The sequence below is a fragment of the Allobosea sp. P4_C6 genome, from assembly GCF_056402015.1.
The window spans coordinates 1-55,551 of sequence record NZ_JBFUIF010000002.1 but is presented as its reverse complement, the minus strand read 5'-3'; the positions used below and the strand labels follow the sequence as shown (position 1 = coordinate 55,551).

The window sequence follows — 55,551 nt, the reverse complement described above, 5'->3', positions numbered from 1 at the left end:
CGCCTGTCCGGCTGGTGCCATCGTATCCGCGACCATGGCGGCGTGCTCTTCATCGATCTGCGCGACCATTACGGCATGACGCAGGTCGTGATCGATCCGGATTCTCCGGCCTTCGCCGATGCCGAGACACTGCGCTCGGAATGGGTCGTGCGCATTGACGGCAAGGTCAAGGCCCGTCTCGCCGGTACCGAGAACGCCAATCTGCCGACCGGTGCGGTCGAGGTCTTCGCGACAGGGATCGAGGTGCTCGGTCCTTCGGCCGAACTGCCGCTGCCGGTCTTCGGCGATCTCGAATATCCCGAGGATACCCGCCTCAAATACCGCTTCCTCGACCTGCGTCGTGAGAAGCTGCACAACAACATCATGCTGCGCACCAAGGTCATCGACTCCATGCGCCGCCGCATGAAGGATTCGGGCTTCTCCGAATTCCAGACCCCGATCCTGACCGCGTCCTCGCCGGAAGGCGCGCGCGACTTCCTCGTGCCGAGCCGCCTGCATCCCGGCAAGTTCTACGCGCTGCCGCAGGCGCCGCAGCAGTACAAGCAGCTCCTGATGATGGCGGGCTTCGACCGCTACTTCCAGATCGCGCCCTGCTTTCGCGACGAGGATCCGCGCGCCGACCGCCTGCCCGGCGAGTTCTACCAGCTCGACGTCGAGATGAGCTTCGTCGAGCAGGAGGACGTTTTCGCGACGATGGAGCCAGTCATCACCGGGGTGTTCGAGGAGTTCGCGGAGGGCAAATCCGTCACCCGCAACTGGCCGCGCATCCCCTATGCCGAGGCGATCGCCAAATACGGCTCCGACAAGCCGGACCTGCGCAACCCGCTCATCATGCAGGACGTTTCCGAGCATTTCCGCGGTTCGGGCTTCAAGGTTTTCGCGCGCATCCTCGAAGGCGAGAAGAACCGCGTCTGGGCTATCCCGGCGCCGGGCGGCGGCAGCAGAGCCTTCTGCGACCGGATGAACTCCTGGGCGCAGGGTGAGGGGCAGCCGGGTCTTGGCTACCTGATGATCAAGGAAGACGGCGAGGGCCAGGGGCCGATCGCCAACAACATCGGGCCGGAGCGGGTCGCTGCCATCGTCGCGCAGATGGGGCTGAAGGGCGGCGACGCCTGCTTCTTCGTCGCGGGCGATCCGGAGAAGTTCTACAAGTTTGGCGGCAACGCCCGCAACAAGGTCGGTTCCGAGCTTGGGCTGATCGACGAGAACGCCTACGCCTTCGCCTGGATCGTCGACTTCCCGATGTTCGAGTACAACGAAGACGAGAAGAAGGTCGATTTCTCGCACAACCCCTTCTCGATGCCGCAGGGCGGCTTGAAGGCGCTGACCGAGGAAGACCCGCTCTCGCTCAAGGCCTTCCAGTACGACATTGCCTGCAACGGCTACGAGCTGGCGTCCGGCGGCATCCGCAACCACCGCCCCGAGGCGATGGTGAAGGCCTTCGAGATCGCAGGCTATGGCGAGGAGACGGTGGTCGAGCGCTTCGGCGGCATGTATCGCGCGTTCCAGTACGGCGCCCCGCCGCATGGCGGCATGGCGGCCGGCATCGACCGCATCATCATGCTGCTGGCCGGCGCGACGAACCTGCGCGAGGTCGCACTCTTCCCGATGAACCAGCAGGCGGTCGACCTGCTGATGGGGGCACCGGCCGAGGCGTCGCCCAAGCAGCTTCGCGAGGCGCATCTGCGGATCAACGCTCCCGAGAAGAACGGCTGACATCGATGGCCTCTCTGCCTACCGGGCGGGCGCTTCCGCTCGCCTGCCTCCTTGCGCTGTCGCTCGGCGCCTGCGTCGCCGGCCATGCCGACACCAGCGCCGGACGCGCCTCGGCGCTGGCGACGACGGTGTCGCGGGCGAGCGCCTGCCGGGCCGGAACACCGCAGCGTGCGACGCTCGATCGCTTCCTCTCGGCCGAGAAGGCGCGCGGGGCGAGCGACGAGCAGCTGGCCGCGGCGCGCTCGGCCTATATCAGCGTCTCCGAAGCCGAGACGATCAATCAGGGCATCCGTCCAGAGCCCTGCACGGCTGAGGAACGGGCCGAGCTGAAGGAGCGGATGGGCCGCATCCGCGCCGGAAATTTCGACGCCTCCTGAGCTGCTGCCACGCCCAATGACGACCATCAAGCCATTCGCCACCGGGCTTCTGCTTATAGGCCTTGCCGGTTGCACGACCGTGGCGGGGTCGCTGCCTGGCACGGTCGAATATGCCGCCGCGACGGTTTCGCGCGCCTATGATTGCGGCCTGCGTGTCGACCGCAGCCGGATCATCGCCCGGCTCGACCGGCAGGATCGACAGCGCTTCGTCGAGGCCAATGCCGGCTATGCTGTGAAATCCTACAAGGCGCCGCATCGCTGCGACGCGAGCGAGCGCGAGCGCGTGCAGGGCGAGATCGGCACGCTCGCCCGCCGCTAGAGCCTGCTGGTTACGGACGGACCCACGCCGGAATGACGGCGCGTTGCCTTGGAAACGTGGCGTGCTCTGAAATTCGCTTGCGTCCGGCGACATGACGAGGCCACAAGGCCGCGATGCCCGCCGCCGCCATCACCGCCATCGTCGTCAGCTATGACAGCGCCGAGGTCCTTCCGGCCTGCCTCGATGCGCTGGCGGGGGAGGGCGTGCCGGCGATCGTCGTCGACAATGCAAGCGGCGACGAGAGCCGGAACATCGCTGCAAAGAAGGGCGCAAGCGTCATCGCCAATGCCCGCAACGAGGGTTATGGGCGCGGCAACAACATCGGTATCGCGGCAGCCGAAACTCCATTTGTGCTGATCGTCAATCCGGATCTGGAGCTGGGCGCCGGGGCTGCTGCGGCGCTGCTTGCTGCAGCCGAGCGGTATCCCGATGCCGGCATGCTGGCGCCGCGCATCGTCGAGCCGTCGGGGCGGATCTTCCTGCAGCCGCGCTCGCTGCTCTCGCCTGATCATCTCAACCGCAGCGGGGCCATGGCCGTGCCGGAGGGCGATGCCTGCCTGCCTTTCCTTTCGGGCGCCTGCCTCTTGATCCGGCGCGAGCTGTTCATGGCGCTTGGCGGTTTCGATCCGGCGATCTTCCTGTTCTACGAGGATGACGATCTGTGCCGGCGCATGCGCGATGCCGGCCATTCGCTGATCCATGTCCACGAGGCGGAGGCGCGGCATGGTCGTGGCCGCTCAAGCACGCCGTCGCCGCAACGCCGCTTCAAGGCGCGCTGGCATCTCGCCTGGTCGGAGCGCTACATCGCCCGCAAATACGGCCTGCGGGAGCCGGGTGCAGCTCGGATGCTGGAGAACCTCGGCAAGGCGGTGGGCTACGGGCTGCTGCTCAACCGCGAGAAGCTTTACGCACATGCCGGCTCGGTTGCGGGCGCGCGGGCCTGGCGGCGCGGCGATACGGCGCTGGCGCATGAGGGGCTGGAGATGTTGCCATGATCGGGCGTGCCCCGCGCGTCGCCGAGGCGCTCGCTCATCCGCACAACAATTTCGGGCTGCTGCGGCTGGTGATGGCGGTGGCCGTGGTGATATCGCATGCCTTCAGCGTCACCGATGGACGGGTCGAGCAGGAGCCCTGGTTCCAGACCACCGGCTTCACGCTGGGCGAGCATGCGGTCAACGGCTTCTTCGCGATCTCGGGTTTTCTCGTCACGATGAGCTTCCTGCGCCGCGGCTGGCGCGACTACGTGCTGGCGCGCCTGTTGCGGATCGCGCCCGGCCTGATCGCGGCGACGCTGGTCGTGGCGCTGTTGATCGGCGGGCTGATGACGACGCTCGACACCGCCGCCTATTTCAGCGACCCGCGACTCTGGCGCTTCATCAGCGCGACCCTGACCAGCTTCAAGAGCGCCGCGGCTCTGCCCGGCGTGTTCGAAGGCAATCCGCTGCAGTTCCCGATGGGGACGGTGTGGACGCTGAAATACGAGACGCTGTGCTATCTCGGCGTTCTCGTCGCGGGCATTGCCGGGCTGCTGGCAAAGCCGCGGATCGCATTGGCGGCTCTCGTGGTGCTCTCGCTGGCGGTGGTCCTGCGCGAAGTGCTGGCACCACATGGATCGAAGGGCATGGAGACCGCGCTTCGCCTGCCGCTGATCTTCCTCGCAGGCGGCGTGATCTATCTCTATCGCGAGCGGGTGACGCTCTCGCTGCCGCTGCTGGTGCTCGCCGTGCTCGCGCTCGTGCCACTTGGCTTCACCCCGCTCTACAAGGCTGCGCTCTACCTTGTCACAGCCTGGGGCTCCCTCGTGCTCGCGCTCGCGCCGGCGCTGACGCGCCGCTCGCTCGAGCCGCCGGCGGACCTGTCCTACGGCGTCTATCTCTATGGCTGGCCGGTGCAGCAGACCCTGCACGCGCTGTTCCCGAGCCTTGGCGCTGCCGCGCTGCTCTGGCCGTCGCTCGCCGCGACCGTCGTCATCGCCGCCCTGTCGTGGTTCCTGATCGAGAAACCCGCGCTCGGCGTCAAGCGCCGGCTGCTGCGCGGCTCCTGAGCGCGGCGACAAACGCCTCGGTCCGCTCGCTCATCAGCAGCGGCAGGAGTGGAACCAATGTCTCGCGCGGCAGCGCCCACCAGCGGGTTTCGAGGAGTGCTGCGACCGTCGCCTCGTCGAAGCGCAGCCTGACGAGGCGCGCCGGGTTGCCGGCGACGATCGCGTAGGGCGGCACGTCGCGCGTCACCACCGCCCGCGCCGCGACCACAGCACCATGGCCGATGCGGACGCCGGACAGGATCATGCTCTGTGATCCCAGCCAGACGTCATGGCCGATCAGGACGTCGCCGCGCGTCGTGTCGTGGCCGGTCGTGCTCGCGGCTTCAGGCCAGAGGCCCGGCAGGGCCGGAAAGGGATAGGTCGTCGCCCAGTCGAGCCGATGGTTGCCGCCGAGCAGGATTTCGACGCCGTCCGCGATCGAGCCGTAGCGGCCGATGGCGAGCCTGGCGCCGCTTTCCGGAAAGCGCACCTTCGGCCGGCCATAGGTATAGGCGCCGGTGACGAACTGGCCCGGCCGCCGGGCGATGAGATGCGCCAGATGCAGCCGGGTCTGATTGTCGGGGTTCAGCCGCTTGCGCAGCCAGCCGCGCGGGACGGATGACAGTCCCGCCCACCAGGCTTGCAGGGCGGACGGGCGCCAGTCGCGATCTTCGGGCACGACGGCGCCGTCGTCAGTTGGTCGCATTTTCTTCACGCGAACCGGCGTCCACTTCGCTTGAAAATGCTTAGCTCACTGAGCATCGGCCTTGAGGTCGATCTTGTCGAAGATCTCGGTCGGCTCGGTCATGGTGATGACGTCGGCGAGGCCGAGGCCGGTCTGCGACTTGGCGCTCGCGGAGACATTGAGCGTGCCGGGCTTGGCGACAAAGCGCGCGACCGCGGCGGTCAACGTCTTGGCCGCGTCGGAAGGCCCGAGGATCGCGGCAAGGCCGAGGCTGGCGACCATCGTGAACTGCTGGCGGACGTCCTCGACCTTGCGCTTCGACTTGCGCGCCTCGTTCTCGATCAGCTTCTCGGCAAGGCCGAAATTCTGCAGCTTGACCTGCAGGTTGCGCGCCGTCGCGCCGAGCATGGCGACCTGGGCGAGGGCGAGATCGCTGGAGAACAGGTCCTTGGTGACGTTGCCGAGCGTGCCGGACGCATCGAGCTGGACGAGGCCGGCGCTGCCGAGCGACAGCGTGCGGATCGCGATCTCGTTCTTCGCTGCCTCCCAGGCGAGGTCGAGCTTCGCCGAAAGATCGAGCGAGCGGATGCCCATCGCAATCATGTCCTTCGCGGCGGGATTGCCGCTGGTGTCGACGATCGGGGTCACCAGCTTGTCGATGGTCAATGCGATGCTGGTCGGGATGCCGTTGAGCTGCTCGCCGGCCTTCAATTCGAAGGTGCCGAGCGACATCTTGATCGGGTCCTTGCCGGTGATGACCGGGGGAGCATCGATCGAGATGCCGGCGAGGCGGACCGTGCCGATCGTCGGGATGAAGCGGCGGAAATCGACCTCGTCGAGCGGCTTGTCGGGCTCGGTCAGCGCTGCCCGCAGCTCGCGGATGACCGGTGCGAAGGAGAAGCCGGAATAGCTGATCGAATCGACGCCGCCCTTGGCCGGGCCCGAGCTGAACTGGAAACCCTCGAGGGCGAAGCCGGATTTGGCCGGCGTGCTCTCGCCGAAGGCCATGCGGGCGATCTTCATGTCGACCGTGTCGGGTTTGGCGCCGGGCTTGGCATCGGATTTTGGCGGGGCCGAGACGGTCATGACGAAGTCGCGGGCCTCCCCGCTGCCGTATTCGAACATGTCGAACAGCGACAGCATGGACAGGCCGAGGCGCTTCTCGGCGTCGCTCTTCCCAGCCGGCTTGGCATCGCTTCCGCCAGCCTTGTCGCCATCCTTCTTCTCGAGCTCCTCGGAAGCGGCGGCAAGCTGGCTGATGACCTCGAGCAGCGGCTCCGGCCCGACCTTGGCGGCGAAGCCGCGCCCGGTGGTCCTGCCGAGCGACATCTTGCCGGCCTTGCCCATGTCGAGGCTGTAGCCGTCCTGCTCGAAATTACCGATCAGCGGCAGCATCGGCTCCTGGGTGCCCGGCGCGGCCTTCTCCGTCAGCACGCGCGCGCTCTGGCGCAGATCGAACGCGTCGAAGGCGGTGCGCTTCAGCTCGCCCTTCATCGGGCCGGTAGCGGCGCCGTCGGCGGCGATCGAGCCGCTCGCCGATTCGCCGTGGCCGATCTTGCCCTCGCGGATGTCGGTGAAGCGGATGTCGCGATAGGTCGTGGTCTGCTTCTGGTCGCCGACCGTCTGCACCAGCGTCAACTCCGGCGCGCTGATCTCGCTGGCGGTCAACCGGCCCGCACGCGTCGCCGCCGAATCGCCGGCGTTGCCGCTGAACAGCGCGAGGAAGGCGTCCTTTTCCAGCGTCGAGCCCTTGATCGCGATCTTCGGCGCATTGATCACCAGCTTGCCGAGATCGATCCGGACATTGTCGAGCTGGAAATCGGCGGCCCACACTGGCGATGCGAAGGCGATGAGGACGGCGGTCAGGGCCGTTCCAGTGAGGTGCATCGGCCGACGAAGGCGCGCAACGGTCATTCAGATCTCCTGCTTCTTTGGCCGGGCGAAACTGCCGCAAGCCGATGGCGAAAGAAAGCCGTCATGCGACGGGAAGCGGCATCCCGCATTCATATGATGACGAAAGACTTGACCGGAAGACAGACGGCGCTGCCATCTGCCGAAGATTCGCCATCGGCCGCACCTAGAGCTGACACGCGGCGATGGCCGCCATGGAGTTGGACGCGATGTATACCGTCAAGACCGCTTTCGCCGCTGTTCTTTTTGCCTTGATCGCGCTTGTGCCGGCGGCGGCGCAGAGCCAGCCCGCCGCGGCCGGCTCGGGGCTCGAATCGCTCGTCATCGTCAGCGGCGGCACGCGCCACGTTCTGCAGGTCGAGGTGATGCGCACGCCGGACCAGCGCGCGAAAGGGCTGATGTACCGCAACTACATGCCGGCGGATCGCGGCATGTTGTTCGATTTCGGCGCGAGCGAGCCGGTCGCGATGTGGATGCAGAACACCTATATCTCGCTCGACATGTTGTTCATCCGGGCCGATGGCACGATCGCGCGCATCGCCGAACGGACGGAACCGCTCTCGACCCGCACGATTCCATCCGGGGAACCGGTGCTGTCGGTGCTCGAGATCAACGGTGGCGTAAGCAAGCAGCTCGGGCTCAAGCCGGGCGACAAGGTCGAGCACGCGCTTTTCAAGCGTTGATCGATCCTCAGTCAACGGCTTTCGCTTGCGGGTCTGGCCCGTGGCATGATAGCGAACCGCAACGTTTGGAATGGTTCGTCGGGGTATAGCGCAGCCCGGTAGCGCATCTGCTTTGGGAGCAGAGGGTCCCAGGTTCGAATCCTGGTGCCCCGACCATCGTTCCAAATCTACGAAGCGGTTCGCGTCGCGAGCTGCACGAGATTTGGTGACGGCAGAGCGCTTTCATGACCGCACGCATCTATCGCCCGGCCCGCACCGCCATGCAGTCCGGCACTGCCAAGACCGAACGCTGGCTGCTCGAATACGAGCCGGAGCGGCCGCGCGAGATCGAGCCCCTGATGGGCTGGACCTCATCCTCGGACATGAAGAGCCAGCTCAAGCTCTGGTTCGACAACGAGCAGGACGCGGTCGCCTACGCCACGCGCAACGGCATCCCTTTCCGGGTCGAGAAGCCTCAGGAGGCCAAACGCCGCGCGCTCTCCTACTCCGATAATTTCAAGTATACCCGCGTCGGTCAGTGGACGCATTGAAGACGACAGGCGGGGGGCTTTCCCTTCGCCTCTCGGGCCCGTAGCTCAGATGGATAGAGCAGCAGCCTTCTAAGCTGCTGGTCGCTGGTTCGAATCCAGCCGGGCTCGCCATTGATTTCATTCCGGAGTTCTCGTTTTTCAACGAGGTATTCCGAGGAGGCGACGGCGCGTCATTCTGATTTGCGCCTCCGCTATCCGAGGCAAGAAGCATCGTCGCCTGTCAGTGGAATTCCACGTCCGCACCCATCCGGCGTGGGCGTCGCGATTACAGAAAATTCGAATGAAATCGATCCGCCAATCTTAGGGCCTGCGGGCCATGCTCCCGGCTGAACACCGAGGAGACGACATGGACATCTTTAGCATGCTGGGGCTGATCGGCTTCGCGGCGCTGGCCTACGCCTTCAAACTGGCCACAGAGAGCGTGACGTAAGTATCAGATCATCTGATCTGGCGCGGCCCATCGAGCGCGGTTAAGGAATGATTGACCTTTTACCGCTCGGGCCACGCCATGAAGATCGACATCGCCCTCAATCTCCTCGGCATCGTCGCCTTCGGCATGCTGGCTTACGCGATGCTGCTGGCCGTCAGAGGCCCGAGAGCAGAAGCCTGAACGAGGAGCCCTCCGGCTCGACCGGAACTTCGCGGCTCGCCTAGCGGCGCAACGCTTGTCCTGAGTGGGGGCGTCGCCTTCGGCTGGTCGCTGGCAGGGACGCCGCTCCGTGCCGCCGCCGCGCGCGAGCCGGGCTCGATCGCCTCTTCAGAATGAGTTGCTTTGCAGCGCGCCGATCGCTCGCCATTCGGCGCGGTGGCTCACGGTTTGGGCGGTGTCAGCCCCTGCAGCTCGATCGTGCCGAAGGACGGCATCGAATTCAGCTGTTTTTCGAGCGCTGCCGGATCGAGCGTCACCGGTTTATCCAGCCAGTAGGTGACCATCTGCGGGAAGGCGATCATCAGCGCGACCAGGATGAGCTGCAGCACGATCCAGGGAATCGAGCCCAGGTAGATGTCGCGGCTCTTCACCGTCGGCGGCGCGATGCCGCGCAGATAGAACAGCGCGAAGCCGAAAGGCGGGTGCATGAACGAGGTCTGGATGTTGGCGCAGATCAGGAGGGCGAACCAAATCAGGTTGATGTCGAGCTTCTCCGCCGCCGGCGCCAGCAGCGGGATGATGATGAAGGCGATCTCGAAGAAGTCGAGGAAGAAGGCGATGAAGAAGACGAACACCATGGTGAAGGACAGGAAGCCGACCTGACCGCCCGGCAGCCCGGTGAGCATGTGCTCGATCCACTTGCCGCCGCCCACGCCCTGGAAGACAAGGCTGAAGACACGCGCGCCGATCAGGATCATCGTGACCATGGCGGTGATGCGCATGGTCGAGGACATCGCCTGGTAGGTCAGCTTCCAGCTCAGCGTGCGATACAGCGCCGCCAGCCCCAGCGCGCCGACCGCGCCCATCGCGCCGGCTTCCGTCGGCGTCGCCAGGCCCATGAAGATGGTGCCGAGCACGAGGAAGATCAGGGCGGCGGRGGGGACGATGCCGCGGATACACTTCCAGACCAGCGCCCAGCCCCGGAGCGTGCGGGCTTCCGGCGGCAAGGCCGGGATTGCGGCCGGCTTCACGATTGAGAGGATCATCACCCAGATGCAGAACAGCGCGACCTGCACGATGCTGGGGCCGATGGCGCCGGCATACATGTCGCCGACGGACTTGCCCATCACGTCGGCCAGCACCACGAGCACCAGCGAAGGCGGGATGAGCTGGGTGATCGTGCCCGATGCGGCGATGACACCGGTGGCGTGGCGCATGTCGTAGCCGTAGCGCATCATGACCGGCAGCGAGATCACGCCCATGGCGATGACCGAGGCGGCGACCGTGCCGGTGATCGCGCCGAGGATCGCGCCGACGAAGATGACGGCATAGGACAGGCCGCCCCGGATGCTGCCGAAGAGCTGGCCGATCGAGTCGAGCAGATCCTCGGCCAGGCCGCAGCGCTCCAGCACCGCGCCCATGAAGGTGAAGAACGGGATCGAGAGCAGCAGGTCGTTCGAGATGATCGAGAACAGCTGGAAGGTCAGGTTGCCCATGTAGTTATGGGTGATGACCCCCATCTCGATGGCGATGAAGCCGAAGAACAGGCCGACGGCCGCGAGCGAGAAGGCGGCGGGATAGCCGATCAGCAGAAAGACGATCAGCCCCCCGAACATCATGGGGCCGAGATTGGCGCGGATCGTGTCGATCATTGCAGCGGCTTCTCGTAAGCGTATTCGTGCTGATGGAAGCCGCGCAGCGCTGCGGCGCGCTTGATCATCTCGGAGATGCCCTGCAGCAGGATCAGCACGAAGCCGACGGGCAGGAGCAGGATGACGGGCCAGCGGATCAGGCCGCCGGCATTGTTGGAGGCTTCGTTCAGCGTCCAGGACTGGACGAACCACGGCCAGGTGAACCAGATCATCACGATGCACATCGGCAGCAGGAAGACCGCGCCGCCGAGCAGGTCGATCCAGTGCCGCGTCCGATCGGAGACCGAGCCGTAGAACAGGTCGACGCGGACATGCTCGTTGACCCTGAGCGTATAGGCCGAGCCGAGCAGGACCATGCCGGCGAACATGTACCACTGCAGTTCGAGCCAGGCGTTCGAGCTATAGGAGAGCAGGTAGCGGATCGTGGCGTTGCCGGCGCTGACCAGGCAGGCCAGCAGCACGAGCCAGCTCGCGATGACGCCGAGCCCGCCGCCGAGGCGGTCGATCAGCCGCGCCAGCGGCATCAGCTGCCGGCAGAAATACCAGGCGATCGCCACGGCGCCGGCCATGGCGCCAATGGTCGCAATCGCAAGCCAAAGCTTGAACATGAGCCCCCACGGCGACGACGTTTCTTCCCCGAACGCCGCTGCTAGCAGTTACGGGCTTAGCCGTTCCATGACGGGTTGTTGCTCAATCCATAGCCGCCACATAGCCGGCGGCTATGAGCTGTTCCTGCGTGCGCAGGCGATAGCCGACGGCAAGCTCCGTGACGATGTAGGCTGGCCGGGCCGGATCGGGCTCGATGCGGTTACGCAGCTTTTTCATCAGGATACGCAGGTATTGGACGTCCTCGTCCGGCTCCTGTGGCCAAAGCTCCCGCATCAGCTGGCGGTGGGTCAGCACGCTGCCGTGATGGACCGCGAGGATGCGCAGCAGCGCGAACTGCTTGGGCGAAAGTATGATCGTCGTCCCATCGCGGCTGACGAGGCGGCGCGCGATGTCGATCGACAGCCCGCCCGCCTTGACGACGGGCTCCGTCGTTTCCTGGCGGACGGCGCGCCGGAGCACCACGCGGGCCCGCGCCAGCAGTTCCGCCATGCCGAACGGCTTGACGATGTAGTCATCGGCGCCGCTCTCCAGGAGCTTGACCTTCTCCGCTTCCGACTTGCGCACCGACAGGACGATGATCGGGGCTTTCGACCAGCCGCGCAGCGCATCGACCACGGTTGCGCCATCGGCGTCGGGGAGCCCGAGATCGAGGACGACGAGATCGGGCTGGCGCATCACGGCCTCTTCCTGGGCCTGCCGGGCCGTCTCGGCCTCGGCCACGCGGAAGCCGTGCATCTCCAGCCCGGTGCGCAGGAAGCGGCGGATAGGCGCCTCGTCATCGACGACGAGGACGAGCGGCCCCGTCGCGAGGTTCGTCGTGGCGGCCGTATCACTCGTCATCAAGGTCACGTTGCCCCGTTTCCGCAACCGGCAGGACCATCCGTATGGTCGTGCCCAATCCTGGCCCCTGGCTCGTGGCGGCAATGCGCCCGCCACAGGCCTCGACGAAAACGCGCGCAATCGTCAAGCCCAGACCGCTGCCGCCGGCGATGTCGGCATGGCGATCGCCCCGATGGAAGCGCTCGAAGATCATGTCGGACTCGCCCGAGGCGAGGCCCGCGCCCTCGTCCCGGATGGCGAGGATGATCGCATCGTCTTCCCTCGCCGCGGAAACCGCGACCGTCCCGCCCGCAGGCGTGTATTTGGCGGCGTTCTCCAGCACATTCACCAATGCCTGGGCGACGAGCACCGGATCGACGCTGACGAGGGGCAGTTCCATGTCAAATTCACGCCGGACGGTATGACCGTGCAGGCGGCTCGCAGCAAGATCGAGCGCATTGTTGACGATGTCCAGCGGATCGACCGTGTCGAGCCGGGGCTGAAGCGCGCCTGCGCGGATGCGCCCGAGGTCGAGAACATTCTGGATCAGCCGGTCGAGGCGGCCGGCCTCCTGCTCGATTCCGCCCGCCAAGGCCAGAAGCTCCGGCTGGTCGTCGAGCCCCGGAGCTGTCGCTAGCACGCTGGCCGACCCCATGATGCCGGCCAGCGGCGTGCGCAGCTCGTGCGAGACCGATTCGACGAGGATGTCCCGTAAGGCGTCCGTGCGTTGCCGCAGGCGCCGCTCCTCCAGGATCCGGGAGAGCCCGAGCCGTTCGAGCGAACGGTTTCCTTCGGCGAGGACAGTCTGCAGGCGCTCCGGAAGGCCTTCCAGGGTGTCGCCAGACGTGCCGACCTCGACCGCGACGACCGCGCGGGCTTCGTCCGTGCCCGCCAGCCGGCACAGCAGCCAGTGTCCGCCGTCCGGCAGCTCGACGGCCAGCGTCGACGACGGGCCGGGCGCCTTCAGGAGAAGTTCCCTGGCCCGCACGGCCAGGGCTTCGGTGTTGTCCGGAGCGAACGGCGAATGAACCGTCGCGAGGCGGCTTGGCCCGGACATGGCGAACAGCGCCGCCGGCCTGCCGAGCGCCTGCGACACCTGCTCGGCAACGATGCGATAAACCGCTTCCACATCGGCAGCGATTGCGAGCGTGCTGCTGAGTTCGTAGATGCGCCTGATCGTCTGCTCGCGTTCCGTCGCCTGCAGCATCTGCCGCCTCAGCTTGCCGGCGAGCTGCCCCACGGTGAGGGCGACGACCAGCGAAGTGGTCAGGTCGATGATCTGCGGCGGCTCGAACACCAGGACGCTGAAGAGCGGCGGATAGAAGAGCGTCGTCATCAACGCGCCGAGCAAGGCGGCCATGACTGCCGGGCCGGTGCCGTAGCGCACCGCTGCAATGAGCACAGGCAGCATGTAGATCGCCGAGACGCTGTCGAGCGGGGCGAACCAGACGGCGATGCCAGCCAGTGCCGTGGCCAGGGCGACGAGCGCGGTGGTCTTCAGATACGGCAGGAGCGAACGCGAAGCGGCCATGTTTCTCGATAGCGCTCCGCAGTGGCGCCCGCCACCGCGATCGTCGAAGGGCGACGAGGGAGGCGGGTCGGTCGAAACAGCAGCCGCAACCGCCGCCCCTGGCCTTAGATCTCGCCGTCGTGTCACGAGCGGGATGGTGCGGCATGGGTCGTTATGCTTGCCGGCTCGCGCCCCGCAGCGTAAACCGCCGCGGTTCGCCTTGATCGTGCCCGAAAGGCCCGGCATCCCCGCGGCGTTCCCGGCCATGCCGGTTTCGACATGAGCGCGGCCCGACGGCCGCGAGGATGGATGATGTTTTCGCTCACGCCAGCGATCGACCGGCTGACGACGTTCCTGACGGCCAGTCATGCGCGCGTCTGCGCGTTCCTGCTGCTGCTCTCGCTCGCCGCCTTCCTGCCGGGCTTCAGCACGTTGCAGCCGCTCGACCGCGACGAGCCGCGCTTCGCGCAGGCCAGCAAGCAGATGCTGGAGACCGGCGATTTCGTCGATATCCGCTTCCAGGACGAAGCCCGCCACAAGAAGCCGGTCGGGATCTACTGGCTGCAGAGTGCCGCGGTGAAGGCCGGCGAGGCGCTCGGCGTGCCGCAGGCGCGCACGCAGGTCTGGCTCTATCGCATCCCCTCGCTCATCGGCGCGATCGCGACGGTGCTGCTGAGCTATTGGGCGCTGCTCGCCTTCCTGGCGCGGCGCTACGCGCTGCTCGGTGCGTCATTGATGGCGGCGGCGGTGCTGCTCGGCGTCGAGGCCCGGATCGCCAAGACCGACGCCGTGCTCGCCGCCTGCGCCGTCGCCAGCATGGGCGCGCTGGCGCGGACCTGGCTCGACTGGACGCGCTCGCTCGCCTTCGTGCCGGACCGGCGCAACTGGCTGGTGTTCTGGGGCGCCACGGCGCTGGGACTTCTGATCAAGGGGCCGATCGTGCCGATGGTCTGGGGGCTCGCCATCCTCGTGCTGAGCGCAAGCCAGCGCTCCTTCCGCTGGCTGAAGCCGCTGCGCTTCGGGCCGGGGCTGCTGCTCTGCCTCGTCGTCGCGCTGCCCTGGTTCGTCGCGATCATGCTCAAGACCGGCGGCAGTTTCTTTGCCGAGAGCGTCGGGCAGGACATGCTCGGGAAGGTCTCCGAGGGGCAGGAGAAGCATTGGGGACCGCCGGGGCTCTATCTCCTCGTCTTCTTCGCGACTTATTGGCCGGCTGCGGCCTTCGCCGCGATGGCGGTGCCCTTCGCCTGGGTCAGGCGCAGGGAGCCGCAAATCCTGTTCCTGATCGCCTGGATCGTGCCGTCCTGGCTGGTGTTCGAGGCGGTGCCGACCAAGCTGCCGCATTACGTGCTGCCGCTCTATCCCGCGATCACGGCCCTGCTGCTGCTGGCGGTGATCAATGGCGGCATCGACCGCTACCGGCGCGGTGCCGTGGCGACGGCCTGCCTCGTCCTGATCGTGCCGCTGGCGCTGATGGGCGTCATTCTCTACGGCAACTGGACGCTCGACCAGACCTTGCCCTGGCTGGCGCTGCCCGGCTTCGCGCTGGTGCTGGCCGTGGCCATCGGCATCATCGCTGCGTTCGGGCGGCTCGACCTCGAGGGCGCGCTCTGGCGTTGCGTGCTGGCGAGCCTGTTGCTGACGGCTTCGGTCTATCCTTTCGCCATCGAAAGCCTGCGCTCGCTCAAGCTCTCGCCGCGGCTCGCCGAGGCGGCTCGGGCAGCCTGTCCCGATCCGGCCGTGCTGACGCTGGGCTATCGCGAGCCGAGCCTCGTCTTCCTGACCGGCACCAATCTCGCCATGGCGGCCAGCGGCGAGCAGGCCGCCGCCTTCCTGAACCAGCCCGGCTGCCGCGTCGCCTTCGTCGAGAAGCGCTACGCGGGTGAGTTCGAAGCCGCGATTGCGTCGCAGCCGGTCAAGCCGCGCCTGCTCACGACGATCCGCGGCTTCAACCTCAATGGCGGCCGCAGGCTCGATATCGCCGTCTTCGCCAGGGAGCCGGGTTGAGAAACCCTTGCCCTATCGACTGAGCTGACGCAGTTTGCGGGCCGTTTTTCCGGATGATGCCGTTTTGACCGAAACCTCTTCCCACCCGCTGCTCAGCGTCGTTGTGCCCGTACGCAACGAAGTCGGCAACATCGCGCCGCTTGTCGCCGATATCGAGAAGGCCTGCGCGGCGATCGGCCCCTTCGAAGTCGTCTACGTCAATGACGGCTCGACCGACGGCACCGCCGATGCGCTCGCGGAACTGGCGCATACGCGGCCCTGGCTGCGCGTCGTCACCCATGCCCAATCCTGCGGGCAGAGCGCGGCGGTGCGCAGTGGCGTGCGCCATGCCCGTTCCGCGATCGTGGCGACGCTCGACGGCGACGGCCAGAACGACCCTTCTTTCCTGCCGGAGATGGTGGCGACCTTGCAGAAGGGCGGGCTGCATGCCGGGCTGGTGCAGGGCCAGCGCGTCGGGCGCAAGGATACCGGCTTCAAGCGCTGGCAGTCGAAGATCGCCAATGGCGTGCGCGGACGCGTGCTCAAGGACGATACGCGCGACACCGGCTGCGGGCTGAAGTGCTTCCGGCGCGAGGCCTATCTCGCCTTGCCTTACTTCGATGCGCTGCACCGCTTCATGCCGGCGCTGATGGCGCGGGAGGGCTATCAGGTGCTGCATGCCGATGTGCGCGACCGGCCGCGGCTGACGGGCGTCTCGAATTACGGTTTCTTCGACCGGCTCTGGGTCGGCATCCTCGACCTCGCCGGCGTCTGGTGGCTGATCCGGCGGCGCAAGCGCGTGCCGCAGATCATCTCGGAGACGATGTGATGCTGATCGACCTGCAGCAGACCATCGGGAATTATTTCCACGATGTCTTCGTCAACAAAATCGACTGGTGGGTGCTGCTCGGTGTCGTCGCGCAGGGCCTCTTCACCATGCGCTTCGTCGTGCAGTGGCTGGCGAGCGAGAAGGCCGGGCGCTCGGTCGTGCCGATGACCTTCTGGTGGTTCTCGATCGGCGGCGGCGCGCTGCTGCTGATGTATGCGCTCTACCGGCGCGACCCGGTTTTCATCCTCGGGCAGGGCTTCGGCGTCTTCGTCTATATTCGCAACCTGCAATTCGTGCTGCGCGCCAGGGCGCGCGGCGAGGATACGAATTCCGGGCCGGGATAGGCAAAAGAGCGTCTTACTCGGGCTTGACCCGAGAACCCCCGGCAGGACGAAGCGCAGGAGCCTCGTTCGTCGCGAGATGCCGGGGCCAAGCCCGAGAATGACGGGAAACTCAGCTGCGTTGCGGCGTCGCCGGGTCTGCCGTCGCGCCCTGCGCAGGCGAGGGCAGGGTGTCAGGCTGCGGCGGTGGCTTGCGGATCGCGGCCGAGAGGCCGGGATAGCGCTCGCGATAGGCCTTCAGGAATTCCGAGACCGTATCGGCATTGGCGGTGGCGCGCGCCATTTCGCGGATGTCGGCGGCGCGGGAGCGATTGGCGCCGGTGACGAAGGCGAAGGTCCGGGCATCCGCGCTACGCGCCATCTTCGGCGCGAACTTGCTGCGCAGCCGATCGAGCGACAAAGCCTCGTTCGCCATCACATAGGAGACGCCGGCCCGCATCACGTCGGCGCGCTCGGGGTCGGTCAGGCCTGAGTCGCCGCGCCAGCTTTCGTCGAGAAGGCGCTCATAGGCCTCGCCGGCCTCGCGCCAGCGGCGTCCGGTCCAGTAGATATCGGCGCGCAGCCGGTCGACCTCGACGCCACGCTCGCTCTCGAGCATCTCCAGCGACTGGTCGGTGCGGGAGAGATCGGAAAGCGCCTTGGCTTCCAACAGCAGCCGGGCTCGCTTGACGTCGGCGGGCAGTTCGACGAGCCGGGTCGCATTGAGCGCACGGACGGCCTCGGCCGGCTTGCCGTTCATCAGGTCGATCATTGCGAGCCGGGCGGCGACCGTGGAGCGGGCAGCCCCGCTCAGGCGGCGATCCATCTGATAGCGCAGGATCTCTGCCGCCTGATCGAGCAGGTCGAGTTCGACAAGCCGGTCGCCGAGCAGGCGGGTGATCTCGTCGCCGCGCCGGCCGATCGGAAGGAATTCCTTGAAGTCATAGAACAGCGCCAAGGCCTCGATCCGGGGCAGGTTGCCGAGCCCGGAACCGCTGAACAGCTCGGCGAAGCGCTGCGCGGTCTCGTCATGCATGCGCCGGGTCAGCGGATCGTCGGGGAAGTTCTCGTTCGCCCGGCGCGCAACCATGAAAGCGTCGCGCCAGCGCTGCTGGTCGCCATAGAGCCGGCCGAGCTCGGCCAGCGCCTCGATCTCAAGCCGCCCGCCGCGCCAGATCACCGAGACCGTTTCCAGCCGGGCGATGGCCTCCTCGGGCTTGAGATCGGTTCGCTTCTCGGCGTCGGCCAGCCTGACAGCGCGCAATTGGGCTTCCGCCGCGACGGGCCGGCTCTTGGCCTCGAACAGTGACTTGTAGCCGTTCATCGCCGCTTCGGGCCGGCCGCTGGCGTCGTCCAGCATGGCCTGCAGCAAGGCGAGACGCTCCTGGTCGAAACTACCGCGCGGCATGTCCGCGAGCGCCTGGACCTGCCGCTCGGCGATGCCCATGTCCTGCATGGCGAGTGCGGCCCGCGCCATCGCCTCGCGGAACTCGCCCTGAAGATCGGCGGGGTAGCGGTCGAGCGTGGCCTCGGCCCTGCGGAAGCCGACCAGAGCCTGGGCGTTCCGGTTCAGGCGCTGCTCAACCAGGGCGCGCCAGAGCCCGGTCTCGATGTCGTCCTTGATCAGCTCGGCATCGAAGGCTGCGATCGCATCCTGATTGCGGTGCATCTGCGCAGCGACGACGCCCTTCAGGAAAAGCGCCTCGCGGTTGGCGCGCATGGCCGTGTCGTCGGCCAGCATCGCTCCAAGCGGACCAGCGGCTTCGGGCATCATGCCGTTGGCGGCGTAGAAGCGGGCGAGCGTCAGCCGCGCCTCCGATTTGCGGCCGCGCGAAGCGTCGGTGACGTCGAGCATCAGCGCTCGGGCTCGGTCGCGCAGATTGCCGAGGCGCAGTTTCGCCCAGGCATCGGCATCGAGCAGCGGAGGCAAATCGGATTTCTCGACTTTGGCTTCCTGCTGCCTGGCGGGCTCGGCGACGTCGAGCGAGACGCTGAGACCGCCGGTGCGGCCGATGCGGACCTGCTCCGTGCCGGCCCGGACGGCGACATCGTCCGAGCGCGGCTGGACGGCAAGGCCCTGCGCGGTCTGGAGCAGGCCGAACTCGACGAACTGATAGGGCTTCGGCGTCAGATGCACCGGGCCGATCGCGGTGGCCACGGCGACGGGCAGACCGGCGGGGCCGGATTCCAGCCAATGGATACCGGTCAGGCCGGCGAGCGGCACGGCGACGATGGTCTGGCCGCGTTCGTCCATGCTGCGCTGCGGCTCGACCGGGGCGGCGGGCTTGCCGGCATCCCCGCCGAGATCGAGCGACCAGGCGTTGCCGTCGTCGAAGAAGCGGGCGAGCGGCTGGCCGGCGAGGCGCAGGCGCACGAGCGTGATCCGGCCTTCGCGGCTCACCGAACTGTCCTCGATCAGCTTCGGCAGCAAGCCGGTGAGGCGGGCGGGATCGATGGTGTCGCGGGTATCGAAGACCAGCGTCATCAGGCCGGCGTCGAGGAACGCTGCGGCGCCGGTCTGGCGGGGAAAGCGGAAATCGAGGCGGTTATCCCCGGCCGTGATGGCGACGGGCCCCGGAGGCGGCTCTGGAGCGATCGTCGCGGCCGCCGGCTGCGGGGCGGGCATCGCCGGCTGAGCGGCGGCAGGCTTCGCGGCAGGCCCCGCGGAGGACGGGGCGGGTGTCGGCGCGGCGGGAGGCTGGGGCTTGTCGATATCCGGGAGCGACAGCGCTGCCGTCTTGGCGGGCCGCAGCAGGTCGACGACCAGCCCGGTCTCGTCGTTGAAGGTGCGGACCTGCCACTCCTTCGGGATGGAGAGGGTCAGCGTGAGCGCCTCCTTGCCGGCATCCAGCCCGGCGAGCGCGACGTCGGGCGGCAAGGCGGTGCGGATCTCGGCCGCCTCGACATTCATCGGCTTGTCGAACACGAGCTTGAGCATGCCGTCCGAAAGCTCGCTGGCGAGATTTGTCTCGGAAGGCGCCTTGAAGATCAGGCGCTCCAGCGTCGGCAGGCTGGCCGAGCGCATCGTCAGCACGGCCGGTGGCGCGGGCGGCTGGCGCGCAGCCGCCTTCGCCTTCGCCTCGGCCAGACGCAGCCGCTCGGTCAGTTCGGCGATGGCTTCCGGCGGGGGGCCGGGCATCACGCCGGCCCAGTTCTGCGGCAGCAGGTCGATGAAGGCCTTGTCGCCGGCCTCGATCAGGTTCGCCTTGTAGGGCTGGGTCAGAGCGAAGCGCATGCCGCGCCCGTCCGGATCAATACGGGCGACCGAAACATAGTTGGGCATGTCGCGGGCGATGCGCGCGACATCGACCTGCACGGGGCTGCCGAAGGCGACGATCAGCACGCCGTTTGCGACGCGGATGCGGGTCTGCGTCGGCTCCTCGAAGGCAAGGGACAGGCGGCCGAAGCCCGCCGGCATCGTCTCGCCGCGCAAGGTCGCGCCGGCGGCGAGCGCGGGCGCGTCGAGGCCGGCGGCGAGCGCGAGAGCGGCCAGCCCGATACCGAAGGCGAGGGAACGCGACAAAGGCAAACCGGAATACTCGACCCAACGCAACAGCGGGTCCGTCGCATCCGGCAGACGCAACGGCCCTCGGGCACGCTAGCGCGTCAACCATAATGCGGTCTTAACGCGGCGGGTGCCGGCGAGCCGAATTCGAGGGGTCAGCGCTGTGGGGCAGGCGCGATCGCGGGCAGTTCGTTGCCGGGCAGGGCGGCTTCGTTCGCCACGCGCTCGAAGCTCGGCATGCGGCCGCTGGTCGCCAGCGCGATGGTGAGTTTCTCGGCGCGTTCCGGAGACATCGCAGCGAGCACTTCGGACATCTTGCGCGGGTTCATCTGCTGGACGACCGGGACGAGGACTTCGAGACCCAGCCTGTCGAAGACGCGTGCGGCATCCTTCGGCTTCATCGCCTCGTACATGATGACGAGGTTCTTGATCGCCTTCGTTTCCTCGACGGCGGCCTTCGCCCCAGGGGTGACCTTTTCCTCGAGGGTCTTGAGATCGCCGACGCGGCCGTCGAGCTTCTTCTCGGCCGAATCCAGCAGGCGCTCGCGCATCTCCAGTTCGCGCATCCGGCTGTCGAGCTCCTCGCGGCGCTCGCCGAGCCGTTCGAGGATGGCCTTCTCCGACGGAGACATAGGTTTGGCCGTGCCGTTCATGATGCCGGCCTTGTTGTTGGGGTTGGCGGCGCGGGCGGCCTCGGCTTTCGCTTCGGCGTCCTTCTTCTCCTGCTCCTTCTTGGGGTCGGGAGCCGGAACGGAACCTGTGGTCTCGGGATCGAAGAAGTCCGGCGCATGGGCGCGCGCGATGATCTTCGCCAGGCCCCAGACCTCCTTCTCCGCCTTGGGCTTGCCGCCGGCGGCATTGGCGAAGACCGGTGGATCGGGCGGAATCTTGCCGGGTGCGGGCTCCGCCGTCCAGGCAAGCAGCTTCAGCGCCAGGAGTCCCATGGCGCCGAGGATCACTGCCGGCAGGAGGCGGGGTCTTTCGATCACGCAGCCTGTTCCTCGAGGCGGCGGGCGGCGCGGGCGCGGATGGCCGCGGCGGACTGGGCCGCGCTTTCAAGGCGGGAGACGGGCGCGGGCACCGGCTCGGCAGCCGGTGCGGCGTCCGGGCCGGACTTGGCGTCGACGAGGCTGGCGGCGCTGACGATCTGGCCGATGCGCTCCATCACGGCCTGACCGGCCTCGACCTGGGCGGCGAGATCGGCGGCGTAGCGCTCGGCCGTGCGCAGGCGCTCTTCCAGCGTGCGATCACAGTCGCCCAGCGTGTGCTTGAGACCGGCGATGGCGCGCTCGGCGTTGTCGGTGGCGGTGATGAGGGCACCAACCGTCTGGCGCATCCCGGCCTCGTCGGCCTTGAGGCGCTCGATACGCCTGGTCAGGATGAAGCAGGTGATGATGGTGGCGACCAGGAGGCTGGCGACAAGCACGTCGGCGATGAGATTGATCGTCATGGCATCCTTGCTCAGGTCGTGGCGCCGAGATGGCTGGCGAGGCTGTCGAAGGCGGCGAGCGTCGTCTTCGAACGCCGGAGCGGACTGGTCACCTGGACGGCGATCTTGTCGTCGACACGTCCGATCCGTCCTTCGGTGACGATGAAGTCGCCGCAGCGCAGAGAAACGGTCGAGTCCGGGCGGCTGTCGAACATCAGCGTGTCGCCGATCTCGAGCTTCATCACGCGCTTCAGCGGCATCTGCGTCTCGTGCAGCACGCAGGTGACGTCGACATCGGCCTGCCAGACTTCGGTCGCGAGATGGTTCTCCCAGATGGGGTCGCGGCCCAGCTTCTCGCCCATGAAGCTTTCGAGCAGCAATTCACGGATCGGCTCGATGGTCGCGTAGGGCAGGAGGATGTGCAGCGCGCCGCCGCGGCCCTCCATGTCGAACTTCAGCTCGACCCGGATGGCGGCGTTGGCGGGGCGGGAGATCGAGACGAAGCGCGGGTTGGATTCGACGCGGTCGACGGTGAAGCTCACGGGCGAAAGCGGCTTGAAGGCAGCTTCCGCGTCGCTCAGCACCAGCCCGATGACGCGGCGGATCAGGCGGATCTCGATCGAGGTGAACGGCCTGCCGTCGATGCGCGGCGCCGGCTGGCCGCGCTTGCCGCCGAACATTGCGTCCATAACCGAATAGGTCAGGGCCGATTCGATGGTGATCAGGCCGAAATTGTCCCACTCCTCGGCCTTGAATACCGAGAGCAGCGCCGGCTGCGAGATGGAGTTGATGTAGTCGCCGAAGCGCACCGAGCGGATGCTCTCCAGCGTGACCTCGACATTGTCCGTGAAGAAGTTGCGCAGGCTGGTCGAGAGCAGGCGCACGAGACGCTCGAAGATGATCTCGAGCATCGGCAGGCGCTCATAGGCGACCGAGCCGGAATCGACGATCGCCTGGATGCCGTTGCGGCCATCCTTGTCGTCGCCGCTGGAGAAACCGAGCATCGTGTCGATTTCTTCTTGCGACATCAGGCGGTCGGTACCGCCTTCCTGCTCGCCATCCTCCTCGACGATATCAGGCATCGTGGTCCAGCCGGCCGCCATGCCTTCCGGCGTCAGCGGCTCGTCGGCCAGTGCGGGGTTGTCGCGCTCGGTGCTCATCGTTCCGCCGTCATCTCGTTCCGGAGCTCAGGGTATCCCGGCTCACTGCACCAGCAGTTCCTTGAACAGCACGGCGTCGACCTTGGCCGGGTAGACCGTCAGGTTGACGCGGCGCAGCAGCTCCTCCTTCAACCGGTACATGCCGGCCGAGCCTTCGAGATCGGAGGGGCGCAGTTCGCGCATGAAGACCTGGAAGGCGTCCTCGACACGCGGCAGCAGCGGCTTGACCTCTTCCGAGACCTTCACATCGCCGATCTCGAGCACGACCTTGATCTTCATCACCGGCTGGCGGTCCTGCTGGCCGCCATTGGACATGCCGATCATCATGTCCTTCATCTCGAGGAAGGTGGCGGGCTTCTTCGGCTTGGCGGCTTCGGCGGCGGCAAGCTGTTCGGCAGAGGGCTTCTTCAGGAAGAACCAGCCGCCTGCGCCGGCCGCGGCCAGCAGCACGACGCCGCCGATGATGAAGAGCTTCTTCTTGCTCTTCGGCGCCGCTTCGCCTGAGGCGCCTTCTTCCGTCTTGGCTTTCTTCGCCATCTCTTCCGCATCCCGGCCGTCGGGCGGCGTTCTGCCGTCCATGGCTCACCTTCGCCAATCACGGTTAACGCGTCGTTAAGGGCGGCAGAATTTGCCGGGTCGTTCTTGCCGATTTTGCAGGTCGTGCCGGGCTTCCGAGAGCTCCTTCCAGAAGGATAATCATTTTGATTTCAATATCTTGTTGAAATTAACCATGCTGGCACGGCGATTGCGGGAAGTCTGCCGTGGCGACTGCGCTGGGGAGCGTCGAGGTTGCCGCGGGACATGATCGGGAGTTGAGCCGTGGAGAACGCGCTTCTCATCGGCCTGTCGCGCCAGGTGGCTCTGGCGCGCGAGCTGGACGTCATCGCCAACAACATGGCGAATGTCGGCACCAATGGATTCAAGGCACGCAACGCGCGCTTCAACGAATTCATCATGCCGGGCGCAAAGGCGGATGCGTTCAAGCCGACCGATCGGCCGCTATCCTATGTCATCGACAACGGCACGCCGCTCGACCTGTCGCAGGGCGCGGTCGAACTCACGGGCAACCCGCTCGACGTCGCGCTGAAGGGCGACAACTACCTCGTCGTGCAGACGCCGAACGGCGAGCGCTATACAAGGGCGGGATCGCTGAGCATCGACCGGCAAGGCCGGCTCGTCACCCAGACCGGGCTGCCGGTGATGGGCGAATCCGGCCCGATCGCCTTCGGCTCCAGCGAATTTGCGATGCGCATCGCCGCCGACGGCACGGTGAGCAGCGACCAGGGCACGCGCGGCAAGCTTCGTCAGGTCCGCTTCGCCAATCCGGCCGCGCTGGTCAGCGAGGGCACCAACCTGTTCTCCTCGACGGTCGCCGCCCAGGCCGCCGGCCCCGAGGCGAGGCTCGAGCCCGGCGCGATCGAGCGCTCGAACGTCAAGGCCGTGGTCGAGTTGACCCGCCTGATGGAGGTGCAGCGCAACTACCAGAGCGTCGCCAACATGATCAGCAAATCCGATGAGCTGCGCAGCCGGGCGATCACGCGCCTGGCGGACCAGCAGGCCTGATAGCGGAAAGGAGCCAGCACCATGCGCGCCATGCAGACAGCCGCTACCGGCATGATGGCCCAGGAGATGAACGTTCAGGTCATCTCCAACAACATCGCCAACGTCCGGACCACCGGCTACAAACGCCAGCAGGTCCATTTCCAGGATCTGCTCTACGAAAACTTCCGGCGCGCCGGCTCGGCCACTTCGGATCAGAATACCCAGGCTCCGGCCGGCACCTTCATCGGCTCCGGCGTCAAGACGGTCTCGACCGGCCGCGTGATGACGCAGGGCAATATCAGCCCGACCGAGAAGCCCTACGACCTTGCCATCCGCGGCGAGGGCTTCTTCCGCGTCCGCATGCCGGACGGCCGCACCACCTATAGCCGCGACGGCTCCTTCGACCTCGACTCACAGGGGCAGCTCGTGACCCGCGACGGCTATCAGGTCGAGCCCGGCATCACCGTGCCCAACAACGCCACCAGCGTCAGCATCAACGCGCAGGGCATCGTCGAAGCCATGATGCCGGGGCAGACTGCACCGCAGCAGCTCGGCCAGATCCAGCTCGTGCGCTTCGTCAACAAGGTCGGCCTCGAGTCGATCGGCGACAACCTCTACATCGAGACCGCAGCGTCGGGGCAGCCGATCGATGGCTTCGGCGGCGGCGAGGGCTTCGGCACGCTGCAGCAGAACTACCTCGAAGAGGGCAACGTCCAGGCCGTGACGGAGCTCTCCTCCCTCATCGCGGCGCAGCGCGCCTATGAGATGAACTCCAAAGTCATCACCGCCGCCGACCAGATGATGTCGGCGACGACTCAGATGTTCCGCGGCTGACGGAGGGCTTCGCATCATGATCCGCCTCTCCCTCGCCGCCCTGTTGCTGTCGAGCGCCGCCGCGCTGGCCGCGCCTCAGCAGAGCCAGCATCATCCGCAACCCGCGCCAGTGGCGGTCGCATCCGCTGCCGCCTCCACCCCTGTGGCTCCCGCCGCCACGCTGCCGCGCAAGCTGCAGTTGCGTCCCGAGATCAATCTGGCGCGCGACCTCGTCACCTTCGGCGATCTCATTCCGGGCCTCGCCAGCGAAGCCGCCGCGACCGCCGCCTTCCGGGCACCGGGCCTGGGCGAGACCGGCACTATCCAGGTGGCGCGCATCGTCGAGGCCGCCCGAGCCGCCGGCATCGTCCGCGAGGTCTCGGAGCTGGAGAGCCAAGGCTTCGCACAGGTCGTCGTGACCCGCACCGCGCGCCGCATCACCGCCTCGGACCTCGAGGCGGCAGTAAAGGTCGGGCTGCAGGAGCGCTTCGGCGTCGATGCCCGTGTCTTCGCATTGTCGATCGATGGCGGGGCTCCGTCCATCGCGGTCGAGCCCGAGCTCACGGGCGACGTCAGCGTCCTCGACCTCTCCTTCGATGCCCGCTCGCGCCGTCTTCAGGCCCGGCTTGCGGTGCCCGGCAGCATGGCGATGCGGCTGAAGCCGCTGCGCATCTCCGGCCAGCTCGTCGAGACCGTCGAGGTCGTCGTGCCGAAGCGGCTGATCACTCGCGGCGAGACGCTCGGCAAGGACGATGTCGTGGTCGAGCGCCGCCCGCGCGACGGGCAGGGCGGCGAGATCATCGGCGACGCCCGCGCCGCCATCGACAAGGTCGCGCGCCGGGCTCTGCTCGCCGGCGTGCCGCTGCGCAGCGGCGACGTCCAGCGCGAGGAGATCGTCACCAAGGGCGACCTCGTCACCATCGTCTACGAGGCACCGGGGCTGCTGATCACGCTCCGTGGCCGGGCCAGCGAGGCCGGCGCGATGGGCGACGTCGTCTCCGTCACCAATCCTCAATCCAAGCGCGTGCTGCAAGGCAAGGTCAGCGGCCCCGGGCGGGTTTCCGTCCAGCCCTCCGCCGCCGGCCGCATCGCAAGCGCCCAGTGACAGCCATGGAAACCGCCATGTACGCGCATCGTCTCGCCAAGCTCTCCGCATTGCTGATGCTCACCGCCTCGCTCGGCGCCTGCGGCATCGGCGACCGCCTCGCCAATGTCGGCCAGGCGCCGACGCTGTCGCCGGTCGATGATCCGACCGCCGCCAAGGGCTACAAGCCGGTGCAGATGCCGATGCCGGCGATGGAGCACGCTTCCTATGCGCCGAACTCGCTTTGGCGCACCGGATCGCGCGCCTTCTTCAAGGATCAGCGCGCCCGCAATGTCGGCGATCTCGTCACCGTCAAGGTCAAGGTGACCGACAAGGCCCAGCTCAACAACACGACGAAGCGCAGCCGCAAGAACGGCGAGGATTTCGGCGCCGACAACACCTTCGGCTTCGAGAACAAGCTCGACAAGTTCCTGCCGGACGGGGCCAAGTCGTCCTCGCTGCTGAAGCTGGATTCGGAAGGGTCGAGCGAGGGCGCCGGCTCGGTGAACCGTTCCGAGACCCTGGCGACCAATGTCGCGGCGGTCGTCACGCAGAACCTGCCCAACGGCAACCTCGTGATCGAGGGCAAGCAGGAGATCCGCGTCAACTTCGAGATCCGCGAGCTGATCGTCGCGGGCGTGATCCGGCCCGAGGACATCGAATCGGACAACACGATCGAGTCGACCAAGATCGCCCAGGCACGCATCGCATATGGCGGCCGCGGCCAGATCACCGATGTCCAGCAGCCGCGCTACGGCCAGCAGGTCATGGATATCCTGCTGCCCTTCTAACCCCTTTTCCGGAACCCGGACGGCGCGGAACGCTCCCCCTTGTCTCCGCGCCGGTTCGGCCGGCGGTCTCTCCCGAGCCGCCGACAGCCCCGGCCGCCCGCCACGCTCCCCAAGCCGACAAGCAGGCGGCCCGAAGCCCCGCGTTCTCCCGACGCGGGGCTTTTCCATCGAACGATAAAGATGCTCTCGCCGCACCGCTCCTCATTGTTGAGGGCCGGCGCCCGCATTGTCTGATCGCGCCTTGAGCGCACGCAGTTTCAGGACAAGCTCATGGGCTTCTTCGATGTCGATGTCGGCCTTCCGAGCAACATCGCGCAACTGTGTGGAAAGCGCCTGTTCGCCGAGAAGCTCCGCCAGCGCGATCCGCAGGACGACGAACCGAGCTCGCTCTCGCCAGTCCAGGCTTTCATCCGCAAGGGCCAAGCCGCGATCGACCGTGCCCGCAGCGCCGGCAAAATCTAACGCGTCCATCTGCGCGTCTGCGAGAGCCTCGATGACGCGAAGACTGTCCGGATCGATCCGACCGCCATGTTCGATGACCTTCCCCGCCCATCTCGGCTTGTTCGCCGCCCGGAGAAGCTCGGCCAAGCCTATGAGCAGATCGATATCGGTCCGGTCAGCGCGCAGGCCCTCGGCGAGAGCCCTCAGCGCTTCCCTGCGCCGGCCAAGCTGAAACAACGCCCAACCCTTGGCCGCGTAACGTGTCGATGTCGGCCCATGAGCTGCGATTGCCTCTTCCGCGTCCTCGAGTTGCCCGCGGTAGATGTCCTCGATCTCACGCGCGTCGCGGGTCGCTTTCTCGCCTGCCACGCGGTACCCGCGGTCGAGCAGCCCGTGATCGGGGTCGTCGACCGGCGGTATGTCGTTTGGAAAATGGCGACGGATCAGCATTCGAATGGCGAGGTTCCAAAGCTCGCCATAGAGGGGATCTTCCGATGGCTCGGGCCAAAGACCCCGCCGGAAAACGGGCGCAGCACGTCTCGGCCCATGCTGGAAGAAGAAGGCCTGGCAGTCTGCACGTGAACGAAGGTTTTCGACTCCTACGATGGTCTGCTTGATCGCCGAGGACGGAATAATGAGCGGCAAAGCGTTGATGGGTCCCTGCTCATCTGATCCCCCGTCAAACCGGAGAGACACGCCGCCATAGGCGCGCGCCATTTCCTGGCGTGTGTTGATGAGGCTGTAGTCCTTCGGGACCAGGGAATTCCAGAAGATCGCGGGACGTATGAATCCGCCTCGCTGGGCGGCGAAGCGGGTTCGTCCCCAATCCAGTGCGTCTATCGTGCGGGCGAGTTGGCTTGTCGCGGCTTGGCCCGGCCGTGCAAGGTCGGCCTGTCGCGCGTCGATCGCTTCTTCGAGGTCCTGCCAACTCGTCGCGAACGATATCGCGGATACGACTTTCTCCTCCCCCTCTTGGAAGCCGAACCATCGATCACGATCGAAAATGCGGTCCATTTCGGTTTTCTTGACGAAGAAGTCGAAGAAGCCTGCGTCGGACTTTCCGCGCTCGAAAAGGTCATCGAGATTCGAGAGCGTGAATGGAAACCGCAACCGCCGCCCCGCGCTGGAGTCGAAACGGTAGATCACACCGATACCATCTTCCACGTGAGTGTAGCTCGGGTACCGACGTGTCGCGAAGAAGCTCGCGATATCGATGCTTTCAGTAACGTCGAGAGACTCGGAGGTGAGGCCATATTGCTGGGCGATGATATTGCCGAGGCCAATGCCGGCTATGCCGATAACGCGATTCAGCATCTCGAGCCGGGCTGCGGCCTGTGGAGCAAAATTGCCGAGCCGGCCCGCATCGATCTTGGCGATGGGCGAAGCGTCCGAGAGATCGGCCACCAGAGGCCGAAAAATGGACGGCACCATGACGGGGTAGTCCTTCGTCTGCCCTCTATACAGATGTTCGGGCCGGTGCTGACCCGCCAGCCATTTCGTGAGGACGCCGATGTTCTCTGCCGGTGCGTCGAGGTCGAACATGCCGTTGGCCCCTGCAATCCGGCAGTCTGGACTGACTTCCGATGTGCAACCCAGAGTTTTATGGACGGGTCGTCGGTTTCTCAAGAGCGGCGGATTCGGAGCCTGGAAAGCGGAGCCGCAACTGGAGAAGAAAGCGGATTGACGCCAAGGGAGGCAAAGCCGGAAGAGGAAAATCTAGTAGGAGCCGCCGCGCTTCCCTAAGAGAATACCGCTGAAAGCAGCGCCACTGCCGCGCAAGGCGGCGCTGTCTTACGCGCCGCATCCTAGCTCGAACGAGGTCGCGCTCGCATTCGAGCATTTCATGGCATGTCTTCGTCAGGCGATGGACGCGTGGTCTGGGGATAGCCGGCCGTCGTGCCCGAACGAGAACGGCTGTTCTCGGGAAAAGACGGGGGGTGAGGCGAAGCTCATGCCTCTCCTACAAAAAACCCCACGACTTAAGGCGTGGGGCTTTCCGGATAGCGGCCGGCCGGTGCGCTTCAATCGTCGCGGAAGACGCGCTCGTTGCGCTCGTGGCGCTCCTGCGCTTCCAGCGAGAGCGTGGCGATCGGACGGGCTTCCAGGCGCTTCAGCGAGATCGGCTCGCCGGTCTCCTCGCAATAGCCGTAGGAATTGTCATCGATCCGGGCGATGGCGGATTCGATCTTGGCAATGAGCTTGCGCTGGCGGTCGCGGGCGCGCAGCTCAATGGCGCGGTCGGTCTCGGACGAAGCCCTGTCGGCGATGTCGGGGTGATTCTCACTCTCGCTCTGGAGCGTGACGAGGGTCTCCTTCGCTTCCTTCAGGATCTCATCCTTCCAGGCGAGGAGCTTGCCGCGGAAATACTCGCGTTGACGATCGTTCATGAACGGCTCGTCATCGCTCGGTTTATAATCCGCATCGAGGATGATCTGCTTCGACATGGGCGCGCTCTCTGAGTTGTCCGCTCACGCGCCCCTCGGCTTTGCCGCGGGAGGGTGAGCCGATTTCGCGTCCTTATAGCGATCCGTTTCAAGCGGAACAATCGCTTCCGACATGACTTCAACCGCTTCGTGATTTCCGCCGGCAAAAGGGCGGTTCCAGTCCGATTTCAGGCCGGATACGCCTCAATTCAGCGCCTGGATGGCGCGGGCGATTTCCGCCTCGACCAGCCGGGCGATCGGCTGGCGGTAATGCGTGTGATCGAAGAAGAGATTCGGGTCGTGCAATTCAGGCCTGTCGGCGCGCCAGTCGACGAGCGCCGTGCGCGGGCGTCGCGCCGCCAGATCGGCGAAAGCTGTGCGGCAGGCGGCATCGGCCGCTGCATCGCGCGAGCTTGGCTGAGGCAGCGCCGTGGCATAGGCGGGTGGTCGCACCAGAATCAGCGCGGTCTCGGCAGGTGCCGTGCTCATGAGCTTTTCCAGCGCGGCTGCGGCCGGAAAGGGGCCGTCGGTGTTGTTGCCGCCGGTTTCCTGGCGCTTTTCGAGCCGGACGCGAATCTCCGGGTTGGTGTCGTAGCCCAGCGCGCGGTAGTTCGCCTCGTAATCCCAGTATCCGTCGGGCGGGGCGCGTTCGGCCTTGCGCGAGGTCAGATAGGTGATCCGGCGCGAGAGCTCCTCGAGCAGATCGAAGCGCATCAAGCCGCCGAGATAGTCCGGCAGGCCGCGGCTCAGCAGCCAGAACGGGAAGGGCTTTTCATTGGGCAGGGCGGGGTTCGCGGTGCACCAGTAATTGTCGATGCCGATCACGAGCGCCTTTGCCGCGGGGGCACGATGGTGACGCAGGAACCAGTCGACCGTCGCCAGAACCTCCTTCGGCGTCGTGGCGGGCGCAATCAGCGAGACGAAGGGTATGCCGGTTCGCATACGCAACTCATCCGGCGAGACGATCTGGATGTGCGAGTTGCCGAAGATCGCGCCGGTGAATTGCGGATCGCGGCCGCGGCTGGCTAGAGCCGTGCGTGGACCTTGCGGGCGCACGCCTTCCTTCAGCTTGAGCGGCGAGCGGCCGGAATCATAGGGGTCGAGCAGGAAGGCGACTGCCAGGAACGCGACCGAAAACAGCGCTGCCGCCACGAGCAGCGTCGCAATGAAGCTCGTCCACCTCGCCGCCTGAGCGGGCGCGACGGCCGGCTCAGAACTGGAAGTAGATGAACTCATAATTGGCGTCTTCGCCGATCTTCAGCAGGATGATGACGAACAGGAGCCCCGCCAGAACGGCGAGCCAGCGCGCCGGCGGCAGCTTGTGGACGAGGTTCCAGGCGGTGGGGCCGATGATGGCGAAGGCAGCGGCCGGAATGAGGGCGCGCCATTTGAAGCCGGTCCCTGTCGGGGCGAGGCCGATCAGGCCCTTGTAGATCGTAAGCGCAGCGTCGAAATTCGCAGCGCGAAACAGCACCCAGCAGAACATCACGAAGACGAAGGTCAGAAGCCAGCCGAGCAGGGCGGGCATCGGCAGCCCGGCCCGGCGCCAGAACAGGGCGACGATCAGCGCGAGCCCATGCGCCACGCCCCAGGCCACGAATGTCAGGCCCGCGCCATGCCAGAGGCCACCGAGGGCCATGGTGGCGAAGAGCGCCCAGATCTGCGTCGGAAGGCCGCTGCGCGAGCCGCCGAGCGGGATGTAGAGATAGTCGCGCAGGAAGCGCGACAGCGTCATGTGCCAGCGCCGCCAGAAATCCTGGATGCTGGGCGAGCGATAGGGCGCCTCGAAGTTCTGCGGCAGAACGATGCCGAAGAGCAAAGCGAGACCGAGCGCCATGTCGGTGTAGCCGGAGAAGTCGAAATAAATCTGGAAGGTGAAGGCGAGCGTTCCCTGCCAGGCCTCGGCCATGCTGACGACCTTGCCCGCTGCCGCAGCGGCGAAGACCGGGTTGGCGTATTCGGCCAGCGGGTCGCCGATCAGCACCTTCTTGGCCAAGCCGAAGGTCAGCAGCATCAGGCCGCGTGCGATTCGCTCGGCAGCGTCGGGGCGCTGATAAGGCCGCTCGTCGAGCTGGTGCATGATCTCGCGCCAGCGGACGAGCGGGCCGGCGAGCACCTGCGGGAAGAAGGCGATGTAGAGGGCATAGCGGACGATATCGTAGCGCGGCGCCTGCCCACGCCTGAGATCCGTCAGGTACATGATGTGGTGGAAGGTGAAGAAGGAGATCCCGAGCGGCAGCGCGATATCGAATTTCGGCGCCGGCAATCCCGGAATCATTCCAGCGAGATCGGCGAAGAAGTTGAAGTACTTGAACACTGCGAGGACGGCGAGGTTCAGCACGATCGCCAGTGTGATCAGCCCGCTCGACTTGGTCTTCTGAAAGGCCTCAGCGATCAGCCAGTTCAGCCCGATGGAGAGAGCGAGCAACGGCAGGAAGCGCCAGTCCCAATAGCCGTAGAAGGCGAAGGACAGCACGACGAGAACCGGCAGCCGCCAGCGCGGCGCGAAGCGCTCGGCCAGCCAGTGCAGCGCGAGCGCCAGCGGCAAAAAGGCAAGCAGGAAAGCGAAGGAGTTGAACAGCATCCGGGCAGGGCAGATCAGAGGATGGCTGCCGCCTTAGACCATTATCCGGTGCGAGTCATGCCCGAGGGCAATGCGCCCGGGCGTCATTCTCGGGCGGAGCGAAGCGCAGACCCGAGAATCTCATGCCGAAAGAGGCTCTGGCATGAGATGCTCTGGTCAGGCTCGAGCATGACGCGCCCTGTGATTTTACAGCGGAATGTTGTCGTGCTTGCGCCAGGGCCGCTCGACGTTCTTGGTCCTGAGCATGGCGAGCGCGCGGGCAACGCGGCGTCGCGTCGAGTGCGGCATGATGACCTCGTCGACATAGCCGCGCTCGGYCGCGACGAAGGGGGACATGAAGCGGTCCTCATATTCCTTGGTCTGGCGCGCGATGGTCTCGGCGTCGCCGCCGCGGAAGATGATCTCGACTGCGCCCTTGGCACCCATTACCGCGATCTGCGCGGTCGGCCAGGCATAGTTGACGTCCGCCCCGATATGCTTGGAGGCCATCACGTCATAGGCGCCGCCGAAGGCCTTGCGGGTGATGATCGTGACCAGCGGCACCGTGCATTCCGAGTAGGCGTAGAGCAGCTTAGCGCCATGCTTGATCAGCCCGCCATATTCCTGCGCCGTGCCCGGCAGGAAGCCGGGAACGTCGACGAAGGTGACGATCGGGATTTCGAAGGCGTCACAATAGCGCACGAAGCGGGCGGCCTTGCGCGAGGCGTCGGAGTCGAGCACGCCCGCCAGTACCATCGGCTGGTTGGCGACGATGCCGACGGTGCGGCCCTCGATGCGGGCGAAGCCGGTGACGATGTTCTTAGCGTAGGCTTCCTGGATCTCGAAGAAGTCGCCCTCGTCGACGGTCTTCTGGATGAGCTCCTTGATATCGTAGGGCTTGTTCGGGTTGTCCGGGACGAGCGTATCGAGGCTCATATCGACGCGATCGGGCACGTCGAATGACGGCCATTCCGGCACCCCGACGGTGTTGTTGGCCGGCAGGAAGTCGATCAGGCGGCGCACCTGCAAGAGCGCCTCGACATCGTTCTCGAAGGAGCCGTCGGCGACCGAGGACTTGCTGGTATGGACCTTGGCGCCGCCAAGCTCTTCGGAGGTGACGGTCTCGTTGGTGACGGTCTTCACCACCTCCGGGCCGGTCACGAACATATAGCTGGTGTCGCGGACCATGAAGATGAAGTCGGTCATCGCCGGCGAATAGACGTCGCCGCCGGCGCAGGGGCCCATGATGACGGAGATCTGCGGGATGACGCCCGAGGCCTGGACGTTGCGCTTGAAGACCTCGCCATAGCCGCCGAGTGCCGCGACGCCTTCCTGGATGCGGGCGCCGCCGGCATCGAACAGGCCGACGATCGGGGCGCGCATCTTCAACGCCATGTCCTGGATCTTGGTGATCTTCTGGGCATGCGTCTCGGAGAGCGAGCCGCCGAAGACGGTGAAGTCCTTGGAGAAGACGAAGACGGTGCGGCCATTGACCGTGCCCCAGCCGGTGACGACACCATCGCCGGGTATCTTTTCGCCCTTCTCCATGCCGAAGTCGACGCAGCGATGCTGCACGAACATGTCGAACTCCTCGAAGGAGTCCTTGTCGAGCAGAAGCTCGATGCGTTCGCGAGCCGTCAGCTTGCCGCGCTTGTGCTGCGCGTCGATCCGCCGTTCGCCGCCTCCCGATCGCGCGCCGGCGCGACGGTCTTCGAGCTGTTCGAGGATGTCCTTCATGGCGGCAAGCTCCGGGCGGAAATCGCGTCTCGAAGCCGGCTTAAGCGGCGCGACCGCCAGAGTCCATTACGACATTTGCTCAAGCGCGGAGCGGCATCATGCCGATCGCTCCGCCGGGTTACCCAGTTCGGTGTTCAGCCGGACGGCTTCCGTCACCAGAGCGGCTACGGTGGCTGGCGCGATCGAATCGCCTTCGTGCAGCTCCCAGGTCGCCATCTCGTATTTGCCGCCGGGTTTCAGCTGTGGCGCGATCTGTTGCAGGCGTTTGCCGCGCCAGAAGCCGAAGAGCACGCGCTTCGCCTCGGCGCGGATCAGCAGGACGGGGCCGTTGGCGAAATAGACCAGATGGGTCCATTTGATGCGCTCTTCGAGTGGGGCGGCGGCCAGTACGCCTTGCCGCAGATGCTCGACGAGGGCGCACTGCCAGCCCGCCAGCGCGGCGACATATCCGTCGGGTGAGGTCGCGGCCGGACCCATTGCCATGTGGCCACCTCTCAATTTTCCATCAGGGCGATCGAACGATGATCCGACCCCTGCCTGTTCGAAAGCTCAACCCTTCGTCAGCAACAGCACTGCGGCATCGAATTCGCGTCGGCGGATCGCGCGGCGCTCGGCCGCTTCCTCGTCCTGGCCCCAGACCGAGATCTGATAATCCTCGTCGAGATGCGCCGCCTGCCAGGCAGCCTCGGCATCGATCAGCCCGTTCGCAAGAGCGAGCAGAACGATGGTCGAGCCGGTCAGGGTCATGACGTTGTGGGCGCCAGCCAGAGCGACGGGCGCTGGAATCTTCTCGACCTGCCGGGCAACGCCAGCGAGCGTCTCGGCCGGTTGCTCGGCGAAGACGACGCCTTCGGCAAGGATGAAGCGCCCGCCAATCAGCGCCTCGACGCCCTTCACGATGGGCTGCCAGACTTCATCCTGCCGCGTCACGAGCGCCTCTGGCTCACCGGCGCGATAGCAGAGCGCATCGGATGCGGAATAGCGCACGATCTCGGCCCGAACGGCTTCCTGCTGATCCTCGACACCGTCCAGCGCCGAGTTGACGAGGCGCGTCAGAGGCATCCGGGCCGGGTCGATCCGCTCGATCTGCTGCTCCCACTCGGCTGCGAGGGCCTCGGCGACAGCGCGGGAGCCGACAGCCAGCGGCTTGCGGGCCGGCGTGCGGGCGGTTCTGCAGTCGAGCGCGACATGGAACAGGCCGTCGCGCTCGAGCACGCCGGCTTCCTTGTAGAAGCGCGCGGGCAGGGGGTTGCGCATGGCCTGCTGGGCGGCCGCCACGGGATCCGGCTGGCTGGCGCCGGGCGAGCCGAAGCGGGCGAGGAAATCGTCTGTGGACATGGCCTCGCCATAGCGCATTCACGCCGGGCTTGAAACCGGGCGCTTTAGGCGGAGCGGACGCGTCCGAGGAACTGCGCGACCTCGGCGTCGAGATGCGACGACTGCAGGGAGAGCTGGTCGGCGGAGTCGGCGATGTGGCTGGCGGCTTCGTCGGTCTCGGCGGCGACACGGCTGACGATGTAGATGTTGCCGGCAGCGGCGATCGTCTCCTCGGCCGCCTGGTTGCGGGAGGAGGCTTGCGATTTCGTAAACTCGACAAGCTCCGTGAGCCGGATTGCTCGCGATGGTTGTGGCTTGTCAGCTGCGGAACCGATCCTGCCATGCCGGCTTGGCGCCGGGGAAGGGCAGGGCCGTCGCCGCATGCACGCCGCGAGCGATCGCGCGCGCCAGGACATCGGCTGCGGTGGTGCAGAGTTCGGTCAGGGCAAAGGCGTCGGATGGCGCGCCGCTGTAGCCGGTCGCCGCTGCGAAGACGATGTCGCCGTCGAGCGGGGCGTGGGCCGGACGCAAGGCGCGGGCGAGGCCGTCATGAGCCGCGAGGGCGAGGCGGCGCGCCTGTGCCTTGGTCAACACGGCGTCGGTCGCCACCAGCGCGATCGTCGTATTCTGCCCGGTGCCGCCCTTGAAGCGCAGGGCCGTGTCGGCCGGAGTGATCGTCGCCGGCCAGCCAAGCCCGCCGAATTCACCGCCGCGTTCGTAGGGAGCCGCCCAGAAATGCGGGCCGTCGCCGATCGTGGCGGTGCCGACGGCGTTGACGGCGACGAGGGCGCCGACGATCTGCCCGGTCGCGGCGCGGGCGCTGGCCGAGCCGATGCCGCCCTTCAGATTGGCGGTCGCGGCGCCAAAGCCGGCGCCTGTCGTGCCCAGTGCGAAGGTGGTGGAGGCTTCCGCCGCTGCGCGCGCGCCCAGCGCACGATAGGGCGTTTCGCCTTCGCCGCGCGCCCAGCGCTTCTCGCCGCCATTGATGAGGTCGAACAGGATGGCTTGCGGCACGATCGGGATGCGCAGGGCGCCGACCGGAAAGCCCCGCCCTTCGCGCGCCAGCCAGCTCATGACGCCGTCGGCCGCGCCCAGCCCCCACGCCGATCCGCCGGAGAGCACGATCGCGTCGACATGCTCGACCGTCATTTCGGGAAGGAGGAGCGCCGTGTCGCGGGTGCCCGGTGCGCCGCCGAGCACGGCGGCGGAAGCGATCGTCGGGCGTTCGAATATGGCTGCGGTCACGCCGGTCGCTGCCGTTGCGTCATCTGCATGGCCGACGAGGACGCCGCGGACATCGGTGATGAGGTTATGCATGGGACGTCCGATGGCGAACCGAATCGCGCGGCGCGCGTTGGCCTCACATTACGATCTTTTCATCTTCGGGCCATTGCCGGGTCAGACAGCGGGGGGCAGGCTGACTCCATCGCCAATCGGCCTCGAGACCCGCTGAGCGACATACCGACTGGACTGCCTCAAGGGAGATTCCCATGAAACCCATCGCTCTCATCGCCGCGTCGTCGATCGCGATGCTGGCCGGCACCTTCGCCCTGGCACAGCCGCAACCGGTCCCGCCCGCAGGCGGCGACCAGAAACAGGAGCGCTCGGAGACCCGCGAGCAGCGCCGGACCGAATGGCGTGAGCGCCGCGCCGAGCGCGCCAAGGCGCGTCTCGACGAGCGGCTGGCGAGGGTGCGCACGGACCTCAAGCTCAAGCCCGAGCAGACGGCAGCTTTCGACAAGGTCGAGGCGCTCGTCAAACAGCGCAGCGAGCAGCGTGTCCAGCAATGGACGGCGATGCGGGAGGAGCGCGAGAAGCTGCGCCATGCCGATCTGATGGAGCGGCTCGACGCAGCCGCCAGCCGGCAGAGCGAGCGCGCGGTCCGATCGAAGGAGCTGGCCGATGCGGTTCGCCCGCTCTGGACCACGCTCAGCGACGAGCAAAAGACGGTGCTCCGCCGCTCCGTGCGCGAAGCCATGGCGGAAGGACAAGAGCGCTTCCGCGAGATGCGCGCCTGGCGCGGCGGCGGGCAGCATGACGAGGATGATCGCGGGCCGCGCCGCTGGCGCGACCGGGACGACCGTCGCGACCGGGGCGGCTCCGACGACGACGAGTAAACCCCGCCGGTATTCGGCGATCGATCCCGAACCCTGACGACATCACGCCCCCGGCTCGCCCCGGGGGCGCATCTCATGCGATCGCCGCTGCCTGCCATGAAGCTGCAGCCGTATGTTTATCCAGGCCGTCCAGCTTACGCCGTTCCTGACGAGAGCGAGATTATCGCCCAGCTCATGAGCAAGGCGGCCTATCGCAAGGAACCCGACCAGGTCGTCGACAGGCTGGCGCGACTGCCGCTGGTGAGCCACGCCACCTGGGAGAGCAGCGTCAGCGCTGACCTGACGCGCCACTGCTGTCCGGGCGAGATGCGATGCCGCTATTCGCGGCCTTTCAGGCGGCTCAGCCGCCGACCGTGTCGGTCACGCATTTCTTGGTGAAGCTCGCCTTGGCCGCGCCGGCCAGCTTCCTGTCGGCCGCCTGCTTGTCGCAGGATGCGGTCGCGTCCTTCTGGCATTTGGTCAGGAAGCTGGTCTTGGCCGCGCCGGCGAGCTTCTTGTCGGAAGCCTGGAGGTTGCAGCTCTGTGCCTGAGCAGCGCCCGCGGTGCAGCCCAGGACGAACGCGATGAGCAAGGCTCTCTTCATGCGAATCTCCTCTCGATGGGAGGACGACGCTACGGCATCCCACGCCGAAGGCAAACGTGGATCATGAAGCTGCCTTGCTTTTGCCGGACTTGCTAACGCACGGATCTGAATGGGGTTTCCGAAATTCACCATATCCATTCAGGTTGGATTCACAGGTCGCCATTTACGCTTTGTCAGCAAATGCGATGCGAGAGGTTAGCCATGAAGCAGACGTGGTTAGCATGGGCGATGCGAGCCTTCATCGGGTCCGTCTTTGTCGTGTGCCTCTTCGGGCCCTACGCGCTGTCGATCCTGATCGGTTGCGTCGGCGTGGGCTGCTATTTCTTCCGCGACGAGGTCGGCTCGCATCTCTAGGCGATGCGGTCTCATCGCGATCATCTGATCCGGCGCAGACGACAGGCCTTCACCCTTCCGCCCCTGTCATCCGAGCGCCAGATGCAGCCGGCGCCGCTTGGTGCCCGATCTTAGAGATGAATGACGGCCCGGCGCCTGAGCGTGACTGTCCGGTTCGCGACTTCATGGCCGCCGATACGGACATTGCCGCGGAACCGCATCTCGGCCTGAGCAACCGGTAGCGTCGCTAGGGAAGCGAGCAGCGCGCCGACAAGGCCGGGCAGATATCCACGAGCTCCGATCTCAGCATTTGGAGCGAGATTTACGCTCGTGGTCTTCACCGGCATCGGTAGGCGAGGAGGGCCGCGCCTGTTGCTCGATACAGGCGGCTGTCCCGCGTCGAACACAGCAGGATCAGGCGCAACAAAAAAGGGATGGCAGAAACCTGCCATCCCCCAAAATTTGCCAATGTGCGACCGGTAGGCCGCAGCCGGATCAGCGCGAGTAGAACTCGATGACCAGGTTCGGTTCCATCTGCACCGCGTAGGGCACGTCCGACAGGGTCGGGGTGCGGGTGAAGGTGGCCGAGGACTTGGTGTGGTCGGCGTCGATGTAGTCAGGCACGTCGCGCTCAGCGAGGCCGGCGGACTCGATCACGATGGCGAGCTGCTTCGAGCTGTCCTTGACCGCGATCACGTCGCCCGGCTTCACCTGATAGGAAGCGATGTTGACGCGCTTGCCGTTCACGGTGATGTGGCCGTGGTTGACGAACTGGCGGGCGGCGAAGACGGTCGGCACGAACTTGGCGCGGTAGATCACCGCGTCGAGACGACGCTCCAGCAGGCCGACGAGGTTCTCGCCCGAGTCGCCCTTCAGGCGGATCGCCTCGGCGTAGTAGCGGCGGAACTGCTTCTCGGAGATCGAGCCGTAATAGCCCTTCAGCTTCTGCTTGGCGCGCAGCTGGGTGCCGAAGTCCGACGGCTTGCCCTTGCGGCGCTGGCCATGCTGGCCGGGGCCGTATTCACGACGATTGACCGGGGACTTCGGACGGCCCCAGATGTTCTGACCGAGGCGGCGGTCAATCTTGTACTTCGCCTCATGGCGCTTCGACATATCGCGTGTCCTCTATGGTTCGCGAGGTGAGGACCGCGCCCTCCTGTCCCCGTCTCCGGGGCGACAGATCCGACTCTGAAGTGAGTGGATCACGGGTGCGGAAAAAGCCACGCGGCCCCGTCAGGAGCCGCGCGACGGCGCTCTAGAACCATGCGCCGGCTGATTTGTCAAACGCGAATGGGTGCGGCGGCCGGTGCAGGGGCGTGCCGAGGGCTCAGTTTGCCAGCGGCACGGGCTCGATCGCAATGCGCGCCAGACCATAGCCGACAAGCGCGATCCGCAGCGGGCCGCTCAGCCCGGCGCCCGATGTGAAGACGGCGGTTGCGTCCGGGCAGGGGCCCTCGGCAACGGGGCCGAGGAGATTAACGACGCGGCGCGCGATCGCCGGAGCGGGGTCGATCCATTCGACCGGCCAGGGCGCGAGCCGCTTCATCCGCTCCAGGACGAGCGGGTAGTGGGTGCAGGACAGCGTGACGACATCGGTGCGGCCCCGGCCCGACACGACGAAGCACGGCGCGATCTCGGCGAGCAGGGCATCGTCATCGACGGGTTCGCCCCGGAGCGCCTGTTCGGCCAGGCCGGCAAGCCGTGTCGAGCCGACGAGCGTGACATGGCACGAAGCGGCATAGGTCTCGATCAGCTCGCGGGTATAGACGCGTGCGACAGTGCCGGGCGTGGCGAGGACAGAGATTATACCGCTCCGCGTTGCCGCCGCGGCGGGCTTGATCGCTGGCACCGTGCCGACGAAGGGGATGGCGAAGCGCGCCCGCAGTGCCGGCAGCACGAGCGTGGAAGCCGTGTTGCAGGCGATGACGACGAGATCGGGGTGATAGCGGGCGACGAGCCGCTCCATCACCGCGAGGATGCGGGTGACGAGCTCATCCTCGCCGAGCCGGCCATAGGGAAAACCGGCATCGTCGGCAGCGTAGACGATATGCGCGCCGGGACAGGCCTGCGTCGTCCGCGACAGCACGGTGAGGCCGCCGAGCCCGGAATCGAAGACGAGGATGGTGGGTTGGGGGCGCGGGACCGCCAGGGGGCGGTATTCCGTTCCAGCGAGAAGATCGACCTGCATGTCAGCGCCGCGAGACGTCAAAATCCGACTCCGCCAGAGACCGGTTAAAGGAGAGTCAACGATGCCCTGCATTGATGTCCTGAATTTAGTTGACTTGGTCCACTAAGCTGGCTGATTCCGGCTGCGGAGGTGAGCCATGGACTCTATCGAAAACGCTGCCGTAGCGGCGATCCGCCGGTTCAATCGCTTTCACACCCGCTGGGTTGGCGCGCTCGGAAGCAGTCTGCACGGCTCCGGCGTGCCGCTGACCGAGGCACGCGTGCTCTATGAACTGGCGAAGCGCGACGACTGGCAGGCGGCGGAGATGGCGAAGGCGCTCGATCTCGACCCCGCCTATCTCTCGCGCATCCTGAAGCGCTTTGCGGCGCAGGGCTTGATCGAGCGCAGCCGATCATCGGCCGACGGGCGGGCGTGGCGGTTGCGGCTGACCGCGGAAGGCAGGGCGTTCTTCGCTGCGCTGGATGAGGCTTCCGATACGCAGGCACGAGCGATCCTGTCCTGGCTGGACCCCTCGCAGCAGGCGAATCTGGTCGACGCACTCGACACGACGCAGGGCTTTCTCTCATCGGAGCCGCAAGCCCGTTCAGAACCCGTCATCCGCGAGCATCGGGCTGGCGATATCGGCTGGGTGATTTCTGCCCATGGTCGGCTCTATGCCGAGGACTACGGCTGGGATCTGAGTTTCGAGGCACTCGTCGCGGAGATCGCGGCCAAGTTCCTGCGTGATTTCAAGCCGGGGCGCGAGCGCTGCTTCATCGCCGAGCTGGGTGGCGCGCCGGCCGGATCGGCCTTCGTCGTGCAGGAGGATGAGGCTACGGCCAAGCTCAGGCTCGTGCTGGTCGAGAGGCGGGCGCAGGGGCTGGGGCTCGGCAAGACGCTCGTGCGCGAGGCGATCGGCTTCGCCCGTGATGCGGGCTATACGCGCATGGTGCTCTGGACCAACGATATCCTCCATGCCGCGCGCGCGATCTATCTCGCGGAGGGCTTTCGGCTGGTGGCCGAGGAAACGCACCATTCCTTCGGCCAGCATCTGGTCGGGCAGAGTTGGGAACTGATCCTGTAGAGGGACGAAACCCTGTCGTCAGGCCTTGAGCCGCGCGAGCGCCGTTGCTGCAGCGCGGCCGGCCAGCGTGGCGCCGCCGACCGTCATGGCGCCGCCGCCCGCAGTCGCCTCGCCGGCAATGACGAGCCGGCCGCCGATGGGTTGGGCAAGCGCCTCCCGGGCGTTCTCGTGGCCGGGATCGCAGACGGAATAGGAGCCCCGCGAGAAGGGGTCGGTCCACCAGGCCGGAAAGGACACCGCCTTGACCGCCTTGCGGAAATCGGCGCCGACCATCGTCGCGAGCAGGTCGACGACATGGGCGCGCGCCTCCTGCGTGCCGGCTTCGGAGAGCTTGCGTGCATAGTCGCCGCCGCAATAGCCGATGACGATGTCCTTGCCGTCCGGGAACATGTCGAAATTCATCATGCGCTCGGGCGCTCCGGCCTCGAGCAGGCTCGCCCCCGGCGTGAGGCCGAAACGATCGCCCTCGACCCGAAACGCAATCTTGGTCAGCGCGCCCATATGCAGGCCCGTGAGAGCATCGCGGGTCGCGGCGGGCAATTCCGGGGTAAAGCGGATAGCGCCGGCCTTGAGGACGCCGACCGGCACGGTGACGATGCAGCCATTGGCGCGCAACTCGCCGGAGCGAGAGGCCACCGTGACGGAGGGGCCATCCCAGCGAATCGCTTCGACGGGCTCGTTCAGCCGGATATCCAGGCCGGCGGCTGAGCGGGTGACGAGATCGCCGTAGCCGGAGGGAATGACGAGATCGTCGCCCGACCAGAGGCGTTGATAGTCGCGGGCCGAAATCCGGCTGGATTCCTCACCGATCGAAAGCAGCAAGCCAGATGCCGCAACGGGAGCGCTGTCGGGGCCGAGGTCGCCGAGCAATTCCGCGATCGACATATCGCGTGCCGCGAGATCGACAGTCTCAAGCCGGCGGTCGATCTGGTTGAAGGTATCGCGTCGGCGGCGACGATCGGCATCCGCCATGGGGCGTCCGTTGGCGAAGACGCGGAAGCCACCGCCCCAGGACTCCTCCGCCGTCTCGATGCGGAGCTCGCGGGCAATCTGGACCCACGGATTGCGCTCCGCCCAATGGATGAACATCGCGCCCGCGTCATAGGCCGGGCCGAGCGAATTATCGGTGAAGGCACGCCCGCCGACGCGGCCGCGCGCCTCCAGAACGATGGGTTTGCGCCCCGCTGCGCGCAGCGCCTGGGCGGCCGCGATACCCGCCGCACCCGCGCCGACGACGACGATATCGACGTCTGTCGCAGCCGAACTGCGGCCGGAGATGGCGAAAGCGGCGGCCATGGCGCTGCCTCCGGTCAGCAGCTTGCGGCGGGTCGTTCTGGTGTGGCGGGAATTCATGACAGGACAATGCGCGCTGTCGGCGACGTTGCAATGGCCGGAGCGGCGGCAGGCATGACTTCGGCGATCACGACCTCGGGAGCGATGCGTGATGTCGCCCGGAAGAGACGATGCAGTTCTACATTGGAATAGTTATTTATTAGAACGTATCTATTGTTTTGCTGAATCTTTCTCGACAATTGACAGTATCCATTACGATCAATATCGGTCCATCAGCCTTATTCGAGCGTATAGGGCCTTCTTTTTACTCATTTTAAATTGCTGCGCAGGCTCAACCGCCGCGCGACAAGGACGGGACACGGGCGATGGGGTATCTTTCCGGTCGGCTTCGCGGGGGCGTGGCGCTTGGGAGCCTGGCATTGGTGCTTCTGGCTTCATCCGCTGAGGCGCAGCAACGGACCCGCCAGGCGGCGCCAGCGCCGGTTTTGGTCGGCGATGCCCCGGTCGTGCTCGACCAGATCAATGTGCAGGGCGAGGGCGTGCCCGGCGGCGCGCTGCTGAGCGGCCCCACGACGACGCGCACGACACGCCAGGAACTGGACCGCGAGCAGATCCAGAGCCTGACGGATCTCTCGAACCGCGTCGAAGCCGGCATCACCTTCAACCGCCAGACCAATTCGCTCAACATCCGCGGCCTTGACGGCGCGCGCGTGCTGACGACCATCGACGGCATCCGCCAACCCTTCCTGACCGACACGCGCGTCAACGGTCGCGGAATAGGGGCGGCCTTCGACTTCGACTCGCTGTCCACGCTCGACCTGCTGCGCGGCGGCAGCGGCGCCAGCACGCTGGGCGGCGGCGCGCTTGGTGGCGCGCTGGCCGTGCGAACGCTCGATCCCGAGGACCTGCTGCGCAACGGCCGTTCCTATGGCGCGCTGGCCAAGACCGGCTACGACAGCACGGACCGCGCCTGGTTCGGCAGCGCCGCGGCTGCGGCCAAGATGGGCAATACCTCCGTCCTGCTGCAGGGCAGCTTCCGCGACGGGCACGAGATCGACAACAAGGGCACCAACAAGTCGATCGGCGCAGCGCGTACGGCCCCCAACCCGTCCGATTTCAACCAGTACAATTTCCTCGCCAAACTCTACCAGCAGGTCGGGGATCACCGCTTCGGCATTCAGGGCGAGCTCTTCAAGCGCGCCGACCGGGTGCAGACCCGCACCAGCACGGTGTCGCTGACCGGCAACTTCCGCCCCGGCTCCTACCAGACCGGCGAGGATGTCGAGCGCAACCGCGTTTCGCTGACCTACGACTACAAGGTGCCTGGCTCGTTCTTCGACGAGGCCCATGCCGTTGCCTACTGGCAGCGCCTCAAGCGCAACGATCTCGTCAATGCCTGGCGTTACACCACCATCATCGGGCCCTATGCGCGCAACAACGAGAATGAAGAGAACGCCTACGGCTTCAACGGCCACGTCATCAAGAATTTCCAGACGGGTGCGCTCACGCACCGCGTGATGGTCGGCACGGAATTGCGCATGTCGTCGCTGGAACAGTACTCGGCCGGTGTCGACAACTGCCCGGCGCGTCCGGCGTCCGGTTCGTTCACAGGGGCGCTTGCCACCTGCAACAATCTTTTCAGCAACCAGGCCGACCAGCCGAAGGTCGACGGCAAGCTCGTCGGCATCTACGTGCATGACGAGATCGGCCTCATCGACAATCGCCTGCGCATCACGCCCGGCGTGCGCTTTGACTGGTACGAGGAGAAGCCGCAGGATACGCCGGCCTATACGCTCGGCGGCTCGCGCCCGGTCGGCCTGCCGCCGTCATCGAGCGATACGGGCTGGTCGCCGCGCGTCCGGCTCGAATACGATATCCTGAAGAACGCGCCCTTCGTGAAGGACGTGACCTTCTTCGCGCAGTGGGCCAAGACCTTCCGGGCGCCGACAGCCGACGAACTCTATGGCCGCTTCGGTGGGCCCTCCACCTATCTGCGCGCGGGCAATCCGACCCTGCGTCCTGAAACCGGCAACGGCATCGATGTCGGCCTGCGCTTCGGCGACAAGCAGCTCGGCGGCTCGGTCACCTATTTCCACAGCAACTACCGCAATTTCATCGAGAGCTACCAGTCTCAGGCGCCGGGCGTCGGCGGGCTTTATCCGCAGGGCGGCATCACCACCTTCCGGAATATCCCGCAAGCCGAGATTCAGGGCGTCGAGGTCAATGGGCAGTATGCCTTCGCGACGAACTGGCTGGTGCGCGGCTCGTTCGCCTATACCCACGGCAAGAACGAGACCGACAACACCTACCTGAACTCGATCCCGCCGGTGCAGGGCATTGTCGCGATTGCCTACGGCACGGATTACTGGGGCGCCGAAGTCTCGACCAAACTCGCCGGCAAGCGTGACGACGTCGCGGCGACGACGGGTAGCGCTCAGGGCTTCCGGGCACCAGGCTACGCCATCTTCAACGCCTCGGCCTGGTGGCGCCCGATGCCGCAGATCGCGGACCTTGAACTGCAGATCGGCGTCTACAATATCTTCGATCGCAAGTACTTCGACGCGGTCAACGTCCCGACCGGGGTGCTGGCGCAGGCCCGCGACTATTACAGCGAGCCGGGCCGCACCGTGAAGGCGACGTTGAAGTATCAGTTCTGACCGGGCGTTTCGAGACCCCCCGGACCAGACAAGCCGGCCCTTCGGGGCCGGCTTTTTTATTCTTCTGACTGGTCCGGCGTCTCGGCTTGCCGCGCCAGGAGCCGCGCCTTCTTCGGCCCCTCGACCAGCGACTTGAAGACGCCGCGCAACGTCCGGGCCTCCTGCTCGGTCATGTCGAGCCGGTGCAGGATGTCGCGCAGATTGGCGGTCATGACCGGCTTCTTGCCGGCCGGGAAGAAGCCGCTGAGGTCGAGCTCGCCTTCGAGATAGTCGAACATCGAGAGGATCGTGGCGCGGCTCGCGGGCGGCGAGGGGTTATTCTCGCGGAAGGGCGGTTCGCCGCCCGTCGTCTTGAACCACTCGTAGCCGTTCAGCAGCACGGCCTGTGCGAGGTTGAGCGAGGCGAAGGCCGGGTTGACCGGGAAGGTCAGGATCGCATCGGCGAAGCTGATCTCCTCATTGGTCAGGCCGATGCGCTCGCGCCCGAACAGGATGCCGACGCGCTCGCCGCCGCTGACGCGCTCCGCGACCTCCGGCATCGCCTCGGCCGGCGTCAGCACGCGCTTCATCTGGCCGCGTTCGCGGGCGGTGGTGGCGAGCACGTAGTTGAGATCGGCGATGGCCTCGGCCGCGCTGGCGAAGAGGCGGGCGTTCTCAAGGATATGCGTCGCGCCGGAGGCGGCGGCCGTCGCGCCCTTCTTGAGGCCGCCACCGCTGGGCCAGCCGTCGCGCGGGGCGACAAGGCGCATCTCGGACAGGCCGAAATTCGCCATGGCGCGGGCGCACATGCCGATGTTCTCGGCAAGCTGCGGCTCGACCAGGATGACGATGGGGGCGGGGCCCTGGAGGGCCGGGCGGGTACGGTCGGTGCCGGAACCGGTCATGGAGAGGTCAGGTCTTGTCTTTGCGGTGAGGCTTGCATCGCGCTCAGGACGGTCGGGCGCGATGGGCAAGCTCATACGTCATGCTCGCCCTTGTGGCGAGCATCCACGTCTTGAACCCCGCGCCTGACAAGAAAAGACGTGGATGGTCGGGACAAGCCCGACCATGACAACACTTGGTGTTCAGCCCGCCGCCTGCTCGACCGCGCGCAGCACCCGCAGCGTGTTGCCACCCGCGAGCTTGGCGAGATTCTCCTCCGACCAGCCGCGGCGGATCAGCTCGGCGATCGCTGAGGGGAAGGTCGTGGTGTCCTCGAGCCCGTCCGGATTGACCCAGCCGAAGAAATCCGAGCCGATGCCGATGTGGTCGTGGCCGATGCGCTTGGCGAGGTATTCGACATGGTCACAGTACTCGACCAGCGTCGCCTTCGGGCGCGGGCCGGTGTTGCGTGCGATCTCGGCCTCGACCTTTGCGTAGTCCATGCCATCGGGTGTCTTGCCGTATTGATCCTTGGCTGGGCGGTGCCAGTCGCGCGAGGCCTGGCTGATGAAGTCCGGCACGAAGGTCGCCATGACCACGCCGCCATTGCCGGCGACGCGATCGAGCACGTCGTCGGGCACGTTGCGCGGATGGTCGCAGAGCGAGAAGGCGTTGGAGTGCGACCAGACCAGCGGAGCGCTGGAGACGTCGAGCGCGTCATGCATCACGCGGGGCGCGACATGGGCGAGATCGATGACCATGCCCAGCTTGTTCATCCGGCGCAGCACGTCCTTGCCGAACGCGGTCAGGCCGTTGTGGCGCGGGGCGTCGGTGGCGGAATCGCACCAGTCGGTGGTGTCGTTGTGGCAGAGCGTCATCAGCCGCACGCCGAGATCGTAATAGGCATCGAGCGCGTCGAGCTCGTTGTCGAGCGCCGTGCCGTTCTCGATGGTCATGAACAGCGCGATCCGGCCCTCGGCCTTGGCGGATTCGATATCCGCCGCGGACAGGCCGGGACGGAAGACATCGGCATGGCGCTTGAGGATATCGCGCATCAGCGCGATCTGGGCGAGCGCGAAGCCGGCGGGCCGGGCCTGCTTCGGCGGCACATAGGCCGCGAAGAACTGGGCGGCCAGCTTGCCGGCCTGCATGCGCGGGATGTCGGTGTCGCCCTCGGCATGGACCTTGTCGAGGCCATAGGCGGCGACGTCGCCCTTCGCCCTGGCATCCTTGCGGATGACATAGGGCAGGTCGTTATGCCCGTCGATCAGCGGCACCCGGTCCAGCAGCGCGAGCGCGGCGGCATAGGCATTGTCCTGGACGGGCGGTTTGGCGAGGGCCATGGCGAGGTCTCGGTCAAGAATCGGGAGCCGGATCGTGACAGGCCCGGCGCAGCGAGGCGAGGGGGCCCGGTGCAGACCGGCTATCCGCCGGGCGTCATGCTCGGGCTTGACCCGAGCATCTCGTGCAGGAGAGGGCGCTTTTTCCGTGAAGAGATTCTCGGGTCCGCGCAGGCGCGGCCCGGGAATGACGGCACTGGCTAAATGAACCGCGCGGGCGCAAACGGCGCCGGATCGACGAAGACCTTCTGGCCGCTGACCATCTCGGCGATCATGCGGCCGGTGACGGCGGCCAGCGTCAGGCCGTGATGGGCGTGGCCGAAGGAGAACCACAGGTTCTTGTGCTTCGGTGCCGGGCCGATGATCGGCATCATGTCCGGCGTGCAGGGGCGGCGGCCGAGCCAGGGCTCGGCGTCGAGGCGCTCGCCCAGCGGGAACAGCGCCTTGGCGATTGGCTCGGCGCGGGCGAGCTGGACCGGCGTCTTGGGCGCGTCGCGATCGGCGAACTCCGCGCCCGTGGTCAGGCGGATGCCCTGCTGCATCGGGGCCAGGAAATAGCCGCGCTCGGTGTCGAGCACCGGATGGTTGAGCACGGCGTTGCCCTGCGGCTTGTAGTGCATGTGGTAGCCGCGCTTCACCGCCAGCGGCAGCCGGTAGCCGAGCTTGTTGGTCAGCATGTCGGCCCAAGGGCCGAGCGCGACGACGACGTCCTTCGCCTGTGCCTTGGTGCCTTCGGCGAGGGTGACGTTCCATTCGGCGCCGTTCTGCACCAGCGTCGTCGCATCGCCGATGGCGAGCTTGCCGCCGAGCTTCTCGAAGAGCGCGACATAGGCCTTCGACAGGCCCAGCGGATCGATGACGGTGGTCGGGTCGGTCCAGTGCAGGCCGCCGATTAGGCTGGAATGATCGAGATGCGGCTCCGCGGCCTTGAGCGCCGCCATGTCGAGCGCCCGATAGTTCAGGCCGAACTCCCGGTGCCAGCGGGCAGCCTCGGCAAGGCGCTCGTCGCGCTGCTGCTCGGTGCGGAAGACCTTCATCCAGCCGTTGCGGCGCAGGAGTTCGGTGGCGCCGGCTTCCTGCGCGAGCGCATCATGCTCGGTGACGCAATGCTCGATCAGCGTCGCGTATTTATGCGCGATCGCCTCATGGTGGGAGGCGCGCGAATGCATCCAGTAGGAGAACAGGAAGGGCGCGAGCTTCGGGATGGCCTGCCAATGATAATGCGCATCGATGGTGTTGTTCATCGCGTAGCGGATGAGCGCGCCGAAATCGTGCGGGAAGCCGTAGGGGTAGACGCCCTCGCGCTGGATCAGGCCGGCATTGCCGTAGCTGGTCTCCTCGCCAGGTCCCCGCCGGTCGACCAGCAGGGTCGAGCGCCCGGCCTTCTGCAGGTGAAGCGCGACCGAAATGCCGACGATCCCGGCGCCGAGTACGATCGTATCCACCTTCATGACCTGCTCCTGCCAACGCTTTTCCCTGCAAAAATACCGGTTTGCGGCGGCTTGTCAGCGGCGCGACCGTATTTTGCGTCGAATGGCCAAATCTTTCGCAAATTCTGCGCCAATTCGCTCCGGTCGATGATCTCAGGCAGTCTTTGGTCGATTCAGGCGCAATTTTATGCCGACGCAGAACCGCCCCGCTTGGCAGGCAGGTGACGCTTCATCCGCCATGGGCCAGTGTGCGGCTCTTTCACGAATGATTCCAGAGCCGTGCCGATGCGTCCTGCCGCCTTTCTCGCCGCCGCGCTCGCATGGCTCGGGCGCTACGGTACCCAGGGGTTCGCGCTCTCGATCTTTCTCGGGCTCGCCCTGCCGCAATTCTCCGCCGCGGCCCGCCCGGTACTGCCCTTCACCATCTTCTGTTTCACCACGGTCGTATTCATGCGGGTCGACCTCGGCGTCACCGCCCGGCTGCTACGGCGCCCAGCCAAGCTCGCCGCGGCCTGCCTATGGCTCGTCACCGGGCCGGTGCTGATCATCGGCGGGGCTCTGCTCATTGTCGGGCGGGAAAATCTCGATCCGGGCATCGTGCTCGGGCTGGCGATCATGGGCGCGGCGCCGCCGATCATGTCGTCGCCGGCTGTCGCGATCCTCTACGGCTTCGAGCCGTCGCTGATCATCGCCAGCGTCATCGTCACCACGATCGTGAGTCCGATCGTCGCGCCGCTGCTGGTGGAACTGCTCGCGGGGGCCGCTGTGCCGCTCGACCGCTGGGTGCTGGCGCTCAGGCTGCTGATCTTCATCGGCGGCGGCATGGCCATCGCCTTCGCGCTGCGGTCCTGGCTCGGCGTCGAGCGGATCAGGGCGATGAAGGCCAATCTCGATGGCTTCGGGGTGCTGATGTACTTCATCTTCGCCATCGCGGCGATGGATGGGGTGACGCGCGCCGCGCTCGACAATCCCCGGCTCGTCCTGTTCGTGCTGGCCTGCGTCTTCGCGGTCTCGGCGGCGGGGCTCCTGTCGGCATGGCTGGTGCTGCGGCGGCTGCCGGCGTCCGAACGCTTCATGATCGGCTATGGCACCGGGCAGCGGAACATGGGGCTGCTGGTCGCGGCGCTCGGCGCCGGCGTCTCGCCTACGACCTTTCTGTTCTTCGCGCTGGCGCAGTTCCCGATCTACCTGCTGCCCTGGCTGCTGGGCGGTGTCGCGGCCCGTATCCGGCGCCGGGAAGCTGCTGACGGGCGTTGACGCGGGGCCCTGCGAGGCTTTGGACGTCGCAGGAGAGCCGCGCCATGATCACACTCCATTGCGGGCCGCTGAGCCTGTTCTCGCGCAAGGTCGAGATCGCGTTGAAGGAAAAAGGCCTGTCCTTCCAGCGCATCATGGTGCCGTTCAACCAGACGACCGGGTACGACCCACGGCATCCCGAGGTGCTGGCGCTCAATCCGAAGCGGCAGGTGCCGGTGCTCAGCGATTGCGGGCTCGTGCTCTACGATTCAACGGTGATCAACGAGTATCTCGACGAAGCCTATCCCGAGCCGAAGCTGATGCCGGACTCACCCGTCGACCGGGCGCGCTGCCGTCTCGATGAGCTCTATGGCGACGAAATTCTGTTCCAGGCGCTGAGGCCGCTGATGCACCGCACGGCGCCGCCATCGCCGGACCGCGACCGCCGCATCGCGCAAGAGGCCGATGCGCTGATCGCCGAGGAGGAGCTGCTGCGGCATTACGAGGTGCTGGAACAGAAGCTGGCGGGCCGCGAATTCTTCGGCGGCCGGCTCTCTTTGGCGGATATCGCCCTGTTCATGAGCGTGCTTTTCGTCCGCCGTCTTGGTGGCCCCTCGCTCGACGGCTTCGAGGCCTTGGCCGGATGGTTCGCGCGGCTGAAGCTACGCCCGGCCTTCGCGCAAGTCGTGGCGGAGATCGCGGAAGCCGATAGAAGGCTGTCCTTTCCGGTGAAATTGCGCTCCGCCTGATTGCCGCAGGCGTCCCGGGGCGCTAAACCCCCGGCCATGACGCGCTCCATCCGTATCGCTCCTTCGATCCTCTCGGCCGATTTCGCCAAGCTGGGCGAAGAGGTGCGCGCGATCGACGAGGCCGGCGCCGACTGGATCCATTGCGACGTGATGGACGGGCATTTCGTGCCCAACATCACTTTCGGCCCCGATGTGCTGAAGGCGATCCGCCCGCATACGAAAAAGTTCTTCGACGTGCATCTCATGATCGCGCCCGTCGACCCCTATGTCGAAGCCTTCGCCAAAGCGGGCGCAGACCTGATCTCCTTCCATGTCGAGGCGGGCCCGCATCCGCACCGCACGCTGCAGGCGATCAAGGCTCAGGGCAAGCAGGCCGGCATCGTGCTCAACCCCGGCACGCCGGCGAGCGCGGCCGAGGCACTGATCGGGGATGTCGACCTCATCCTGCTGATGACAGTCAATCCCGGCTTCGGCGGGCAGAGCTTCATCCGCTCCGTGGTCGAGAAGGTCGCTCAGGTGAAGGCGTTGATCGGCGACCGGCCGATCGCGCTGGAGATCGACGGCGGCGTGACGCCCGAGACCGCGCCGCTGGTGGCGAAGGCCGGCGCCGACACGCTGGTCGCCGGCTCCGCGGTGTTCAAGGGCGGGCCTTCGACCTATGCCGGCAATATCGAAGCGATCCGCAAGGCGGCGGAAGCCGCGCGCGGCGCGTGGGTTTGAATTGAAAGGGCTCCGTCATTCCGGGCGGAGCGAAGCGCAGACCCGGAATCCATCATAGGGCGCGACGCCCCTCGATGGATCCGGATCGGCGCCGCTTCGCGGCTTGTCCGGGATGACGGCGCGCATTGTATGAAAGGCTTGCGATGATCCCGCGCTATTCCCGCCCCGAGATGGTCGCCATCTGGGAGCCGCAGACCCGTTTCCGCATCTGGTTCGAGATCGAGGCGCATGCCACCGACCGGCTGGCCGAGCTCGGCGTGGTGCCAAAGGAGGCTGCCGCGACGATCTGGGCCAAGGCCAGGGATGCCGTCTTCGACGTTGCGCGCATCGACGAGATCGAACGCGTCACCAAGCATGACGTCATCGCCTTCCTGACGCATCTGGCCGAGATCGTCGGGCCGGAGGCGCGCTTCGTCCATCAGGGCATGACCTCGTCGGACATCCTCGACACGACGTTGTCGGTCCAGCTCGCGCGGGCCACCGATATCCTGATCGCCGATGTCGATGCGCTGCTCGCCGCGATCAGGCGCCGCGCCTTCGAGCACAAGCTGACGCCGACCATCGGCCGCTCGCACGGCATCCATGCCGAGCCGGTCACCTTCGGGCTGAAGCTCGCCCAGGCCTATGCCGAGTTCGATCGCTGCCGCGCCCGCCTCGTCGCGGCGCGGGCGGAGATCGCGACCTGCGCGATTTCGGGCGCTGTCGGCACCTTCGCCAATATCGATCCGAGCGTGGAGGAGTACGTCGCCGCGAAGATGGGCCTGACCGTCGAGCCCGTCTCGACGCAGGTGATCCCGCGCGACCGGCATGCGATGTATTTCGCGACGCTCGGCGTCGTCGCTTCCTGCATCGAGCGCCTGGCGACCGAGATCCGGCATCTGCAGCGCACCGAGGTCTACGAGGCCGAGGAGTATTTCTCGCCGGGCCAGAAGGGGTCCTCGGCGATGCCGCACAAGCGCAATCCCGTGCTGACCGAGAATCTGACCGGGCTATCGCGCCTCGTGCGCGGCATGGTCACGCCGGCGCTGGAGAACGTCGCCCTCTGGCACGAGCGCGACATCTCGCACTCGTCAGTCGAGCGTATGATCGGCCCCGATGCGACGGTGACGCTCGACTTCGCGCTGGCGCGGCTGACCGGCGTCGTCGACAAGCTGCTGGTCTATCCGCAGAACATGCGCAAGAACCTCGACCGGCTCGGCGGCCTGCACAATTCGCAGCGCGTGCTGCTCGCCTTGACGCAGGCCGGGGCCAGCCGCGAGGATTCCTATTCCATGGTCCAGCGCAACGCGATGCGCACCTGGGAGCATGGCGAGGACTTCCTGACCAATCTGCTCGCCGACAAGGACGTGGCGGAGAAGCTCGCAGCTTCCGAACTCAAGGCGATGTTCGACGAAGGCTATCACTTCAAGCATGTCGACACGATCTTCCGCCGGGTATTCGGCGAGAGCTGACGGGCTGGACTTCGGCGGCGGCGGGGCTATCTACGCCTGATGAAATCCTCCGACGTCGATATCTTGATCATCCCTGGCTGGTCGGGCTCCGGGCCCGACCACTGGCAAAGCCGCTGGGAAACCCGCCTGAAGACGGCGCGCCGCGTCGAGCAGGCGGACTGGTACAAGCCCTCCCGCCATCTCTGGGCCGACCGGATCGTCCAGGCCGTCCGCAGCGCAACGCGGCCGGTCGTGCTCGTCGCGCATTCGGCCGGCTGCAGCGCAGTCGCCTTTGCCGCTGAACATCTACATCCCGGTGAGGTCACCGGTGCCTTCCTGGTCGCGCCGGCTTCGGAGAAGGCGAAGGGAGCGGTTCCGGGCATGGGGCCGGATTTCATCGCGCATCGCCGCCAGAAGCTGCCGTTCCCCTCGGTGTTGATCGCAAGCGCCACCGATCCCTATTGCACGTCGGACGAGGCTCGCGAATTGGCCGAAGCCTGGGGCTCGGAGTTCGTCGATGCCGGCGACAGCGGCCATCTCAACAGTGAGTCGGGGCATGGCCCCTGGCCGGACGGCCTGCTGCGTTTCGCGGGCTTTCTCAAGAGCTTGAGCGTGGTTCCGCAGAAACTGATTCAGTAGGAGCGCCGCCACCCCTTCTCGAATAGCGGCGAGATGCGCCGCCGGACCGGAGACCCTTCGAGCATGGATGCATTCTCTGATCCGCAAGCCGTCGCCCGCTATGCCGAAGGCCCGCCACGCCTGGTTCCCGGTCTCGCCGATCTGCAGCGCATGGTCACGCTTCTCCTCGCGGAGCGGGCGCCGGATGACGCGCGGATCCTGGTGCTCGGCGCAGGCGGCGGCCTGGAGATCAAGGTGTTTGCCGAAGCCCGGCCCGGTTGGCGCTTCGACGGTGTCGATCCATCAGCCGAGATGCTGGATCTCGCGCGGCTGACGCTCGGCCCACTGGCTGCTCGCGCAGATTTGCACCACGGCCTGATCGACATCGCGCCCGAGGGGCCGTTCGATGGCGCGGCCTGCATCCTGACCCTGCACTTCGTCGAACGCGAGGAGCGCCTGCGCACGCTTCGAGAGGTCCGCCGGCGCCTCAAGTCCGGTGCGCCCTTGGCCGTCGCGCATTTCAGTTTTCCGCAAGGGGAGGGTGATCGCGACCTCTGGCTGTCACGCTATGCCGCCTTCGCGGCCGCTTCGGGCATCGACCAAGCGCAGGCGCAGAAGGCGCGGTCCATGATCGGCGCGCGCCTGCCGATCCTCTCTCCCGAAGATGACGAGCAGCTTCTGCGCGAAGCGAGGTTCGGGGATGTCAGCTTGTTCTATGCGGGCTTCGCGTTCCGCGGCTGGGTGGCGTACGCCTGAGTGCCCGTTTCCGCGGACGGGATCCAAAGACCGGAGCTTCCGTCCGTGTCATGAGCGCGCCGGACCGGGTCAGGCGCTGGAATCCTGCCGATCACGCGTATGCTGCTCTGCGCCCTTCTGATGCGCCAGCCACGGCTCACGGCGGACGGTCCAGAGTTCATAGGCCGGCAGCAGCGCGCTGGGCGGCCCGTCCAGCGTGCCGAGCTTGATCTCGATCTCATCCGACTCGTCGTTCCAGCAGAACAGAGATGAGCCGCATTTCGGGCAGAAGCGATCGCCGCCCGCGCGACTCTGCCAGCAGCTGAGTTCGCCGGACAGGATCGCGCTGGCCTTGGGCCAGATTCCGAAGAAGGAGAAGGCCGAGCCGGACTCCTTCCGGCAGTTCTCGCAATGGCAGATACCGACGCGGATGGGCTCGCCGTCGAGTTCGTAGCGGACCTGTCCGCAGTTGCAGCCACCGGACAGTTTCATCGTGATCTCGCGCATCCCGGGTTCTCGTCGTCTTGGGCGACAGACCAACGGCGCGTGGTCAGGGTCGGTTCCCTAGACGTTGCATGACGCCCGCTTACGACGGTGGTCTCAATCGGTAATCGCAACACGCTACTTTTCCTTTGGAGATGGAGCGTGGGTGATGAAGCAGCGGCGGCGGATCTACTATTCGGCGGCCCAGCGGGCTGAGATCTGGGATCGCTGGAAGGCCGGCGAGTCGATGAGTTCGATTGGGCGGCGGTTCGATCGGGAGTCCTCTTCGGTGTTCTCGGTGCTTTCGCCGACGGGCGGCATTCGGCCTCCAGACCGGCGGCGGGCGCCGCGGGCG

Annotated in this window: 51 protein-coding genes, 2 tRNA genes and 1 pseudogene (1 of these 54 only partly in view); 27 read left to right on the top strand and 27 right to left on the bottom strand. The window is 66.4% G+C overall.

Annotated features, from left to right (window positions below):
- From aspS to AC1DVA_RS01935, 5 genes are all read left to right on the top strand, one after another.
- Positions 1-1,716 carry the 3' portion of an aspartate--tRNA ligase gene (aspS, locus tag AC1DVA_RS01955; protein ID WP_265053994.1) on the top strand. 69 nt of this gene lie to the left of the window's left edge, so 1,716 of the gene's 1,785 nt are visible here — the last part of the coding sequence; its start codon lies off the left edge, out of view; the stop codon is at positions 1,714-1,716.
- Between the two features lie 5 nt (positions 1,717-1,721).
- Positions 1,722-2,093 carry a hypothetical protein gene (locus tag AC1DVA_RS01950; RefSeq protein WP_265053993.1) on the top strand — a complete coding sequence of 124 codons (372 nt, stop codon included), beginning with the start codon at positions 1,722-1,724 and terminating at the stop codon, positions 2,091-2,093.
- Positions 2,094-2,109: 16 nt separating this feature from the next.
- Positions 2,110-2,412, top strand: a complete 303-nt coding sequence (locus AC1DVA_RS01945) for a hypothetical protein (protein ID WP_265053992.1) — start codon at positions 2,110-2,112, stop codon at positions 2,410-2,412.
- Positions 2,413-2,525: 113 nt separating this feature from the next.
- Positions 2,526-3,407 carry a glycosyltransferase family 2 protein gene (locus AC1DVA_RS01940; protein WP_476804800.1) on the top strand — a complete coding sequence of 294 codons (882 nt, stop codon included), beginning with the start codon at positions 2,526-2,528 and terminating at the stop codon, positions 3,405-3,407.
- Complete coding sequence (locus AC1DVA_RS01935) at positions 3,404-4,456, top strand: acyltransferase family protein (protein ID WP_476804799.1); 1,053 nt, start codon at positions 3,404-3,406, stop codon at positions 4,454-4,456. Before AC1DVA_RS01940 ends, AC1DVA_RS01935 begins: the two co-directional genes overlap by 4 nt.
- Here the strand turns inward: AC1DVA_RS01935 and AC1DVA_RS01930 are convergent.
- Positions 4,428-5,141: a CatB-related O-acetyltransferase gene (locus tag AC1DVA_RS01930; protein ID WP_476804798.1), complete on the bottom strand. Its 714-nt coding sequence runs from the start codon at positions 5,139-5,141 to the stop codon at positions 4,428-4,430. The genes AC1DVA_RS01935 and AC1DVA_RS01930 overlap by 29 nt on opposite strands.
- A gap of 45 nt (positions 5,142-5,186) precedes the next feature.
- Positions 5,187-7,034: a hypothetical protein gene (locus AC1DVA_RS01925; RefSeq protein WP_476804797.1), complete on the bottom strand. Its 1,848-nt coding sequence runs from the start codon at positions 7,032-7,034 to the stop codon at positions 5,187-5,189.
- 206 nt (positions 7,035-7,240) lie between these two features.
- On the opposite strand from AC1DVA_RS01925, the gene AC1DVA_RS01920 reads away from it, so the two are divergent.
- The 4 genes from AC1DVA_RS01920 (at position 7,241) to AC1DVA_RS01905 (ending at position 8,355) form a co-directional block, all read left to right on the top strand.
- Entirely contained in the window at positions 7,241-7,714 is a 474-nt protein-coding gene (locus AC1DVA_RS01920; protein WP_265053988.1) for a DUF192 domain-containing protein, read from the top strand.
- A gap of 79 nt (positions 7,715-7,793) precedes the next feature.
- Positions 7,794-7,870, top strand: a tRNA-Pro gene (locus tag AC1DVA_RS01915).
- A gap of 68 nt (positions 7,871-7,938) precedes the next feature.
- On the top strand, positions 7,939-8,244 hold the full coding sequence (locus AC1DVA_RS01910; protein WP_265053987.1) for an ETC complex I subunit: 306 nt from the start codon (positions 7,939-7,941) through the stop codon (positions 8,242-8,244).
- Positions 8,245-8,278: 34 nt separating this feature from the next.
- Positions 8,279-8,355 (top strand) — tRNA-Arg (locus AC1DVA_RS01905).
- Between the two features lie 699 nt (positions 8,356-9,054).
- Here AC1DVA_RS01905 and AC1DVA_RS01900 read toward each other — a convergent pair.
- From AC1DVA_RS01900 to AC1DVA_RS01885, 4 genes are all read right to left on the bottom strand, one after another.
- Complete coding sequence (locus AC1DVA_RS01900; protein WP_476804796.1) at positions 9,055-10,485, bottom strand: TRAP transporter large permease; 1,431 nt, start codon at positions 10,483-10,485, stop codon at positions 9,055-9,057.
- Positions 10,482-11,054 carry a TRAP transporter small permease subunit gene (locus tag AC1DVA_RS01895; RefSeq protein ID WP_265054853.1) on the bottom strand — a complete coding sequence of 191 codons (573 nt, stop codon included), beginning with the start codon at positions 11,052-11,054 and terminating at the stop codon, positions 10,482-10,484. Before AC1DVA_RS01895 ends, AC1DVA_RS01900 begins: the two co-directional genes overlap by 4 nt.
- A 121-nt stretch (positions 11,055-11,175) precedes the next feature.
- A complete protein-coding gene (locus AC1DVA_RS01890; RefSeq protein ID WP_265053985.1) occupies positions 11,176-11,934 on the bottom strand; it encodes a response regulator in 759 nt (252 codons plus the stop codon).
- Positions 11,924-13,444, bottom strand: coding sequence for a sensor histidine kinase (locus AC1DVA_RS01885; protein WP_476804795.1), 1,521 nt, complete (start codon positions 13,442-13,444; stop codon positions 11,924-11,926). Before AC1DVA_RS01885 ends, AC1DVA_RS01890 begins: the two co-directional genes overlap by 11 nt.
- Before the next feature lie 291 nt (positions 13,445-13,735).
- On the opposite strand from AC1DVA_RS01885, the gene AC1DVA_RS01880 reads away from it, so the two are divergent.
- From AC1DVA_RS01880 to AC1DVA_RS01870, 3 genes are all read left to right on the top strand, one after another.
- Entirely contained in the window at positions 13,736-15,427 is a 1,692-nt protein-coding gene (locus tag AC1DVA_RS01880) for an ArnT family glycosyltransferase (protein ID WP_476804794.1), read from the top strand.
- A 64-nt stretch (positions 15,428-15,491) separates the two neighbouring features.
- Entirely contained in the window at positions 15,492-16,235 is a 744-nt protein-coding gene (locus tag AC1DVA_RS01875) for a glycosyltransferase family 2 protein (protein ID WP_476804793.1), read from the top strand.
- Complete coding sequence (locus AC1DVA_RS01870; RefSeq protein ID WP_265053981.1) at positions 16,235-16,579, top strand: lipid-A-disaccharide synthase N-terminal domain-containing protein; 345 nt, start codon at positions 16,235-16,237, stop codon at positions 16,577-16,579. The genes AC1DVA_RS01875 and AC1DVA_RS01870 overlap by 1 nt, the downstream gene beginning before the upstream one ends.
- A gap of 109 nt (positions 16,580-16,688) precedes the next feature.
- On the opposite strand, the gene AC1DVA_RS01865 is transcribed toward AC1DVA_RS01870, so the two are convergent.
- From AC1DVA_RS01865 to fliL, 5 genes are all read right to left on the bottom strand, one after another.
- Positions 16,689-20,108, bottom strand: coding sequence for an ATP-binding protein (locus AC1DVA_RS01865; RefSeq protein WP_476804792.1), 3,420 nt, complete (start codon positions 20,106-20,108; stop codon positions 16,689-16,691).
- A 107-nt stretch (positions 20,109-20,215) separates the two neighbouring features.
- Entirely contained in the window at positions 20,216-21,049 is an 834-nt protein-coding gene (locus AC1DVA_RS01860; RefSeq protein ID WP_476804791.1) for a MotE family protein, read from the bottom strand.
- A complete protein-coding gene (locus AC1DVA_RS01855; RefSeq protein ID WP_476804790.1) occupies positions 21,046-21,510 on the bottom strand; it encodes a DUF6468 domain-containing protein in 465 nt (154 codons plus the stop codon). The genes AC1DVA_RS01860 and AC1DVA_RS01855 overlap by 4 nt, the downstream gene beginning before the upstream one ends.
- Positions 21,511-21,521: 11 nt before the next feature.
- Positions 21,522-22,649, bottom strand: a complete 1,128-nt coding sequence (gene fliM, locus AC1DVA_RS01850; RefSeq protein WP_442864997.1) for a flagellar motor switch protein FliM — start codon at positions 22,647-22,649, stop codon at positions 21,522-21,524.
- 42 nt (positions 22,650-22,691) lie between these two features.
- Positions 22,692-23,228: a flagellar basal body-associated protein FliL gene (fliL, locus tag AC1DVA_RS01845; protein ID WP_320109559.1), complete on the bottom strand. Its 537-nt coding sequence runs from the start codon at positions 23,226-23,228 to the stop codon at positions 22,692-22,694.
- A 240-nt stretch (positions 23,229-23,468) separates the two neighbouring features.
- Between fliL and flgF the strand changes: the two genes are divergently transcribed.
- The 4 genes from flgF to flgH are packed head-to-tail and all read left to right on the top strand — an operon-like array spanning position 23,469 to position 26,879.
- Complete coding sequence (gene flgF / locus AC1DVA_RS01840; protein ID WP_265053977.1) at positions 23,469-24,212, top strand: flagellar basal-body rod protein FlgF; 744 nt, start codon at positions 23,469-23,471, stop codon at positions 24,210-24,212.
- 21 nt (positions 24,213-24,233) lie between these two features.
- Entirely contained in the window at positions 24,234-25,025 is a 792-nt protein-coding gene (flgG, locus tag AC1DVA_RS01835; RefSeq protein WP_476804789.1) for a flagellar basal-body rod protein FlgG, read from the top strand.
- Positions 25,026-25,041: 16 nt separating this feature from the next.
- Complete coding sequence (gene flgA / locus AC1DVA_RS01830; protein ID WP_476804788.1) at positions 25,042-26,109, top strand: flagellar basal body P-ring formation chaperone FlgA; 1,068 nt, start codon at positions 25,042-25,044, stop codon at positions 26,107-26,109.
- Between the two features lie 17 nt (positions 26,110-26,126).
- Entirely contained in the window at positions 26,127-26,879 is a 753-nt protein-coding gene (gene flgH, locus AC1DVA_RS01825) for a flagellar basal body L-ring protein FlgH (protein ID WP_265053974.1), read from the top strand.
- A 201-nt stretch (positions 26,880-27,080) separates the two neighbouring features.
- Here flgH and AC1DVA_RS01820 read toward each other — a convergent pair whose 3' ends face one another.
- From AC1DVA_RS01820 to AC1DVA_RS01785, 8 genes are all read right to left on the bottom strand, one after another.
- Entirely contained in the window at positions 27,081-28,862 is a 1,782-nt protein-coding gene (locus tag AC1DVA_RS01820; RefSeq protein ID WP_476804787.1) for a hypothetical protein, read from the bottom strand.
- A 479-nt stretch (positions 28,863-29,341) separates the two neighbouring features.
- A complete protein-coding gene (dksA, locus tag AC1DVA_RS01815) occupies positions 29,342-29,764 on the bottom strand; it encodes an RNA polymerase-binding protein DksA (RefSeq protein ID WP_476804786.1) in 423 nt (140 codons plus the stop codon).
- Between the two features lie 183 nt (positions 29,765-29,947).
- Entirely contained in the window at positions 29,948-30,979 is a 1,032-nt protein-coding gene (locus AC1DVA_RS01810; RefSeq protein WP_476804785.1) for a hypothetical protein, read from the bottom strand.
- Complete coding sequence (locus AC1DVA_RS01805; protein ID WP_476804784.1) at positions 30,954-32,327, bottom strand: MBOAT family O-acyltransferase; 1,374 nt, start codon at positions 32,325-32,327, stop codon at positions 30,954-30,956. The genes AC1DVA_RS01810 and AC1DVA_RS01805 overlap by 26 nt, the downstream gene beginning before the upstream one ends.
- 186 nt (positions 32,328-32,513) lie before the next feature.
- Entirely contained in the window at positions 32,514-34,043 is a 1,530-nt protein-coding gene (locus AC1DVA_RS01800; RefSeq protein WP_476804783.1) for an acyl-CoA carboxylase subunit beta, read from the bottom strand.
- Positions 34,044-34,139: 96 nt separating this feature from the next.
- Positions 34,140-34,526 carry a DUF1801 domain-containing protein gene (locus AC1DVA_RS01795; protein WP_476804782.1) on the bottom strand — a complete coding sequence of 129 codons (387 nt, stop codon included), beginning with the start codon at positions 34,524-34,526 and terminating at the stop codon, positions 34,140-34,142.
- A 66-nt stretch (positions 34,527-34,592) separates the two neighbouring features.
- On the bottom strand, positions 34,593-35,381 hold the full coding sequence (locus AC1DVA_RS01790; RefSeq protein ID WP_476804781.1) for an ATP12 family chaperone protein: 789 nt from the start codon (positions 35,379-35,381) through the stop codon (positions 34,593-34,595).
- A 297-nt stretch (positions 35,382-35,678) separates the two neighbouring features.
- Positions 35,679-36,677: a P1 family peptidase gene (locus tag AC1DVA_RS01785; protein ID WP_476804780.1), complete on the bottom strand. Its 999-nt coding sequence runs from the start codon at positions 36,675-36,677 to the stop codon at positions 35,679-35,681.
- Positions 36,678-36,850: 173 nt separating this feature from the next.
- On the opposite strand from AC1DVA_RS01785, the gene AC1DVA_RS01780 reads away from it, so the two are divergent.
- On the top strand, positions 36,851-37,477 hold the full coding sequence (locus tag AC1DVA_RS01780) for a hypothetical protein (protein WP_476804779.1): 627 nt from the start codon (positions 36,851-36,853) through the stop codon (positions 37,475-37,477).
- A 340-nt stretch (positions 37,478-37,817) separates the two neighbouring features.
- On the opposite strand, the gene AC1DVA_RS01775 is transcribed toward AC1DVA_RS01780, so the two are convergent.
- Positions 37,818-38,060 (bottom strand): hypothetical protein, encoded by a 243-nt coding sequence (locus AC1DVA_RS01775; RefSeq protein ID WP_265053963.1) that lies wholly within the window; start codon positions 38,058-38,060, stop codon positions 37,818-37,820.
- Positions 38,061-38,261: 201 nt separating this feature from the next.
- On the opposite strand from AC1DVA_RS01775, the gene AC1DVA_RS01770 reads away from it, so the two are divergent.
- Complete coding sequence (locus tag AC1DVA_RS01770; RefSeq protein WP_265053962.1) at positions 38,262-38,414, top strand: hypothetical protein; 153 nt, start codon at positions 38,262-38,264, stop codon at positions 38,412-38,414.
- A gap of 474 nt (positions 38,415-38,888) precedes the next feature.
- On the opposite strand, the gene rpsD is transcribed toward AC1DVA_RS01770, so the two are convergent.
- On the bottom strand, positions 38,889-39,506 hold the full coding sequence (gene rpsD, locus AC1DVA_RS01765; RefSeq protein ID WP_265053961.1) for a 30S ribosomal protein S4: 618 nt from the start codon (positions 39,504-39,506) through the stop codon (positions 38,889-38,891).
- Between the two features lie 214 nt (positions 39,507-39,720).
- Complete coding sequence (gene murI / locus AC1DVA_RS01760) at positions 39,721-40,581, bottom strand: glutamate racemase (RefSeq protein WP_476804778.1); 861 nt, start codon at positions 40,579-40,581, stop codon at positions 39,721-39,723.
- 136 nt (positions 40,582-40,717) lie between these two features.
- On the opposite strand from murI, the gene AC1DVA_RS01755 reads away from it, so the two are divergent.
- Positions 40,718-41,644, top strand: a complete 927-nt coding sequence (locus tag AC1DVA_RS01755; RefSeq protein ID WP_265053959.1) for a bifunctional helix-turn-helix transcriptional regulator/GNAT family N-acetyltransferase — start codon at positions 40,718-40,720, stop codon at positions 41,642-41,644.
- 18 nt (positions 41,645-41,662) lie between these two features.
- Here AC1DVA_RS01755 and AC1DVA_RS01750 read toward each other — a convergent pair whose 3' ends face one another.
- Positions 41,663-42,940 (bottom strand): flavin monoamine oxidase family protein, encoded by a 1,278-nt coding sequence (locus tag AC1DVA_RS01750; RefSeq protein ID WP_476804777.1) that lies wholly within the window; start codon positions 42,938-42,940, stop codon positions 41,663-41,665.
- A 419-nt stretch (positions 42,941-43,359) separates the two neighbouring features.
- Here AC1DVA_RS01750 and AC1DVA_RS01745 point away from each other — a divergent pair, with 419 nt between their 5' ends.
- A complete protein-coding gene (locus tag AC1DVA_RS01745; RefSeq protein WP_476804776.1) occupies positions 43,360-45,594 on the top strand; it encodes a TonB-dependent hemoglobin/transferrin/lactoferrin family receptor in 2,235 nt (744 codons plus the stop codon).
- A gap of 56 nt (positions 45,595-45,650) precedes the next feature.
- Here AC1DVA_RS01745 and AC1DVA_RS01740 read toward each other — a convergent pair whose 3' ends face one another.
- The 3 genes from AC1DVA_RS01740 to AC1DVA_RS01730 form a co-directional block, all read right to left on the bottom strand.
- Positions 45,651-46,478 (bottom strand): RNA methyltransferase, encoded by an 828-nt coding sequence (locus AC1DVA_RS01740; RefSeq protein WP_476804775.1) that lies wholly within the window; start codon positions 46,476-46,478, stop codon positions 45,651-45,653.
- A 180-nt stretch (positions 46,479-46,658) separates the two neighbouring features.
- A complete protein-coding gene (locus AC1DVA_RS01735; protein WP_476804774.1) occupies positions 46,659-47,798 on the bottom strand; it encodes a dipeptidase in 1,140 nt (379 codons plus the stop codon).
- A 197-nt stretch (positions 47,799-47,995) separates the two neighbouring features.
- Positions 47,996-49,246: an NAD(P)/FAD-dependent oxidoreductase gene (locus AC1DVA_RS01730; protein WP_476804773.1), complete on the bottom strand. Its 1,251-nt coding sequence runs from the start codon at positions 49,244-49,246 to the stop codon at positions 47,996-47,998.
- Between the two features lie 264 nt (positions 49,247-49,510).
- Here AC1DVA_RS01730 and AC1DVA_RS01725 point away from each other — a divergent pair, with 264 nt between their 5' ends.
- The 6 genes from AC1DVA_RS01725 (at position 49,511) to AC1DVA_RS01700 (ending at position 54,734) form a co-directional block, all read left to right on the top strand.
- Entirely contained in the window at positions 49,511-50,482 is a 972-nt protein-coding gene (locus AC1DVA_RS01725) for a hypothetical protein (RefSeq protein WP_476804892.1), read from the top strand.
- A gap of 44 nt (positions 50,483-50,526) precedes the next feature.
- The gene (locus AC1DVA_RS01720) at positions 50,527-51,210 is read left to right on the top strand and encodes a glutathione S-transferase family protein (RefSeq protein WP_265053952.1); all 684 of its coding nucleotides are present in this window, start codon (positions 50,527-50,529) and stop codon (positions 51,208-51,210) included.
- 36 nt (positions 51,211-51,246) lie between these two features.
- Positions 51,247-51,930: a ribulose-phosphate 3-epimerase gene (gene rpe / locus AC1DVA_RS01715; protein WP_265053951.1), complete on the top strand. Its 684-nt coding sequence runs from the start codon at positions 51,247-51,249 to the stop codon at positions 51,928-51,930.
- Between the two features lie 143 nt (positions 51,931-52,073).
- On the top strand, positions 52,074-53,381 hold the full coding sequence (gene purB, locus AC1DVA_RS01710) for an adenylosuccinate lyase (RefSeq protein WP_265053950.1): 1,308 nt from the start codon (positions 52,074-52,076) through the stop codon (positions 53,379-53,381).
- A gap of 39 nt (positions 53,382-53,420) precedes the next feature.
- Positions 53,421-53,999, top strand: a complete 579-nt coding sequence (locus AC1DVA_RS01705; RefSeq protein ID WP_476804772.1) for an RBBP9/YdeN family alpha/beta hydrolase — start codon at positions 53,421-53,423, stop codon at positions 53,997-53,999.
- A gap of 63 nt (positions 54,000-54,062) precedes the next feature.
- Positions 54,063-54,734 (top strand): class I SAM-dependent methyltransferase, encoded by a 672-nt coding sequence (locus AC1DVA_RS01700; RefSeq protein ID WP_476804891.1) that lies wholly within the window; start codon positions 54,063-54,065, stop codon positions 54,732-54,734.
- A gap of 69 nt (positions 54,735-54,803) precedes the next feature.
- On the opposite strand, the gene AC1DVA_RS01695 is transcribed toward AC1DVA_RS01700, so the two are convergent.
- Positions 54,804-55,220 (bottom strand): GFA family protein, encoded by a 417-nt coding sequence (locus AC1DVA_RS01695; RefSeq protein WP_442864994.1) that lies wholly within the window; start codon positions 55,218-55,220, stop codon positions 54,804-54,806.
- A 145-nt stretch (positions 55,221-55,365) separates the two neighbouring features.
- On the opposite strand from AC1DVA_RS01695, the pseudogene AC1DVA_RS01690 reads away from it, so the two are divergent.
- Positions 55,366-55,551: pseudogene (locus tag AC1DVA_RS01690) on the top strand (IS30 family transposase); the annotation flags it as partial.

Bases quoted from the DNA above. Each gene is read 5' to 3' on its own strand.
- AC1DVA_RS01950 (WP_265053993.1), top strand. From the start codon at position 1,722: ATGGCCTCTCTGCCTACCGGGCGGGCGCTTCCGCTCGCCTGCCTCCTT.
- AC1DVA_RS01945 (WP_265053992.1), top strand. From the start codon at position 2,110: ATGACGACCATCAAGCCATTCGCCACCGGGCTTCTGCTTATAGGCCTT.
- AC1DVA_RS01940 (WP_476804800.1), top strand. From the start codon at position 2,526: ATGCCCGCCGCCGCCATCACCGCCATCGTCGTCAGCTATGACAGCGCC.
- AC1DVA_RS01935 (WP_476804799.1), top strand. From the start codon at position 3,404: ATGATCGGGCGTGCCCCGCGCGTCGCCGAGGCGCTCGCTCATCCGCAC.
- AC1DVA_RS01930 (WP_476804798.1), bottom strand. From the start codon at position 5,141: ATGCGACCAACTGACGACGGCGCCGTCGTGCCCGAAGATCGCGACTGG.
- AC1DVA_RS01925 (WP_476804797.1), bottom strand. From the start codon at position 7,034: ATGACCGTTGCGCGCCTTCGTCGGCCGATGCACCTCACTGGAACGGCC.
- AC1DVA_RS01920 (WP_265053988.1), top strand. From the start codon at position 7,241: ATGTATACCGTCAAGACCGCTTTCGCCGCTGTTCTTTTTGCCTTGATC.
- AC1DVA_RS01910 (WP_265053987.1), top strand. From the start codon at position 7,939: ATGACCGCACGCATCTATCGCCCGGCCCGCACCGCCATGCAGTCCGGC.
- AC1DVA_RS01895 (WP_265054853.1), bottom strand. From the start codon at position 11,054: ATGGCCGGCGCCGTGGCGATCGCCTGGTATTTCTGCCGGCAGCTGATG.
- AC1DVA_RS01890 (WP_265053985.1), bottom strand. From the start codon at position 11,934: ATGACGAGTGATACGGCCGCCACGACGAACCTCGCGACGGGGCCGCTC.
- AC1DVA_RS01885 (WP_476804795.1), bottom strand. From the start codon at position 13,444: ATGGCCGCTTCGCGTTCGCTCCTGCCGTATCTGAAGACCACCGCGCTC.
- AC1DVA_RS01880 (WP_476804794.1), top strand. From the start codon at position 13,736: ATGTTTTCGCTCACGCCAGCGATCGACCGGCTGACGACGTTCCTGACG.
- AC1DVA_RS01870 (WP_265053981.1), top strand. From the start codon at position 16,235: ATGCTGATCGACCTGCAGCAGACCATCGGGAATTATTTCCACGATGTC.
- AC1DVA_RS01855 (WP_476804790.1), bottom strand. From the start codon at position 21,510: ATGACGATCAATCTCATCGCCGACGTGCTTGTCGCCAGCCTCCTGGTC.
- fliM (WP_442864997.1), bottom strand. From the start codon at position 22,649: ATGAGCACCGAGCGCGACAACCCCGCACTGGCCGACGAGCCGCTGACG.
- fliL (WP_320109559.1), bottom strand. From the start codon at position 23,228: ATGGACGGCAGAACGCCGCCCGACGGCCGGGATGCGGAAGAGATGGCG.
- flgG (WP_476804789.1), top strand. From the start codon at position 24,234: ATGCGCGCCATGCAGACAGCCGCTACCGGCATGATGGCCCAGGAGATG.
- flgA (WP_476804788.1), top strand. From the start codon at position 25,042: ATGATCCGCCTCTCCCTCGCCGCCCTGTTGCTGTCGAGCGCCGCCGCG.
- flgH (WP_265053974.1), top strand. From the start codon at position 26,127: ATGTACGCGCATCGTCTCGCCAAGCTCTCCGCATTGCTGATGCTCACC.
- AC1DVA_RS01820 (WP_476804787.1), bottom strand. From the start codon at position 28,862: ATGTTCGACCTCGACGCACCGGCAGAGAACATCGGCGTCCTCACGAAA.
- dksA (WP_476804786.1), bottom strand. From the start codon at position 29,764: ATGTCGAAGCAGATCATCCTCGATGCGGATTATAAACCGAGCGATGAC.
- AC1DVA_RS01810 (WP_476804785.1), bottom strand. From the start codon at position 30,979: ATGAGTTCATCTACTTCCAGTTCTGAGCCGGCCGTCGCGCCCGCTCAG.
- AC1DVA_RS01805 (WP_476804784.1), bottom strand. From the start codon at position 32,327: ATGCTGTTCAACTCCTTCGCTTTCCTGCTTGCCTTTTTGCCGCTGGCG.
- AC1DVA_RS01795 (WP_476804782.1), bottom strand. From the start codon at position 34,526: ATGGCAATGGGTCCGGCCGCGACCTCACCCGACGGATATGTCGCCGCG.
- AC1DVA_RS01790 (WP_476804781.1), bottom strand. From the start codon at position 35,381: ATGTCCACAGACGATTTCCTCGCCCGCTTCGGCTCGCCCGGCGCCAGC.
- AC1DVA_RS01785 (WP_476804780.1), bottom strand. From the start codon at position 36,677: ATGCATAACCTCATCACCGATGTCCGCGGCGTCCTCGTCGGCCATGCA.
- AC1DVA_RS01780 (WP_476804779.1), top strand. From the start codon at position 36,851: ATGAAACCCATCGCTCTCATCGCCGCGTCGTCGATCGCGATGCTGGCC.
- AC1DVA_RS01775 (WP_265053963.1), bottom strand. From the start codon at position 38,060: ATGAAGAGAGCCTTGCTCATCGCGTTCGTCCTGGGCTGCACCGCGGGC.
- AC1DVA_RS01770 (WP_265053962.1), top strand. From the start codon at position 38,262: ATGAAGCAGACGTGGTTAGCATGGGCGATGCGAGCCTTCATCGGGTCC.
- rpsD (WP_265053961.1), bottom strand. From the start codon at position 39,506: ATGTCGAAGCGCCATGAGGCGAAGTACAAGATTGACCGCCGCCTCGGT.
- murI (WP_476804778.1), bottom strand. From the start codon at position 40,581: ATGCAGGTCGATCTTCTCGCTGGAACGGAATACCGCCCCCTGGCGGTC.
- AC1DVA_RS01755 (WP_265053959.1), top strand. From the start codon at position 40,718: ATGGACTCTATCGAAAACGCTGCCGTAGCGGCGATCCGCCGGTTCAAT.
- AC1DVA_RS01750 (WP_476804777.1), bottom strand. From the start codon at position 42,940: ATGGCCGCCGCTTTCGCCATCTCCGGCCGCAGTTCGGCTGCGACAGAC.
- AC1DVA_RS01740 (WP_476804775.1), bottom strand. From the start codon at position 46,478: ATGACCGGTTCCGGCACCGACCGTACCCGCCCGGCCCTCCAGGGCCCC.
- AC1DVA_RS01735 (WP_476804774.1), bottom strand. From the start codon at position 47,798: ATGGCCCTCGCCAAACCGCCCGTCCAGGACAATGCCTATGCCGCCGCG.
- AC1DVA_RS01730 (WP_476804773.1), bottom strand. From the start codon at position 49,246: ATGAAGGTGGATACGATCGTACTCGGCGCCGGGATCGTCGGCATTTCG.
- AC1DVA_RS01725 (WP_476804892.1), top strand. From the start codon at position 49,511: ATGCGTCCTGCCGCCTTTCTCGCCGCCGCGCTCGCATGGCTCGGGCGC.
- AC1DVA_RS01720 (WP_265053952.1), top strand. From the start codon at position 50,527: ATGATCACACTCCATTGCGGGCCGCTGAGCCTGTTCTCGCGCAAGGTC.
- rpe (WP_265053951.1), top strand. From the start codon at position 51,247: ATGACGCGCTCCATCCGTATCGCTCCTTCGATCCTCTCGGCCGATTTC.
- purB (WP_265053950.1), top strand. From the start codon at position 52,074: ATGATCCCGCGCTATTCCCGCCCCGAGATGGTCGCCATCTGGGAGCCG.
- AC1DVA_RS01705 (WP_476804772.1), top strand. From the start codon at position 53,421: ATGAAATCCTCCGACGTCGATATCTTGATCATCCCTGGCTGGTCGGGC.
- AC1DVA_RS01700 (WP_476804891.1), top strand. From the start codon at position 54,063: ATGGATGCATTCTCTGATCCGCAAGCCGTCGCCCGCTATGCCGAAGGC.
- AC1DVA_RS01695 (WP_442864994.1), bottom strand. From the start codon at position 55,220: ATGCGCGAGATCACGATGAAACTGTCCGGTGGCTGCAACTGCGGACAG.